This is a genomic window from Pseudoflavitalea rhizosphaerae, assembly GCF_003991355.1.
Lineage (GTDB): Bacteria > Bacteroidota > Bacteroidia > Chitinophagales > Chitinophagaceae > Pseudobacter > Pseudobacter rhizosphaerae.
In genome coordinates, this window is sequence record NZ_RCSU01000011.1 from 1 (window position 1) to 57,671 (window position 57,671).

The 57,671-nt window shown below is 47.0% G+C and carries 44 protein-coding genes and 1 tRNA gene (1 of these 45 running past the window's edge); 31 read left to right on the forward strand and 14 right to left on the reverse strand.

Annotated features, from left to right (window positions below; all coding sequences use genetic code 11):
- The first annotated feature begins 158 nt into the window (after positions 1-158).
- From D9Y29_RS18300 to D9Y29_RS18335, 8 genes are all read left to right on the forward strand, one after another.
- Positions 159-2,648: a cation-translocating P-type ATPase gene (locus D9Y29_RS18300; protein ID WP_127130899.1), complete on the forward strand. Its 2,490-nt coding sequence runs from the start codon at positions 159-161 to the stop codon at positions 2,646-2,648.
- Positions 2,649-2,696: 48 nt separating this feature from the next.
- Complete coding sequence (locus D9Y29_RS18305) at positions 2,697-3,296, forward strand: RNA polymerase sigma-70 factor (RefSeq protein WP_164735469.1); 600 nt, start codon at positions 2,697-2,699, stop codon at positions 3,294-3,296.
- Positions 3,297-3,481: 185 nt separating this feature from the next.
- The gene (locus D9Y29_RS18310; RefSeq protein WP_164735470.1) at positions 3,482-4,669 is read left to right on the forward strand and encodes a FecR family protein; all 1,188 of its coding nucleotides are present in this window, start codon (positions 3,482-3,484) and stop codon (positions 4,667-4,669) included.
- A 237-nt stretch (positions 4,670-4,906) separates the two neighbouring features.
- Complete coding sequence (locus tag D9Y29_RS18315) at positions 4,907-8,470, forward strand: SusC/RagA family TonB-linked outer membrane protein (protein WP_164735471.1); 3,564 nt, start codon at positions 4,907-4,909, stop codon at positions 8,468-8,470.
- Between the two features lie 21 nt (positions 8,471-8,491).
- Positions 8,492-9,946 (forward strand): RagB/SusD family nutrient uptake outer membrane protein, encoded by a 1,455-nt coding sequence (locus D9Y29_RS18320; protein ID WP_127130907.1) that lies wholly within the window; start codon positions 8,492-8,494, stop codon positions 9,944-9,946.
- 107 nt (positions 9,947-10,053) lie between these two features.
- Positions 10,054-11,361, forward strand: coding sequence for a TlpA family protein disulfide reductase (locus D9Y29_RS18325; protein WP_127130909.1), 1,308 nt, complete (start codon positions 10,054-10,056; stop codon positions 11,359-11,361).
- Between the two features lie 37 nt (positions 11,362-11,398).
- Entirely contained in the window at positions 11,399-12,814 is a 1,416-nt protein-coding gene (locus D9Y29_RS18330; protein WP_127130911.1) for a TlpA disulfide reductase family protein, read from the forward strand.
- 20 nt (positions 12,815-12,834) lie between these two features.
- Positions 12,835-13,758, forward strand: a complete 924-nt coding sequence (locus D9Y29_RS18335; RefSeq protein WP_127130913.1) for a peroxiredoxin family protein — start codon at positions 12,835-12,837, stop codon at positions 13,756-13,758.
- Between the two features lie 97 nt (positions 13,759-13,855).
- Here the strand turns inward: D9Y29_RS18335 and D9Y29_RS18340 are convergent.
- Positions 13,856-13,937: transfer RNA gene (locus D9Y29_RS18340), tRNA-Leu, on the reverse strand.
- 115 nt (positions 13,938-14,052) lie between these two features.
- Between D9Y29_RS18340 and D9Y29_RS18345 the strand changes: the two genes are divergently transcribed.
- The 8 genes from D9Y29_RS18345 to D9Y29_RS18380 all read left to right on the forward strand — a co-directional run bounded on the left by D9Y29_RS18345 (position 14,053) and on the right by D9Y29_RS18380 (position 28,892).
- A complete protein-coding gene (locus tag D9Y29_RS18345; protein WP_127130915.1) occupies positions 14,053-16,284 on the forward strand; it encodes a RelA/SpoT family protein in 2,232 nt (743 codons plus the stop codon).
- Between the two features lie 199 nt (positions 16,285-16,483).
- Positions 16,484-19,447, forward strand: a complete 2,964-nt coding sequence (locus D9Y29_RS18350; RefSeq protein ID WP_127130917.1) for a SusC/RagA family TonB-linked outer membrane protein — start codon at positions 16,484-16,486, stop codon at positions 19,445-19,447.
- A 17-nt stretch (positions 19,448-19,464) separates the two neighbouring features.
- Positions 19,465-20,775 (forward strand): RagB/SusD family nutrient uptake outer membrane protein, encoded by a 1,311-nt coding sequence (locus D9Y29_RS18355; protein WP_127130919.1) that lies wholly within the window; start codon positions 19,465-19,467, stop codon positions 20,773-20,775.
- A gap of 369 nt (positions 20,776-21,144) precedes the next feature.
- Entirely contained in the window at positions 21,145-24,066 is a 2,922-nt protein-coding gene (locus D9Y29_RS18360) for a SusC/RagA family TonB-linked outer membrane protein (protein WP_241237977.1), read from the forward strand.
- A gap of 18 nt (positions 24,067-24,084) precedes the next feature.
- Entirely contained in the window at positions 24,085-25,416 is a 1,332-nt protein-coding gene (locus tag D9Y29_RS18365; protein WP_241237978.1) for a RagB/SusD family nutrient uptake outer membrane protein, read from the forward strand.
- A gap of 147 nt (positions 25,417-25,563) precedes the next feature.
- Positions 25,564-26,826, forward strand: a complete 1,263-nt coding sequence (locus D9Y29_RS18370; protein ID WP_127130923.1) for an adenylosuccinate synthase — start codon at positions 25,564-25,566, stop codon at positions 26,824-26,826.
- A gap of 244 nt (positions 26,827-27,070) precedes the next feature.
- Positions 27,071-27,547 (forward strand): hypothetical protein, encoded by a 477-nt coding sequence (locus D9Y29_RS18375; protein ID WP_127130924.1) that lies wholly within the window; start codon positions 27,071-27,073, stop codon positions 27,545-27,547.
- A gap of 52 nt (positions 27,548-27,599) precedes the next feature.
- Positions 27,600-28,892 (forward strand): anthranilate synthase component I family protein, encoded by a 1,293-nt coding sequence (locus tag D9Y29_RS18380; RefSeq protein WP_127130926.1) that lies wholly within the window; start codon positions 27,600-27,602, stop codon positions 28,890-28,892.
- A gap of 51 nt (positions 28,893-28,943) precedes the next feature.
- Here D9Y29_RS18380 and D9Y29_RS18385 read toward each other — a convergent pair whose 3' ends face one another.
- From D9Y29_RS18385 to rny, 5 genes are all read right to left on the reverse strand, one after another.
- A complete protein-coding gene (locus D9Y29_RS18385; protein WP_164735472.1) occupies positions 28,944-29,972 on the reverse strand; it encodes a lytic transglycosylase domain-containing protein in 1,029 nt (342 codons plus the stop codon).
- Positions 29,973-30,184: 212 nt separating this feature from the next.
- Positions 30,185-31,636, reverse strand: a complete 1,452-nt coding sequence (gene gatA / locus D9Y29_RS18390; protein WP_127130930.1) for an Asp-tRNA(Asn)/Glu-tRNA(Gln) amidotransferase subunit GatA — start codon at positions 31,634-31,636, stop codon at positions 30,185-30,187.
- A 68-nt stretch (positions 31,637-31,704) separates the two neighbouring features.
- Entirely contained in the window at positions 31,705-31,929 is a 225-nt protein-coding gene (locus D9Y29_RS18395) for a Sec-independent protein translocase subunit TatA/TatB (RefSeq protein ID WP_127130932.1), read from the reverse strand.
- A 754-nt stretch (positions 31,930-32,683) separates the two neighbouring features.
- A complete protein-coding gene (gene rplS, locus D9Y29_RS18400; protein WP_127130934.1) occupies positions 32,684-33,058 on the reverse strand; it encodes a 50S ribosomal protein L19 in 375 nt (124 codons plus the stop codon).
- 160 nt (positions 33,059-33,218) lie between these two features.
- Entirely contained in the window at positions 33,219-34,778 is a 1,560-nt protein-coding gene (gene rny / locus D9Y29_RS18405) for a ribonuclease Y (protein WP_127130936.1), read from the reverse strand.
- 208 nt (positions 34,779-34,986) lie between these two features.
- Between rny and D9Y29_RS18410 the strand changes: the two genes are divergently transcribed.
- The 4 genes from D9Y29_RS18410 to D9Y29_RS18425 all read left to right on the forward strand — a co-directional run bounded on the left by D9Y29_RS18410 (position 34,987) and on the right by D9Y29_RS18425 (position 38,641).
- Positions 34,987-35,451, forward strand: coding sequence for a hypothetical protein (locus tag D9Y29_RS18410; RefSeq protein WP_127130938.1), 465 nt, complete (start codon positions 34,987-34,989; stop codon positions 35,449-35,451).
- 33 nt (positions 35,452-35,484) lie between these two features.
- Entirely contained in the window at positions 35,485-35,814 is a 330-nt protein-coding gene (locus tag D9Y29_RS18415; protein WP_127130940.1) for a hypothetical protein, read from the forward strand.
- A gap of 81 nt (positions 35,815-35,895) precedes the next feature.
- Positions 35,896-38,340: a phenylalanine--tRNA ligase subunit beta gene (pheT, locus tag D9Y29_RS18420; protein ID WP_127130942.1), complete on the forward strand. Its 2,445-nt coding sequence runs from the start codon at positions 35,896-35,898 to the stop codon at positions 38,338-38,340.
- Positions 38,341-38,356: 16 nt separating this feature from the next.
- On the forward strand, positions 38,357-38,641 hold the full coding sequence (locus D9Y29_RS18425) for a hypothetical protein (protein WP_127130944.1): 285 nt from the start codon (positions 38,357-38,359) through the stop codon (positions 38,639-38,641).
- Between the two features lie 8 nt (positions 38,642-38,649).
- On the opposite strand, the gene D9Y29_RS18430 is transcribed toward D9Y29_RS18425, so the two are convergent.
- Positions 38,650-38,904: a hypothetical protein gene (locus tag D9Y29_RS18430; RefSeq protein WP_127130946.1), complete on the reverse strand. Its 255-nt coding sequence runs from the start codon at positions 38,902-38,904 to the stop codon at positions 38,650-38,652.
- A 163-nt stretch (positions 38,905-39,067) separates the two neighbouring features.
- On the opposite strand from D9Y29_RS18430, the gene D9Y29_RS18435 reads away from it, so the two are divergent.
- Positions 39,068-39,364, forward strand: coding sequence for a cell division protein ZapA (locus tag D9Y29_RS18435; RefSeq protein WP_127130948.1), 297 nt, complete (start codon positions 39,068-39,070; stop codon positions 39,362-39,364).
- A gap of 6 nt (positions 39,365-39,370) precedes the next feature.
- Here the strand turns inward: D9Y29_RS18435 and D9Y29_RS18440 are convergent, their stop codons facing one another.
- Entirely contained in the window at positions 39,371-40,225 is an 855-nt protein-coding gene (locus D9Y29_RS18440; RefSeq protein WP_127130950.1) for a DUF6263 family protein, read from the reverse strand.
- 131 nt (positions 40,226-40,356) lie between these two features.
- Entirely contained in the window at positions 40,357-40,608 is a 252-nt protein-coding gene (locus D9Y29_RS18445) for a hypothetical protein (RefSeq protein ID WP_127130952.1), read from the reverse strand.
- A gap of 598 nt (positions 40,609-41,206) precedes the next feature.
- On the opposite strand from D9Y29_RS18445, the gene dnaB reads away from it, so the two are divergent.
- On the forward strand, positions 41,207-42,793 hold the full coding sequence (gene dnaB / locus D9Y29_RS18450) for a replicative DNA helicase (RefSeq protein WP_127130954.1): 1,587 nt from the start codon (positions 41,207-41,209) through the stop codon (positions 42,791-42,793).
- 12 nt (positions 42,794-42,805) lie between these two features.
- Entirely contained in the window at positions 42,806-43,522 is a 717-nt protein-coding gene (locus D9Y29_RS18455) for an RsmE family RNA methyltransferase (protein ID WP_127130956.1), read from the forward strand.
- A gap of 229 nt (positions 43,523-43,751) precedes the next feature.
- Here D9Y29_RS18455 and D9Y29_RS18460 read toward each other — a convergent pair whose 3' ends face one another.
- A complete protein-coding gene (locus D9Y29_RS18460; protein ID WP_127130958.1) occupies positions 43,752-44,570 on the reverse strand; it encodes a TerC family protein in 819 nt (272 codons plus the stop codon).
- Between the two features lie 68 nt (positions 44,571-44,638).
- The gene (locus D9Y29_RS18465; RefSeq protein ID WP_127130960.1) at positions 44,639-45,688 is read right to left on the reverse strand and encodes a quinone-dependent dihydroorotate dehydrogenase; all 1,050 of its coding nucleotides are present in this window, start codon (positions 45,686-45,688) and stop codon (positions 44,639-44,641) included.
- Between the two features lie 118 nt (positions 45,689-45,806).
- Between D9Y29_RS18465 and D9Y29_RS18470 the strand changes: the two genes are divergently transcribed.
- Positions 45,807-46,985, forward strand: a complete 1,179-nt coding sequence (locus D9Y29_RS18470) for an acetyl-CoA C-acyltransferase (RefSeq protein ID WP_127130962.1) — start codon at positions 45,807-45,809, stop codon at positions 46,983-46,985.
- Between the two features lie 62 nt (positions 46,986-47,047).
- On the opposite strand, the gene D9Y29_RS18475 is transcribed toward D9Y29_RS18470, so the two are convergent.
- Complete coding sequence (locus D9Y29_RS18475; protein WP_127130964.1) at positions 47,048-47,704, reverse strand: hypothetical protein; 657 nt, start codon at positions 47,702-47,704, stop codon at positions 47,048-47,050.
- Between the two features lie 8 nt (positions 47,705-47,712).
- Positions 47,713-47,901: a hypothetical protein gene (locus D9Y29_RS18480; protein ID WP_127130966.1), complete on the reverse strand. Its 189-nt coding sequence runs from the start codon at positions 47,899-47,901 to the stop codon at positions 47,713-47,715.
- A gap of 243 nt (positions 47,902-48,144) precedes the next feature.
- Here D9Y29_RS18480 and D9Y29_RS18485 point away from each other — a divergent pair, with 243 nt between their 5' ends.
- The 7 genes from D9Y29_RS18485 (at position 48,145) to D9Y29_RS18515 (ending at position 57,665) form a co-directional block, all read left to right on the forward strand.
- Positions 48,145-49,824, forward strand: coding sequence for a DUF1800 domain-containing protein (locus D9Y29_RS18485; RefSeq protein ID WP_127130968.1), 1,680 nt, complete (start codon positions 48,145-48,147; stop codon positions 49,822-49,824).
- Positions 49,825-49,860: 36 nt separating this feature from the next.
- Positions 49,861-51,447, forward strand: a complete 1,587-nt coding sequence (locus D9Y29_RS18490) for a DUF1501 domain-containing protein (protein WP_127130969.1) — start codon at positions 49,861-49,863, stop codon at positions 51,445-51,447.
- 102 nt (positions 51,448-51,549) lie between these two features.
- Positions 51,550-52,194: a response regulator gene (locus D9Y29_RS26710; protein WP_127130971.1), complete on the forward strand. Its 645-nt coding sequence runs from the start codon at positions 51,550-51,552 to the stop codon at positions 52,192-52,194.
- A 91-nt stretch (positions 52,195-52,285) separates the two neighbouring features.
- A complete protein-coding gene (locus D9Y29_RS18500) occupies positions 52,286-54,118 on the forward strand; it encodes a tetratricopeptide repeat-containing sensor histidine kinase (RefSeq protein WP_127130973.1) in 1,833 nt (610 codons plus the stop codon).
- A 55-nt stretch (positions 54,119-54,173) separates the two neighbouring features.
- Positions 54,174-54,527, forward strand: coding sequence for a hypothetical protein (locus tag D9Y29_RS18505; RefSeq protein WP_127130974.1), 354 nt, complete (start codon positions 54,174-54,176; stop codon positions 54,525-54,527).
- A 99-nt stretch (positions 54,528-54,626) separates the two neighbouring features.
- Entirely contained in the window at positions 54,627-57,062 is a 2,436-nt protein-coding gene (locus D9Y29_RS18510) for a TonB-dependent receptor (RefSeq protein ID WP_127130976.1), read from the forward strand.
- A gap of 153 nt (positions 57,063-57,215) precedes the next feature.
- Positions 57,216-57,665: a DUF2721 domain-containing protein gene (locus tag D9Y29_RS18515; RefSeq protein ID WP_127130978.1), complete on the forward strand. Its 450-nt coding sequence runs from the start codon at positions 57,216-57,218 to the stop codon at positions 57,663-57,665.
- A 4-nt stretch (positions 57,666-57,669) separates the two neighbouring features.
- Here D9Y29_RS18515 and D9Y29_RS18520 read toward each other — a convergent pair whose 3' ends face one another.
- On the reverse strand, positions 57,670-57,671 hold a 2-nt sliver of the coding sequence (locus D9Y29_RS18520) for a DUF983 domain-containing protein (protein WP_241237979.1). It continues 346 nt past the right edge of the window; just 2 of its 348 coding nucleotides fall inside the window; its start codon lies beyond the right edge, outside the window; the stop codon is cut by the window's right edge — 2 of its three bases fall inside, at positions 57,670-57,671.

The window sequence follows — 57,671 nt, forward strand, 5'->3', positions numbered from 1 at the left end:
CTATTTATAACCCGGATTTATCCGGACAACAATGTAAATAAATATAGAATTTTTCACATAACCTGTGGAAGGAATTGTAAAAGCCAGTAGTGATCCAGGTAAGAACACTGTCTGGTAACAATATATCAGATTGCAATTATTATATGTAAATTGTTTAGATGGAAATTACATCGGCAGTTCAGGGGCTTTCGCCGGTGCAGGTGAAGCAGAGCAGACTTTTACATGGCAGCAATATTACTCAAAGCGAGAAGCGTTCAGTTTTTGCGGATGTGCTTTGGGGTATTGTGAAGGAACCAATGTTCGTGTTATTGCTGATCACCTGTATCATTTATTTTGCTTTGGGGCAGTACCAGGATGGATTCATAATGCTAGCCGCCATCTGCCTGGTGAGTGGAATATCCATCTTCCAGGATTATCGCAGCGCCAATGCTGTTAAGGCCCTGAACAAACTGGCGGCTCCTCATGCAAAACTAATCCGCGAAGGAAAGCTGACCCAGGTCCCATCAGAAGAGATTGTGGTAGGAGATATTTTATTGCTGGAAGAGGGGATCATAATCCAGGCAGACGGAGAATTGATAGTGTCGAATGATCTTTCGATCAATGAGTCTGTGCTCACAGGTGAAGCTTTTTCCATTGCCAAATCGCCTGATAACGACAAGTTGGTGTACAAAGGTTCACTGGTCACTTCCGGGTCGGGCAAAGTGCTTGTAACTGCGGTAGGGCCGGCAACACGCTTTGGTAAGATAGGGGTATCCCTACAGGAGGTGACAGTTGAAAAAACTCCGCTCCAGCAACAGATCAGGCGTTTCGTGAAGCTGATGGTGATGGCGGGTATTGTTGCTTTTGTTATCGTGATCGGATTCAATTATAGTTTGTCGGGCAATCTCAATGCAGCTTTTTTGCAGGGCCTTACATTGGCAATGAGCATTCTGCCGGAAGAGATCCCGGTTGCATTTACAACATTTCTGGCGCTGGGTGCTTACCGTTTGTTGAAAAGGAAAGTGATTGTAAAGCAGCCTCAGTATGTTGAAACGCTGGGCACGGCTACCGTTATTTGCGTGGATAAAACAGGTACTCTTACACAGAATAAGATGAAGATAGTTGCCTTGTATGATGCAAAGGCAGACAATGAATTTGCGGTAAACGATAAAGAAGCGCCGCCTGCAGAATTATTGGAGTACGCCATGTGGTCCAGCGAAACCGCTCCTTTCGATCCAATGGAGAAAGCCATTCATGCCCTGTATGAAAGAACAACGGAAACTGATCTCCGGCGGACATTTACTCAGGTACATGAATATCCACTGAGTGGCGTTCCTCCCATGATGACGCATGTATTCAGGAATGATACGGAAAACAGGACGGTTATTGCTGTGAAAGGTGCACCCGAGGCCGTTTTGAGATGCAGTGATCTCGATGAAAAGAAAAGAAAATTTTACCTGGAGAAAAACAGGGAATATGCTGATAAAGGTTTCCGGGTGCTGGGAGTAGGTAAGGCTGATGGCATGTATGAATCCTGGCCGGAAAGCCAGGAGGACTTTACTTTTCAGTTTCTCGGCCTGCTTGTTTTTGAAGATCCCATCAAACCTGGAATTGCACAAACTATTCAATCATTCAGGAAGGCAGGCATCCAGGTGAAAATGATAACAGGAGATTATTCAGGAACAGCATTGGCAATTGCAGAACAGTCAGGTTTGGATACGGGAGGAGACATGCTCACCGGTGAAGAAGTAAAGAGCATGCCGATGGACACACTGCAGCAAAAGGTAAAGACCACTTCCATTTTTGTTAGAATGTTCCCGGAAGCCAAATTAAAGATTGTGAACGCGCTTAAGGCAAACGGTGAAATAGTAGCAATGACTGGAGATGGAGTAAATGATGCCCCGGCACTCAAGGCAGCTCATATTGGTATTGCAATGGGGAACCGTGGCAGTGAAGTGGCAAAGAGTGCAGCCTCATTGATCCTCGCAAACGATGAACTGGATGGCATGACAGATGCCATCGCTCTTGGAAGAAAGATCTATGATAATTTAAAGAAGGCCATCAGGTATATCATTTCGATCCATATCCCCATCATATTGATCGTAACGGTTCCCTTATTACTGCATTGGTCATTCACCGATATCTTCTTTCCCGTACATGTTATTTTTCTTGAGCTCATTATGGGACCTACCTGTTCTATCATCTATGAGAATGAACCGGTGGAAAAGGGGATCATGGATCAGCCGCCGAGAAAGATCAGTTATAGCTTCCTTACGTTCCGCCAATTGTTCCTGAGCATCCTGCAAGGATTAGCTATTACCATCGGATGCCTTGGCCTCGGATATCATTATCTGCAATCAGGGGAAGCGCCGGAAACCGTAAGAGCAGTGATCTTCATTACACTTCTTTTTTGTAATATCTTCCTCACCCAATTGAACAGGTCATTCTTTTATTCTGTTTTTCAAACTATCCGGTACAGGAATGTACTGGTGCCGATAGTAGTACTGGTCACTTTACTTTTTATTGTCTGCCTGCTGTATGTTCCTGTTGTAAGGGAGCTTTTTTCATTGAACAGGATATCGTCTCAAATGGTTTTTGTTTGCATGGTTGTGGCTTTGGTTTCTACCTTCTGGGTGGAGATTGTGAAACTATTTTTCAGAAAAAGCTAAGGAACGTCGTAGTTTGCAGGTAGCAAATCAACATTAAGGAATATTTACTTGACAACAGATCAAACATATACAGATCAGGATCTGCTTTACCAACTGCGTACCGGCGGTGAAGAAGGCTTTGAAATACTTTGGAGAAACTATTATAAACGTGTATTGTTTTTCTGTCGCCGGTATTTACCGGAATCTGAGGCCCAGGATATTACTACAGAAGTATTTGTTGCCCTTTGGAACCGTAGAAATGAATTGGATTCAACCGGAAAGATCTCAACTTACCTTTTTGTTGCTGCCAGGAACCGGTGCTACAATGCATTGCGTGATCATCACAGTCATACAAAACATCTGGAGAAATTTGCTGATCTCAAGGATTCCGATGATAATGAATTGTTCCTGGAAGAAGTTAGGGTACAATTGATCCAACTGATCAATGAGCAGGTAAATAAGTTACCGGCAAAAACGCGTCAGGTTTTTATTATGTCTTTCGAACAGGGATTAAAACCTTCAGAGATTGCAGAAAAGCTCGGTGTTAGTGTAAAGACAGTCAAGAATCAGAAAATTTCCGCCATAAAGTTGCTGAAATCAATCTTGCAGGACCATCCTCTTGGGGCAATCCTGGTTTTCCTTTTGGAAATGGAAGGCTTTTTCAACTAACCCCCATTAGTTATCGCCTTATCTTAATAAAGCTCACTCCTTATCGCTTGACAGTATTACGCTGGAATTGGTTTTTTCAGGTGCTTCAGGTCCATGCAGCTGATCTGCAGAAAAAAATAAATTATTTCCTGGTAAGTATTAGGACTTTTCTTCAGTGAATGTGTTCATCTTTCAATAACCATCTTATGATGTTCGATCCTTTATTGCTCGCAAAATTGCTACATGAACGCCTGACGGGGGAAATTTCCCCGGAGGACAGCGTCCGGCTGGAGGCCTGGCTGGAATTGTCGGCTGCAAACCGCCAGTTTGCAAAAGAGCTGGAAGATGAGCAGCGGCTTGGAGAACTGTTGAAAAGAGAAAGGGCCGATGAAGAAGAAGAGATTGAAATAAAATTGATGGAGCGGGCAAAATCTCAAATAGTGTTTTCAAAACCCGTGGTTCCAGTGAGATCTTCGGGCAATTTACTGATCAGGAAATGGTGGTGGGCCGCTGCCGCAGTGGTGATCCTGGCAGCAGGTTTATATTTCTGGCCATTGATTACAGAAACGGAAAAAGAGAAAATTGTTCAAAAGGAAGCTGTTGATATTACTCCTGGCAGGAGCGGCGCTATCTTAACGCTGGCCAATGGATCACAAATGAGCCTCGATTCCGTCCGGAATGGAATAGTAACCCTGGAGGGAGGAGCCACCGCCAAAGTGGTGGATGGAAAATTGATATACAATGAGAGTACGGACCGGATCACCTATAACACCATGAGCACTCCCAAAGGCAGGATCTTCCAGCTCACCTTGCCCGACGGTTCCAATGTGTGGCTGAACGCCGCCAGTTCTATCCGCTATCCGACTGCCTTTAAAGGAAACCAGCGCAGAGTGGAGATTAAAGGCGAGGCATACCTGGAAGTTGCCAGGAATCCACGAATGCCTTTTTATGTAGTGCTGGAAAACAATACAGAGTTGCAGGTATTGGGCACTTCCTTCAACGTGAATGCTTATACGAACGAAGAAAATATAAAGACCACACTCATTGAAGGATCAATAGAAGTTAAGCCGCCACAAGGTATTCCGAAACGCCTGATTCCCGGCGAGCAGGCGCAACTGGATGGTAATACTATCAGCGTGGTCAATGCTAATGTTGATCAGGTAATTGCCTGGAAGAACGGCGTGTTTGATTTTACAGGAAAGGAGTTGAAAGCCGCATTGAGGGAAGTGGCTAGATGGTATGATCTTGAAGTGGTGTATGAAGTAGAACCTGCTTCGGGTGAGATAGTAGGGAAGATGCAGATGAATCTCGCATTGTCACAAGTGATGAATATATTGAAAGGACTGGAGATTAACTACAGGATAGAAGGACGCAGATTGATCATAACAAAATAGCCCTGCTATTTAGAAAAAAAGGATCACGCTGTAATCGTGACCCTTTGGGCTCTGGTTAATTTTTATTTACATAAATGCTATTCCGATTCCAATTCAGACCTGGCCCGGTTTAGCAATGCACTAACCAAAACACATAGCGAAGTTATGAAATTAATTGCACCACCCGGCCCGGGCTGTGTACAGGGGGACTATTACCTTGAACGCAAGCTGGGACTGCTCTCCAAAACTTTCTTAGTTATGAAATTAACTATGATGCTGCTGACTGTTACTTTGTTTTCCTATGCCAGTGATGGACTATCCCAATCCATTACAGCCAACACCAGAAACTCAACCGTACAGGAAGTTATTTCACTTGTAGAAAAACAAACAAAACTTGTTTTTATCTACAAGAAGGAAATTTTAAAAGATGCCCCTAAAATTAGTTTGGTCGCCAATAATATGCCGGTGGAGCAATTCCTGGCACAAGCTTTCAGGGATCAGGCATTTACCTGGAGTATCGAAAGTCAAACAGTGGTTTTGATAAAAAAGACGAACAAAGATCCTGCGATGAATTTACCGGGGATCAGTATTGAGCCGCCAATTATTGTGCGTGGCCAGGTGGTGGACGAGTCAGGAAAACCGGTACTGGCAACTATTACTGTGAAGGGAACAAAGAAAGCTGTTAGTACTAATGAGAACGGTGAATTTGAAATTGCCGGTGTGAGTGAGCAGGCTACCCTGGTGATCTCCGGCGCTAACATCATCACTTTTGAAATAAAGGTAAATGGCCGTACCAATATTGCCACGGTTACAGCCCAGCTTAAAATAGCATTGATGGAAGATGTTGTTGTTAATACAGGATATCAGATGATCGCAAGGGAAAGGAGTGCGGGCTCTGCCGCCAGGGTAGACATGGCTACGGTAGCGAGCCGTTCAAGCAGCACGAATATCCTGCAAAGGCTCGATGGCCTGGTGCCTGGCTTGGTGGTCAACAATACGCCGGGAGGAGAGCCTTTGTTGATCCGTGGATTGACCTCCCTGAATTCAACAAGGTCTCCTTTGATAGTAGTGGACGGCGTTGAACTGCCTGCTAACAATACCAACGACGAATCCCTGCGCAATATCTTCAACAGCAGCAACCCCATTGCCAATATCAATCCGCAAGACATTGCAGAGATCAGTGTTCTTCGTGATGCTTCTGCTGCATCCATCTGGGGGGCAAAAGCTGCTAATGGGGTGATCGTGATCACCACCAAAAAAGGCAGGGCAGGACAAAAGCTGCGTGTAGAATATGATGGTTTTTATAATTTCCAGGGTAAGCCGGACCGTAGTTACATACCAACGATGAATAGTCAGCAATTCATTGCAACTGCAAAGGAATTGTTCCCTCAATATGTGCCTTACAACACCTGGAACACAGTGAAATCCCTTTCACCAGTTGCCCCGCATTTGCAGATCCAGTACAACCGCTACCGTGGCCTGATTTCACAGGAGCAGGCAGAGAGATCTCTTGACAGCCTCGCGGCCCTCGATAACCGTGGTGAAATTGAAGACCTGTTTTACCGCAATGCCGCTACCACCAACCATACATTGTCGCTGTCGGGAGGTGGACAGGCGTACAGTTTTTACGGATCGCTCAGCTACACCGGCATGCAAAGCAGTACGCCGGGAGAAAAGAACAACAGCTACAAAGTGAACCTCCGCCAGGATTTCAACTTTAGCAGGCGCCTGCAGTTCTCGTTGATAACTGATCTTACCAATACCGTAACCAGCGCAACCAACCTGGGTAACGGCATCTCAGATCCTGGTGTTTCGTTCGTTCCCTACCAGCATTTCCGCGATGCCAACGGGAATCCGCTGCCTGTAAATATCTTGGGTAATTACAGTGATTCACTCAGGATGGATTACGCGGCAAGAAGCCGTATTAACCTGGACTATGTGCCACTCAAAGAATTCAACAGCGCCCGTTCAAAAGGTTCAAACCTGTCTGGCAGGGTAGTTGGAAGTGCAAAGCTGGTGCTATTGAAAGGCCTCCGGTTCGAAGGCACTTACGGATACCAGACATTTTCAAGCAACAACAGAACTGTCTGGGATGAGCAAAGTTATACAGTACGCAATCAACTGCTGGGTTTTACACAGGCCCCGACCATGAACAGCACTCCCAGGTACTGGTTGCCGATGGATGGAGGCATGCTTACTGTCTACAACGCTTCCCAGAAAAACTGGACCGTGAGGAATCAATTCATCTTTGATCAGAACTGGCAGGAGCATCAGTTGACAGTGATGGCAGGGCAGGAAGCGACCAGTACAACGCCGCTTACATCAACTGCCACTTATTACGGATGGGATGATCAACTGCAGATCTCCCGCCCTGTGAATATCGATACACTGATGAAGGGCATAAGCGGAACAATACCGGGTGGGGTGAGAACCCTCCGCGACAATAATGTAGGGGGTGGAGAAGGCGCCATTGCAAGGACCACTTCGTACTATTCCACACTTGCCTACATGTTCCAGCGCAAATATGCACTGAATGCCAGCTGGAGGATAGATCAGAGCAACTTGTTCGGGTTGGCCAAATCCGCACAGAACAGGCCGGTTTATAGTGTCGGAGGAAAATGGATGCTCCACCGGGAAGAATTCATGAAGCAGTTTAACTGGCTTGACCGGCTGGACCTCCGCTTTACTTACGGTATAACCGGTAATGCGCCAAGACCCGCACAGGCCGCCTCTTTTGATATCCTGGAAGGCGTTGCCAATGTGAATTATGTTACAGGCGCTGGCTTGTCTGTCAGAACTCCCGGTAACGATAAACTTACCTGGGAAGGGACCACTGTTTATAATGCAGGGCTCGACTTCGCTGTAATGGGCGGCAGGTTGTATGGGGCCATCGACGCTTATGTGAAAAAAACAACAGACCTGATCGGGTCATTGCTCACCGCCCCTCTGACCGGTTATGCAACAGTGACGGGTAATTATGGTGATCTTGAAAACAAGGGGATAGAGATCAGCCTGAATTCGATCAATGTGAAATCACGTGACTTCTTCTGGAATACCAGCGTGAACATCGCTTACAACAAGAACAAAATAACACGCATGGCAACGGCCTCTGCTATCACTACCGGTACCGGAATGATCCTTGAAATGTTTGAAAGACCCTTCTTTGAAGGAAAGCCTGCCTATGCATCGTTTGCCTATAACTATGGGGGCCTTAACGGGTCCGGAGATCCGCAGATCATTCAGGCAGACGGCAAGCTGTTGTCTGACAAAAATGGTTCCAAGGCCGAAGATGTAATGCTGATGGGTACTTCCCAGCCAGTATGGACCGGCGGATTGTTCAATACATTCGAATACAAAGGATTTCAACTGGGCATCAATATCAGTTTCAACCTGGGGCATGTGCTTTTCAGGGACGTAAATACTTATTGGATGGAGCCTTTGTATTCAAATGCCATGCATCCTGAATTCGCCAACCGCTGGAGAGTGCCGGGAGATGAGAACAAGACCAATATTCCGAGGTACGCCTACAACAGCAGTATCGCTGAAGCGCGCAATACTACCTATTACCAATATGCGAATATCAATTCCTTCGATGCCTCCTATGCCAAGATCAGGGAGATCACGCTGGCCTACTCCTTACCCGATAATCTCGTAAGGCTTATCCATGCCGAAGGGTTGACATTCCGAGCGCAGGTTTCCAACCTGATGTTATGGAAGGCAAACGGACTGGGCATCGATCCGGAATTTCAGACGGCTGCCGGCGGCAGAATGATGCGTAATGGCCAGGGATCTTTCACCATTGGAGCTCATCTCACCCTTTAACCTAAACCAGCTTTACAGATTATGAAAACGCTATACAAAATATTGAAAGCTTTACCGGTTGTTTTGGTATTGTTGCAGGTTTCCTGTTCAAAGGATTTCCTGGAGATCGAGGCAAAAGGATCATTGATAGCTAAAAATACCAATGATTATGAACAATTGCTGAATGCAGTTGATCTCCAGATTTTCTATGCACCTTCCCTGTACCTGGGAGATGAAATGGCTGCACAGGCAAGTTATATGAGCGCAGCCGCCATCCGTACGCAACGTTTGTTCAGGTATGAGGACAGGGTGTATGATGAAGACCAGTTGCCGTCTGAGACCTGGCATATCAGCACCATTTATACGCTCAATAAAGTGATAAATGAAGTGATGCAGTCGCAGGGAAACGATGAGCAAAAGAAAAAGTCCCTGCTCGCAGAGGCTAAAGTGGGAAGGGCTCTCTGCCATCTGTATTTCCTGAGTGATTATTCAATGCCTTACAAGGCCGCCACGGCCGGCACTGATCCGGGGGTGCCTTTACTGACGAAGGCGGATGTAACGCAAACAACGTTTACGCGTGCCACCGTTCAGCAATCCTATGATTTCATCATCAATGACCTCACAACAGCATTGCCGGACCTGGGGCCACTTACACATCGCCGTAAGTTCTCCAAAGTGGCTGCCGAGTTCCTGCTGGGAAGGGTTTACCTGTACATGGCCAGGTTCACAGACGCCAGAACGCATATAGAACAGGCATTTGCGGAATTGAACAAGGCAGAGATTCCACTGGAGTTATATGATTACAATATCGTGCTGGACCCGAATGAAGATAAGACCTGGTACCCCGATTTCGGTTTTGGTCTTTCCAACAAACCCTTACCAGCGGTGAATACGGAAGTGATGTATAATCTCAGTATGAGCAGTTTTCAACTGCAGCAGGCCAATACATATGTATTCTCTCCAGAAACAGCAGAGCTGTATGATCCGGGTGATCTGAGGCTGGCCTTATACTCCAATTTTGAGATGTTCAATCCGGGATTTGTTTATCCCAAAGGGATGAGGCGTTATTCTGCCGCAATTTTTACCGGAATGGATGTAGGCCCGTCCTTACCTGACCTCTACCTGATGCGTGCTGAACTGAAGGCGAGGGCCAATGATCTTAGCGGTGCGGTTGCAGACCTTGAAACATTGCGGTCGAAAAGAATGCCTTCGAATATTGCTACTGTGCCTGCCGCTGCTGCTGCCAGCAAAGAAGCGCTTGTGCGTTTCATCCTGGAAGAGCGTATACGTGAATTTGCGATCTCAGGCATGAGGTGGATGGATATGCGCCGCCTGTCAGTGGATCCTGATTACAGCAATACAGTGAAATACACCCACCAACTCTATGATGATGCCGGCAATGTGGTGGAAACTTATACCCTCAGACCCGAAAGGTTCGCGCTGAAATTCGGAGAGCGTATGCTGGCAGAAAACAAAGGACTGGAGGAGAATCCCTAAAATGTAATACCGGAATGAATAAACTAATCATTACAGTTGCAGCGGACAAACTTTCAGAATTATTGAACCAGCACTGAAATCCCCTTTTAAAAAAATATATCAGAAATATGAAAAAGATCATCCTGCTATTGTTGATCTCAGGTTCAGCCTGGGCGCAACAGCCTACAATGAACAAAAACAATTTCGAGGATTTCATCCTGATAGAAAAGGTGGAAGACCAGGAGAAATTCTATAATGAAATGCTTAAACAGTTACCGGCCGGGAAAAAAACGCCGGCTGCAACGAACGATTACCGTGGCGAACTGGCTTACGGATGGCTGGCCAAAGGAAATGTAGAGCGTTACAATTATTACAAGGCCACTGCTCCGAAGTTCAACCCGCGTCAGTTCCTTTATTTGTGCTATACGCTTGAAAACATGTTCGACAGCAGGAAGCAATATACTGCAGTGGAAAAGATCACCAGGGAGATCCTGGATGAATTCGATAAAGGTACTATGAAGGACCCAATCGGCAGATCGGAAATCCTGGTGGAACTGAACGCCGCTGCCAATGCCAGGTTAGGCAATAACGCTGCTGCCGGAAAAATGATGGCCAGGCTGAATGGGAAGAAGAGCGAAACCCGGGATATGAAATATTTCAAGGATTCCAAATCAAATTATTACAATCGCTATGCGATAGTAATGACAGCAGCAGGTCAGCATCAGACTGCCTTCGATACCTTGACCAAAGCGTTCAGGGAAGCGGATTCCAATCCTTATATGATAAGTACGTTCAGGGAAGTGTATAAGAAAGTGAAGGGTACTGAAAAGGGCTTCGATCAATATATCAAAGGCCTGCAAAAAGAAGCTTACGCGAAATGTTATAAGGAGGTGGAAGCTTTGTACCTGTCCAAAGACAGTACAACACTCGAAGGTACTTTAGTACCTGTGGGCGGCAACGGTAAGCCGATGACCCTTTTTCAGGCGAAGAAACCTGTAAAAGAAATATCGTTACTGGACCTAGATGGTAAAACTGTGAATCTTGGCGATTACCAGGGGAAGATCCTTGTGGTAGATTTCTGGACCACTTTATGTACGCCCTGCGTTGCGGCATTCAGTGGATTCGAGAAGGTGGTATCTGATTACAACAAGGATGCTTTCCAGTTGTTTGTGATCAATCTGTTCGAGGACCAACCCACCGTCAGGTCTTACGTGGCTAAAAAAGGCATTACCCTGGATGTGTTACGCGATGAAGAGAACGCGGCTTATGATGTTCAGGGAACGCCCACCAAAATAGTGTTTGATCCAATTGGCAATATAAGATTCTACAGTGCTGGCTATGCAGGGTCTACAGACAGGGAATACTATAAATTGAAAGCGATGGTGGAAATTACAAAAGCGCGTGCAGCGGCAAGCACCACTGCGCTGAATAAATAGACTCCCATATCCTTATCAACAAAGGCAAACTTTACAAATGAAAAAACTTTTTTTTGCCGCTTTACTGTTTGGTTCGATACATGTAATGGGGCAGCAAGGCCGGAATGAAAATAAAAGGTTGGAAGCTTTACAAAAGGAAACCAACCAGGCTGCCCTCAAAAAGAAAATAAAGGACCTGGAAAATGGTGCCCTGGAAGACCTGGACCTGCTACTCCAGTATTATAAAAAAGATCCTGTGAAAAAAGCAGCGGTAGTAAAGCTGCTCAATAAAAAATACCCGGAAAGCCAAAGTGCAAAATTTGCCAGGATGACTTTGTTTCTCGATGTAAAGGGAGGTCCTGAAAAAACAGAGGAGCTCCTTCAAACGATGCTGCAGGATTACCCGGGTGTTAATCTTGATTTGGAAAGGAACCTGGTAGCGCTTGCTTATGCTGAAATTCCTGATACGGCTAAGTCCATGAATTATATCAATGCTATCCAGGATCCGGTATACAAGGTTAGCGCCATATCGATGATGACCGAGCTCCTTGCTCCGCTGGATAAAGATATGACGCTTGCCATTGCTTCCAGAGGAATGGAAGAAGCAAATAAGATCAAGGGCCAGACATCGCAAAGTGTTCCCCTAAAGCTGGATCCCAAACAGGTATATTATGATTATACCGGTATGTATGGCAAACTCCTTTTCAATGCAGGAAAAAATGAAGAAGCCTACAAGTATGTCACAGAGGCTTATAACAATATCAGGAACAAGGATGGAGAGCTTGTTGAAACCTATGCTTTCTTGTCTGCCCTGAAAGGAGAATATGAAGAAGCATTACCTGTATTGGCGAAGGCGGTGAAGGATGGCAAGCATGAGAAAAAGTATATCGACCTGGTAAGGGCCGGATATGAAAAACTGAATCCAGGAAAGGATGTGGATGCCTATATCGCGTCTTTACAGGAAGCGTTTACCGGTAAGATCAAAGCCGAAATCAAAAAGCAGATGATCAATGAAACTGCACCTGATTTTACTGTTACAGATGTGAACGGTAAGAAAGTTACATTGGCAGATTTCAAAGGAAAAACAATTGTGATCGATTTTTGGGCTACATGGTGCGGTCCATGTGTGGCTTCATTCCCCGCTATGCAAATGGCCGCCAACAGGTATGCAAATGATCCCGGTGTGAAATTTCTTTTCATTCATACCTGGGAGAACGTAGCAGATCCTCTGGCCGATGCTATGCAATTCCTGGAAAAACGAAACTATGCATTCGATCTGTACATGGATCCCAGAAACCCGGCAACAAAGCATAGTCCGGCTGCCGATGCTTTCAAGGTGAAAGGTATCCCTGCCAAATTCATCATCGATGGCAATGGCAAGGTGCGATTCAAACTGGAAGGATTTAGTGGAAGCCAGGAATCTGCCGCGGAAGAAGTGGTTCAAATGGTTGAGATGGCGCGCAAAGGCGCCTGAACGATCTTAAAATAAGTAATATGAGATCAGTCATTTTTTTATTGATGTTGAGTTTGATCACAGCAAGGGTGAGTGCGCAGGCTAACCATCCTGTTACCTGGAAGTTCGATTGTGTAAAAGTTGGCGCACTGACCTACAAGGTGCAATTTCATGCCGCTGTAAAAGAACCTTTCCATATTTATCCGATGCAGTCGTCCGGTGGTGGATTAGGAATGCCAACCGAATTCATTTTTGAAGATGATGAGAATATTGAACTGACAGGTGACATGGAAGAGCGGGGTGTTGATGCTGCTGTCGGTGATGTTGCCCATTACGCCGTAGGCGCCACATTTACACAAACGATCAGGTTGAGATCAGACAAGAAAACAACGCTTCGGTTCCGGATCAAATATATGGCGTGTACGGATTCGTATTGTCTTCCTCCATCTTCAAAGAAATTTACGTTTGATATCAGTGAGCAGGGAGGCGTTAATACAGAAAGTGAAGGAGAAAAGGGGAATCAGGAGAAAACTCAAGATCCGGTCACCTGGGTGTATGAGGATTTTGTGATGCAGGATACTGCCCGCAGTAATGTTTCTTCCCGGGAGATCACGCTGAAAAGCAGGTATACATTTATCGACTTCTGGGCAAGCTGGTGTGGCCCATGCAGAGCGCAGGGACGCCACCTGGTTCCGGTGTATAAGCAGTACAGGCAGAAAGGGTTTGAAGTGATCGGAATATCATTGGATACAGATGCCAAAGCCTGGAAAAAGGCGATACTGGCTGATGGATATCCCTGGACAAATCTCAGTGACCTGAAGGGCTTTGAATCACCGGTAAGTAAGAAGTATGGCATTACGGAAATTCCCCGAAATTTTTTGATCGATTCAAGTGGTGTTATTGTTGCGAAAGATTTGCATGGAAAAGAGTTGGAGAGAAAATTAGCGGAACTGTTGGATAAGTAGGTGAAGTTTTGATAATTATTTTTGGAAGTCACGGCAAAAGATTGCTGATGTAATTGAATAAAAAAAGGGAATTCATTTGAACTCCCTTTTTTTATTGTCCGCACGGAGGGACTCGAACCCCCACGGATCGCTCCACCAGATCCTAAGTCTGGCGCGGCTACCAATTACGCCACGTGCGGAAAAATTCCCTAAATTCCATCTTAACAAACACTCCTAACCGTTTCAGGGACAGCAAATGTAGGAGATTTGACCCAGAACTGGAAAAACAGTTCTTAATTCGTAAATTCGTACGTTATGGCAACCACAGCAGCGATACCGAAGTATAACCTCAATGACGACCAGGAAAAGAAGCTGATCCTGCGTGAATACCGTGCCTTGCTAAGAGCCCTCAAGCCCAAACTCAAGCCCGGCGATAAAGAACTTTTGCGTCACGCTTTTGAAATGGCCGCCGATGCCCACAAGACCATGCGCCGCAAAAGCGGGGAGCCCTATATCCTCCACCCGCTGGCTGTTGCCCGCATCTGCGTGGAAGAGATCGGTCTCGGCGTTCGCTCCACCATCTGTGCCCTCCTGCACGATACCGTTGAAGATACAGACATCACTCTCGAAGATATAGAACGGGAATTCGGTGGCGAGATCGCCCGCATCGTTGACGGGCTCACCAAGATCTCCACCGTTATCGATGTGAATGCTTCACAACAGGCAGAGAACTTCAAGAAGATCCTGCTCACCCTCACTGATGATCCCCGCGTGATCCTTATCAAGCTCTCCGATCGTCTGCACAATATGCGCACGCTCGATAGCATGAAACGCGAGAAGCAGCTCAAGATCGCTTCTGAAACCGTTTATGTGTATGCGCCACTCGCACACCGGATGGGCCTCTACACCATCAAAACGGAAATGGAAGACCTGAGCATGAAATACCTGGAGCCCGAAGCCTACAGGGAAATCGCCAGGAAGCTCGCTGAAACAAAAAGAGAACGCAGCAGATACATCAACGAATTCATCAAACCGATCAAGGAAAAACTCGATCTCACCAATTTTGAATTCGAGATCTACGGCCGGCCTAAAAGCATCCACTCCATCTGGAACAAGATGAAGAAGAAAGCTGTGGAGTTTGAAGAAGTGTATGATCTCTTCGCCATTCGTGTGATCCTCAACGTTCCCCAGGAGAAAGAAAAAGAAGCCTGCTGGAAAGTGTATTCTTTTATCACCGATGAATATACGCCGGCGCCGGAAAGATTGCGCGACTGGCTCTCCAATCCCAAATCAAACGGTTACGAAGCCCTGCATACTACCGTGATGGGCCCACAGGGAAAATGGGTGGAAGTGCAGATCCGCACCAAGCGCATGAATGAGATCGCGGAGAAAGGTCTTGCCGCCCACTGGAAATACAAAGAAGGAGCAACCGATGAAAGCCGCTTCGATAAATGGTTCCAGCAGATCCGGGAAGTACTCAACGATAAAGACAATGACAGCATCGACTTCCTCCAGGATTTCAAAACCAGTTTCCTGGCCGAAGAAATATATGTATACACACCAAAAGGTGATGTGAAAATGTTACCCGTCAACTCCACCGCACTGGATTTCGCTTTTGCGATTCACAGTATGGTGGGATCACAGTGTATCGGCGCCAAAGTGAACCACAAGCTTGTGCCCATCAGCCACAAGCTGCGAAGCGGGGACCAGGTGGAGATCATCACTTCCGCCAAACAAAAGCCAAATGACGACTGGCTGAAAATTGTAGTTACTGCAAAAGCCAGGAGCAAGGTCAAGGATGCACTGAAAGAGGAAAAAAGAAAAGTGGCTGATGAAGGTAAATACACGCTTCAAAGGAAACTGGAACATATTGGCGCGGCATTCAATCAGCACAATGCCGATGTGCTCACTGCATTTTATAAACTGGCATCGCCGCTGGACCTCTATTACCAGATCTCAATCAAAGGCATCGATCTGAAAGAGCTGGCAGACTTCCAGGTGTTGGGGGATAAACTGGAACCACCCAGGCCCAAGCCAGTGGAACATAAGCAGGAAACCAGTACTGCACCTGCAAAGAACAGTAAGGAAACAGAACTGATCATCTTCGGAGAAAGCAGCGATAAGATCGTATACACGCTCGCCAATTGCTGTAAGCCCATTCCGGGTGACGACGTATTCGGTTTTGTAACTACCGGTAAAGGTCTTACCATCCACCGCACCAATTGCCCGAATGCCACCAAGCTGCTCAGCAACTATGGCCATCGCATCGTAAAAACAAAATGGGCGAAGAATAAAGAGATTTCTTTCCTCACTGGTCTCAAGATCGTGGGACTGGATGATGTGGGCGTGATCCATAAGATCACCAACCTCATCTCCGGGGAAATGAAGATCAATATCGCTGCCATGACCATCGAAGCAAAGGATGGCCTCTTCCACGGAAATGTAAGAGTGTTTGTGCACGACAAAGAAGAACTGGAAGAACTGGTAGACCGGCTCAAGAAATTGCCTGGCATCGAAACGGTTGACAGGTACGATACTGAAGCTTGACGGAACTCAATTTAGATGCTGGTCCCCCCTTCAGCATTTCTTCATCTTTTAATACCTGTTGAATGCACCTTTTTTAAGGTGCATTTTTTCTTGCCTGAGCTGTTGCATCCCATGTATGAGTAGAGGACGAATTGATTGCTGTAGCTGTCTTTATGTGAACTGTTTTTCAAATTCAATTAAAAACGAAAAGTACACCAACATGAGACATCTGCTCAAACATGCAGTGCTTGCCTTCATTTGTGTAGCGCTACCGGCAGTGCTATTGGCACAGGTCAGCGTATCAGGTACTGTAACGGATGCAAAGAACAATCCGTTGCAAGGCGTATCTGTCAGGGTAAAAAACTCGAATATCGGAACCTCAACGGATGCTTCCGGCAGGTTCCTCCTTACAGTTCCGAAAACAGGAGTTACCCTGGAACTCTCTTCCGTAGGTTACAAAACAAAAACATTACAGGCCAGTGACAACAGCCCCATCAGCATCGCCATGGAAGAGGATGCAGGCAGGCTGGATGAAGTAGTGGTAACAGGTCTGGCCACCAGTGTTAAGAGAAGGAATCTTGCCAATGCAGTAGTAAGTATTTCCAGCAAGGAGCTTACGGGCACTGCTCCGGCGCAGACCTTCGATGCTGCCCTGAATGGTAAAGTTCCGGGCGCATTGATCAATGCCAACTCCGGCGCGCCTGGCGGCGGCATCTCTGTGAAGCTGCGCGGCGTAACATCTGTTTTCGGCAATACACAACCGCTTTTTGTGGTGGATGGTGTATTTATAGATAACTCGTCTGTTACAGCCGGCCTGAGCGCCGTTACAGGAGCTGTACCGGGCGCCATCACTTCCACACAGGACAATCCATCCAACCGCGTGGCTGATATCCGCGCAGAGGATATCGAGAACATTGAAATCCTCAAAGGCGCTTCTGCTGCTGCCATCTATGGTTCCAAAGCGGCTGCAGGCGTAGTGATCATCACTACCAAAAGAGGAAAAACAGGAAAAACGAAATTCTCTTTTTCCCAGGACCTCGGATTTCTGCAGGCTACTAAACTGTTAGGGCAGCGGGAATGGAATGAATCCAGGGCTGAGGCTCTTGGTGGCAGGGATATTCCGGATAATGCTGAGGCACGCGCCGCCAGGAAGGCTGAATATATTGCAGCCCGTGATGCAGGTAAGATCTATGATTATGAAGAAGAGATGTATGGTGAAACCGGATTCACCCGCAATACTGTGGCAAGCCTTGTTGGTGGGAACGAAAAAACCAGCTTCTATATTTCCGGTGGCCTGAAAGATGAACAGGGCATCGTAAAAAGAACAGGTTACGGCAGTAAAACAATCCGGCTGAATGTAGACCACCGTCTTACAGACAATATCAAGGTTAGCGTTTCTTCCACCTATCTCAATACGCATGCAGATCGCGGCTTTTCCAATAACGATAATAACACCGTAACGCATGGCGTGGTGCTGCTCAAAACACCCAACTTCACAGAGCTCCATAAGAACGATTTGGGTATATACCCTAATAACAACTATGCATCATCGAACCCATTGCATACGAGGGAAGTGATGTCGAATGCTGAAGATGTAAGCCGTTTTATGACAGGGGTTAACCTGGATGCCATCCTGCAGAAATCACAAACCTCTACTACCAGATTTATCGGAAGAGGTGGATTCGATTATTACACACTCGGCACTTTTGCATTCTTTCCCGGTGATCTCCAGTTTCAAAACGCGGCGAGGGGTACATCCCTGCAGGGAACTACCAGGAGCCTGAACCATAATATCATCCTCTCTTTCGTTAATGCTTATACGCCTTCCGATAATTTCAGCCTGACCAGTTCTGCAGGTCTGACGCAGGAGAACAAAGACTATAATAATATCCTCATCCAGGCTACCAGGCTTGTAGGCGGACAAACCAACGTTAACCAGTCAGGTGCAATGACATCATTCCAATTGCGCGATAAGTTCCAGGACAATGGTTTTTTCCTTCAGGAAGAAGCCACCATCATGGATGCCGTTACGCTCACTGGTGGTATCCGTTTAGACCGCTCTACCAATAACGGAGATGCCAAAAAATTGTATTTCTACCCCAAAGCCGGATTATCGTGGAACCTTACCAGAATGGATTTCTGGAAGATCGGTTTCTTTGATAATCTCAAGGTCCGCGCGGCTTATGGGCAGGCAGGTAACTTCCCTGCTTTTGGCAGCAAGTTCACGTTGATGTCTATTGCCAACACAGGTGGTAATACCGGGCTGCTTCCTTCCACTTTACGTGGTAGAAAGGATATAGCTCCTGAAAGGACTTCTGAGCTGGAAGCAGGAGTGGATGTAAGCGTGTTGGGTGGAAAGCTTAACCTGGAGTTTTCCTGGTATGATAAAAGAATTAACGACTTCCTTTTACAACGTCCTTTAGCGGGTTCCAGCGGTTTCTCCTCTGAGTTCCTGAATGCAGGAAACCTGCGCAACCGTGGTGTGGAAATCAGCCTGAATGCTCAACCTGTTTCCAACAGGAATATCAAATGGAATACTACTGTGAACTTCTGGCGTAACCGTTCAGAGGTTACCAAACTGTTGATTGCCCCTGTAGTTCTGGGTGCATTTGGAACCGGTTTGGGGAGCTTCAGGATTGAAGAAGGAAAACCTGCAACTCAGATCGTAGGCAATATGGGGAGAGGCGTTCCTGCACGTGCTGTTGGCGATGCAGAACCAGACTTCCAAATGAATTTCTGGAATGAGCTCACTTTCAGGAAGAACTTTTCATTCCGCTTCCTGCTTCACTGGAAAAAAGGTGGCCACAATATCAACCTGAGTGAATATCTCTCAGATCTGGCCGGCATTTCAGCCGATTATGACGATGCTGAAAAAGAAGGTCAGTCCAAAGGCCCTGCCCGGCTGGCAAGAATGGAAGGCGGTTTTGCCGATACCTATGTTCAGGAGGCCGGTTATGTTCGTCTTCGTGAAGTTGCTTTGTACTATACTTTCAGCAAGCTACCCACTACTGTGATCAAAGGATTAAGGATTGGCGTATCTGCCAACAACTTCCTCACCTTCACAAAGTACAGGGGGTATGATCCTGAGGTTTCCAACTTCGGAGCAGGATTCTCTACCAATGTGGACGTTGCTCCATTCCCTGCTTCTAAACGCGCTTCATTCCATATTTCTGTTGACTTTTAATTGAAAAAATGAGTATCATGAAAAAATCGATCATCATAAGTTTGTCTGTGGGATTGATGCTGACGGGCATTCTCACTTCCTGTAACAAGGAGATCGGAAGCCTGAATGGCGCCAGCATGGACGATATGTCTGAAAATCCCTCCCGCCTTGAATTGAACAATATGGTAGTGGGCTCGGAAGCCGGCATGAGAACGCAGATCGGCCTCTATCTCGATGCTGTTGGCGTCATGGGCCGTGAAGTATATCGTTTCTCCGGCGCTGAACCCAGGTACACTACTGAGCTGCTGGGAAAAAATGATCTAACGTTAACGAACAACGTTTTTTACCTGAGCAATCCCTGGAATGCACGTTACAGGGTTGTGAAGAATTGCAATATCATTATCGCAGGCGCCACCAGGTCCACACTCATCACAGACAGGCAGGAAAAAGGATATACAGGTTTTGCAAAAACCATTAAAGCCTACCAGTTGTTGCTGAACCTGAATTATACAGAAGCGAATGGTATCAGGGTGGATGTAGCTGACCCGGATAAACCAGGCCCTTTCTTATCGTATGAACAATCCCTTACAGAGATTGCCAAATTGCTGGAAGAAGGCAAAACAGAAATAACAGAAGGTGAAGCGGCTTATACGCTTTCAGCAGGGTTCGATAACAGAGGTGGTGGCATTCTCAAATTCAACCGGGCCATCGCTGCCCGCGTAGCTGCTTACAGGAAAGACTGGCCCGGGGTGCTCACCGCATTGAATGAATCATTTTTCAATCTGGATGGTGATTTTTCGGAAGGGTTCTATCATGTGTTCTCCACTGGTCCCAATGATCAGACGAACCCATCGTATTTCCCACCCAATAATACCGGTGAAGCCAGGCTGGCGCATCCTTCCTTTCTCCCTGCCCTGAATGCATTCAATGCAACAGATGCACGCAAGAGTAAGGTAAGACTGCGCACTGCAGCAGAATCCTCAGACGATCTGACCGGCACACATGATCTCGCATTGTTTGCAACCAACACTTCTCCAATGGCGATCATCCGCCAGGAAGAACTGATCCTGCTCTATGCTGAAGCAAAGGCCAACCTGGATGAGATCACGGATGCAAAAACAGCCATCAATAAGATAAGGACCAAACATGGTGGTGTGAACTATTCTGGCGACGATACCAAAGAAGCCCTGATCACTGAAAATCTTTTACAAAGAAGGTTCTCATTGTTGTATGAAGGACATCGCTGGATAGACCTGCGTCGATACGGAAGATTGGCGGAATTGCCGCTGGATCGCACCAACGATACAGTTTTTGAAAGAATGCCAAAGCCACTTACAGAAGGTCAATAATTTAGATGCCTCTTTTAATTGCGGCCCCGTTTCTTAAAGAAGCGGGGCTTTTTTTATATCTTAGAACCTGGTACTTAAACTGTCATCTTTTACAGTTCAGTATCTCCTTTGTACAGTGCAGCATCAGGCTTTGTTTTCTTGTCTGACTGTGAGATCCTTTTAAAACACATTCGATCATCCAAAAAACCTTTCCACATGAGACCTTTACAGCTATTCAATTCTTGCTAAACACACCGGCTTTCTCTCACGTAAAGACTCCCATCTTTTTATAAACCCCTTTCCGTATTCCTGTGCCATCACACGGGCAGCACCGCTATGCCTGCATGTGATCCTTTTTAAAACACATTCAAAAACAAAAGTTACTCCAACATGAGACATCTGCTCAAACACGCAGTGCTTGCCATGATTTGTATGGCGCTGCCAACGCTGCTACTGGCTCAGTTCAGCGTTACAGGTACAGTAACTGACGCCAGCAACAACCCGTTGCCGGGCGTATCAGTAAGAGTGAAGAATTCAAACATCGGAACATCCACTGATGTATCGGGAAGATTCACCATCACGGTCCCTTCCAAAGGAGCCACACTGGAAATTTCTTCCGTAGGTTACAAAACGCAATCCATCCAGGTATCAGAGAATGCTGCTCCGCTTTCCATCAAAATGGAAGAGGATGCGGGCAGGCTGGATGAAGTGGTGGTCACAGGTCTGGCCACCAGTGTAAAAAGAAGGAACCTCGCCAATGCCATCGCTACAGTATCCAGCAAAGACCTTGTAGGCACTGCTCCTGCACAGACATTCGATGCAGCGCTGAATGGCAAAGTGCCCGGCGCACTCATCAATGCCAATTCCGGCGCACCCGGTGGAGGTATCTCCGTGAAGCTGCGTGGCGTTACTTCTATCTTCGGCAATACACAGCCACTCTTTGTGGTGGATGGTGTGTTCATCGATAACACCGCAACACCTGCTGGTCTTAACTCCGTTACAGCTGCAGCGAGAGGTGGAAATTCATCCAACCAGGATAATCCTTCCGGCCGTGTTGCTGACCTTCGTTCAGAAGATATCGAGAACATTGAAATACTGAAAGGTGCTTCCGCTGCTGCCATCTATGGGTCGAAAGCTGCTGCCGGTGTGGTGATCATCACTACAAAGCGCGGTAAGTCAGGTAAAACGAAACTCACGCTTTCACAGGATATCGGCTTTGTGAAAGTGCGCAAATTGCTTGGGCAGAGATCCTGGACGGAAGAACGTGCTGCAGAGCTCGGGCCCGTTGCACTTGCAGATTTCCAGGAAGCGAAAGCAGCCGGAAGAATGTACGATTATGAAGAAGAAATGTTCGGCGAAACAGGGCTGACTCGTAATACAGGTCTCAGTCTCGTTGGTGGTAATGAAAGAACGAGTTTTTTCCTTTCCGGTGGACTGAAAGATGAAGAAGGGATCGTAAAAAAAACAGGCTATGCATACAAAAGCCTCCGTGTGAATGTTGATCATCGCATTACAGATAATATCAAAGTGGGTGTATCAACCACCTATATCAACTCTGAAGCCAATCGGGGATTGACGAATAACGATAACAACTCTGTCTCATACGGTGTTGCTCTTTCCGCCACTCCCAATTTTACTGAGCTGCACAGAAATGAACTGGGATATCCCGATAATAAATACACTGCATCCAATCCGCTGCAAACAAGGGACCTGGCCAATAACTCGGAAAAGGTGAACCGCTTCATTACAGGTATAACCCTCGATGCCATCCTGCAAAAATCAGACATGTCAACAACAAGATTCATTGGCAGGGGCGGTTTTGACAATTATACATTGAAGACCAGCGCCTATTTTCCCAATGAGCTGCAGTTCATGCAAACCGCAGAAGGTACATCGGTTCAGGGCTATGCAAAAAGTCTGAATTATAATGTTATCCTTTCACTTGTGAATAATTTCACTCCCTCCGACAAATTCAATCTAACCTCTTCTGCGGGTATTACGCAGGAGAATGGTGATTTCGATAATATTCTCAACGTGGCCAGCAAGTTGATTGCAGGCCAGCCGAATGTAGACCAGGCCGGCGCTCTATCGCCTACACAATTGCGGAACAAGTTCCAGGACAACGGCATCTTTCTCCAGGAAGAAGCTACGCTGATAGATGCCATTACCCTCACCGGCGGTGTGCGGCTGGACCGCTCTTCCAACAATGGAGACGCCAGCAAGTTCTATTTCTATCCTAAAGCTGGTTTGAGTGTGAACCTCACCAGGATGGACTTCTGGAAAAGTCCTCTGTTCGATAACCTGAAGCTGCGCGTTGCTTATGGACAGGCGGGCAATTTCCCTGCTTTCGGCAGCCGCTTTGAATTGATGAGCATCTTCAATATCGGTGGTAATGTGGGATTGTATCCGGCAATTGCGCGCGGATCAAAAAATATCGAACCTGAAAGGACTTCCGAACTGGAAGCAGGTTTTGATGCGAGTATCCTGGGTGGAAAATTGAACCTGGAGTTCACGGTATATGAAAAACGGATCACTGATTTCCTGCTGCAACGTGCGCCTGCTGGTTCCTCTGGTTTCTCGCAGCAATTCGTGAATGCAGGTAATCTCCGAAACAGGGGAATGGAAGTCAGCCTGAATACCACACCTGTTTCCAACAGGAATGTGCGCTGGAATTCCATTGTGAATTTCTGGTTCAACAGGTCAAAGGTCACCAAACTGAATGTTGATCCTGTAGTGCTGGGGGTATTCGGTACCAGCCTTGGTTCTTTCAAGATCGAAGAAGGCAGGCCTGCTACACAGATCGTTGGTGCTGCAGGTTCGCCCGATAATGTAATCCCTATCGGAGATGCAGAACCGAATTTTCAAATGAACTTCCTTAACGAAGTTACTTTCCTGAAAAATTTCAGCTTACGTTTCCTGTTGCACTGGAAAAATGGCGGCGACAATATCAACCTTAGCCAGTTGCTGACCGACCTCAGCCTTACCTCTCCGGATTATGATGATGATGGTGGCACCAAAGGCCCCAACCGTGTTGGCCGTTTCGGCGACACTTATGCTGATGTATATACGCAATCTGCATCCTACCTGCGTTTGAGGGAAGTAGGGCTCTTTTATAGCTTCAGTAAGATGCCCACATCTGTTATCAAGGGACTGCGCATTGGAGTATCCGCCAACAATTTCCTCACTATTACCAATTACGATGGGTATGATCCTGAAGTATCCAACTTCGGAACAGGGTTTTCCACCAATGTGGATGTGATGCCTTTCCCTGCATCCAAACGCGCCACATTTCATCTCACCATCGATTTCTAAAAACAAAAAATGATTATCATGAAAAAATCATTCATCATATATTTTGCTGCAGGCATGTTGATAACAGGCTTGTTTTCGTCCTGCAAAAAAGAGATCGGCAGTTTGAACGGGCCGGAGATAGAAGACCTCACAACAAATCCTACCAGGTTCCAGTTGAATAACGTGGTGATCGGAACAGAATCCGGTATCCGTACAGCGCTCGATTTCTACCTGGATGCAGTAGGAGTGGTGGGGCGCGAAATGTATCGCTTCGCTTCTTCAGAACCCCGTTACGTACAAAGCCTGATGGGAAAAGACGGACAGGGGCTCGACAATAATGCTTTCTATCTTACCAATCCCTGGAATGCCCGCTATCGCGGCGTGAAGTCCTGCAATATCTTGATTGAGGGCGCTACCAACTCAACCAGCATCACTGAAGAACAAAGGAAGGGATATTTGGGATTTGCAAAAACGATCAAGGCTTACCAACTGCTGCTGAACCTTAACCTTACCTACACCAATGGTATTCGTGTGGATGTTGCAGATCCTGATAATCCCGGGCCGTTTTTGAATTACGATGAATCGCTGAAAGCCATTTGGGATATGCTCAATGAAGCGGCAACTGATTTCAACGGATCGGTGATCGAGTATACTTTGTCTGAAGGGTTCTTTTATGGCAGTTCGTCTCCTGCGAAGCCAACAGTTGCTCAGATGATCCAGTTCAACAGAGCTATAGCCGCCCGGGTAGCTTTGTACAGGAAAGACTGGCCCGGTACGCTTACTGCACTCAATGGCTCATTCTTTGATCTTAACGGTGATCTGAAAAGGGGATATTATCATGTATTCTCCACCCGCCCGAGTGATCAAACCAATCTGGCTTTCTTCCGTCAGAATGCTTCTGGTGAAGTAAGGGTGGCGCATCCTTCTTATGCTGCCGATATTATTCCGGGAGACGACCGCATTTCGAAAGCAACCCTGCGCACCAATCCTGCATCCGCAGATCAGCCTGCCCTGGTAAGCAATCGGGATGTATGGGTATATACATCCAACCTGGCGCCTATTCCCATCATCCGTAATGAAGAACTGATCCTGATCTATGCAGAGGCAAAGATCCATATGCCTTCATTGCCCGATGCGATAGTGGCGCTCAACCGGATCAGATCGGCACATAACCTTACTCCCTATGCCGGAGCGATCAATGAAAATGCGTTGATCACCGAACTCCTCTACCAGCGCCGTTATTCCCTTTTCTTTGAAGGACACCGCTGGATGGATGTTCGCCGGAACGACAGGCTGGCCACCCTGCCCAATACGAGACCCGGGGATACTATCTTCGATAAATTCCCCATTCCCCTTACAGAAGGCCAATAATTTATAGTTTATCCCCATATTTGCTGCGCCCCGCTCTTTTTACAGAGCAGGGCGCTTTTTTATTTTCCGCTTTTCTGGCATTCGCCTATTTTTGCCCCCGTTTTCCGGAGGCTGTCTCCAGGAAGCTAAACTCACACAAATTCTGTTATGGTTGATGTATTATTAGGCCTTCAATGGGGTGATGAAGGAAAAGGAAAGATCGTAGATTATTTCGCTCCTCAGTATGATATCATTGCACGTTTTCAGGGTGGGCCAAATGCAGGGCACACACTGTATGTGAACGATAAAAAAGTAGTACTGCACCAGATCCCTTCAGGCATCTTCCATGCAAATACCCTCAACCTCATTGGTAACGGCGTTGTGCTGGATCCCGTGATCTTCAAAAAAGAATGTGATACCGTTGCCCAGTTTGGCGTTGACTTCCGCAAAAATCTTTACATCTCCGAAAGGACCCACCTCATCCTCCCTACGCACAGGGCACTGGATAAAGCCTCTGAGCTGTCCAAAGGCAACGATAAGATCGGATCAACACTCAAAGGGATCGGACCTGCCTATATGGACAAAACAGGCCGTAACGGCCTTCGCGTAGGTGATCTCCTGGATAAATCCTTCACCACACAATATATCAAGCTCCGTTTGAAGCATGAGAAAATGCTCAACAGCCTGAACTTCCATGAAGACATCACCGCCTGGGAAGAAGAGTTCTTCGAGGCTATCGAATTCCTGAAGACATTCAAGATCGTGAATGGTGAATACTTCATCAACGAAAAGCTGAAAGAAGGCAAGACCGTTCTGGCTGAAGGCGCCCAGGGCAGTATGCTGGATGTGGACTTCGGTACCTTCCCCTTCGTTACTTCTTCCAACACCATCTCTGCCGGCGTTTGTACCGGTTTGGGTGTGGCTCCTCAAAAGATCAGGGACGTGATCGGCGTAACCAAAGCGTATTGCACACGCGTGGGTAGCGGTCCTTTCCCTACTGAACTGCACGATGCCACCGGAGAAGAGCTCCGCCGTATTGGCAATGAGTTCGGTGCAACTACCGGCCGCCCACGCCGTTGTGGCTGGATTGACCTGGTAGCCCTCAACTTTGCCTGCATGGTGAATGGCGTTACCAAACTGGTGATGACGAAGGCCGATGTATTGGATGCTTTTGATGAATTGAAAGTATGTACTTCCTATAAGATCAACGATAAATCGGTGAAAGCCGTTCCTTTCCAAATGACCCGCCTGGCTATCGAGCCCGAATACAAGGGATTCAAGGGATGGAAAACCGATATCACTGCATTGCAATCTGCTGCCGCCTTGCCGGTAGTGATGAAAGACTATGTGACTTTTATCAATGACTATCTTGGAGTTAAAGTTGCCTGGATCTCAAATGGTCCCGGCCGCGATCAATTGATAGAAATTTAGTAGTTTCATAGCATAATCTTATCAGGGTTTTTAATGATCAGCCGATCAGGTATCCCACTAATGAAATAGTAGTTAAATTATTATTTTTGCCGGTATTTTTTTGTTTGAATTGCATGTGTATCTTAACAGCATATACGTGTGAGCGGGCGGGGAAATCCCAGGTGCTTTTACCTTAAAAAAAATTCAAAAAAAGTTTGGCGAATTAAAAACTTCGCGGAATTTTACAACTCAATCTTACCAGACAATGGCAGCAAAATCTGACAAGGAAAAAAAGACTGGCGGAAACCCTGCACCAAAGTCTTCTAAGGAACTTCCTAAGAAAGAATCCTCCAAACCCAAAAAAGAGGATGATGATGAGGATGATGATTTTGAAGATGATGAGCTGGAAACGCCCAAAGCCGCTAAGAAAGCTGGCGGTAAAGCAGCAGCATCCAAGAAGAAATCCTCCGACGATGAAGATGATGAAGAAGATAGTGATGACGATGATATTGATGAGGTGGATGACTGGGATAAAGTAGAAGAAGACGAAGACTGGGATCCGGACTTCGAAGAATTCGATCTTCCCAAATCCAAGACCAAGAAATCAGGCGGCGGAACCGGTGGCGGTGGAAAAAAATCCGCCAAAGACGACGACGACGATCTCGGATTGGATGATGAATTCAAAGACATGGATCTCTTCAACGACAGAGGAGGTTTCGACGACGATGATGACGACTTCTAAGAGAAGATTCAAATCTTTTCCAATAACCGATTTTCGGCTAACTAAAGCACAAATGTTGAACTGGACCTACCAGTTCGACATTTGTGCTTTTTTAGATAATCACCAATACCAGGGCGAGCATCATTCCTATGAGTGCCTGCTCGGCGCCGGTGCGCTTCACCGCCTGGAATGCAATGCTGGCAACGCTTTTGAACAATTGCAGAAAATGCATGCGGAGCATGGCGACTGGCTTTTCGGGCATCTCGGCTATGATCTCAAAAACGAATTATTCCCGCTTACATCTGAGCATCCCGATCCGATTGGTTTTCCGGATATGTTCTTCTTTGTACCCGAAGTAGTGATACTGCTGGGAAAGGATACCATTCATATCGGTGTTCACGATGATGATCATGCGAAAGTGTGGGACGCCATAATCAATCAGCCTTTTGCAGGTTGGATAGGGGGCCAATCACCCTTTCAGACCTGGCAGCGATTTTCGAAGCCGGAGTATATTGGTATTGTCGAACAACTGAAGCAACATATTCTTCGCGGGGATTGCTACGAGATCAATTTTTGTCAGCAGTTCTATGGTGAAAATGTTAAGCTCATTCCATTGAGATTGTATGAAGAGCTTTGCAATACATCTCCCAATCCTTTTTCCGCCTATTACAAATGCATCGATAAATACCTGCTTTGTGCAAGTCCTGAAAGGTATCTCAGGAAGGAAGGCAATCGTTTATTGAGTCAACCCATCAAAGGCACCACGCCTCGCCATAAGTTTGATGCCAGCCAGGATGAACAACGCAAGGAACAATTGCAGCAGAGCGCCAAAGACCGCTCTGAAAATGTAATGGTGGTAGACCTGGTCCGCAATGATCTGGCAATGGTTTGTGAGGAAGGCTCCGTTCAGGTGGATGAGCTCTTCGGTATCTATAGTTTTCCCCAGGTACACCAGATGATCTCAACCATCAGTGGCACCCTGCGAAAAGACCTCAGTTGGGTGGATGCTATCAAAGCTACTTTCCCGATGGGCTCTATGACGGGCGCGCCTAAGCGCAGAGTGATGGAGTTAATTGAAAAATATGAAGCAGTAAAACGCGGTATCTTTTCCGGAGCTGTAGGCTATATCACACCCGATGCTGATTTCGATTTCAATGTAGTGATCAGGAGTATCCTCTATAATGAAACCACCGGCTACGTTAGTTGGCTGGCAGGTGGTGGCATCACCTTCTACAGCGATCCACAACAGGAATATGAAGAAAGCCTGCTGAAAGCAAAAGCGATCAGGCAGGTTTTGGGAGAAGTGGAGAAGGAATCTTTCCGTGAAACGGAGGCCCGCTGGAACAATCCGCAGAACGACCAATAAAATGGGTGCACCCGGAGGCACACCCATTATAGTTAATTCTGTAATTCCTTATTACTTCACCTGGCTCGATACACTGGATCCGCTCAGCAGCAACTGTACGGATTCATTCAGGATCACGTATTTGTTGGTCATGAACAATTCCATTTTCTCGGCAGGCAACTTCAGTTCGTAAGCATTGTCTGCGCTCGCCATCTTTTTATCGAAATCAGGATTGTACCTGTTGAAGGTATTCATATCCATCAACACGTGTTTGGCGATGCAGGAAGAATGGTACTTACCGGAAACGTTCAGGCTTTTGGAACTGGCCAGTTCATCTGCGCTGAGTTTACGGTTCAGCAGGTAAGTAGCTGTTACACCCATCTGCTCCCTGGCTTCTTCCTTGGTGAGGGTGGTAATACCTCCCTGGCCCTCGAATACGTAATGTGTTCCGATGAACTTCTTCACGTGCGTACGGGATTCAGCAGGCAGGTAATACTGGAGGTCCCAGAAATTACGGCTACCGCTTTTCCTGATGGCTGAGTACACATTGCCGGGCCCGCCATTGTAGGCGGCAATCACCAGGAGCCAGTCGCCGAACTCTGTGTACAGGTCTCTCAGGTATTTGGCGGCGGCTGTGGTGCTTTTATAATAATCTGTACGTTCATCCTTGCCCTTGGTCACTTTCAGTCCCAGTACGCGGGCTGTGCCCGGCATGAATTGCCAGGGGCCAACGGCGCCTGCCCAGGAAACTGCTGTACGTTTGAGCTTGGATTCTATTACGGCGAGATACTTGAGCTCCGTGGGGAGACCATAGCGGCTCAGGATGCCATCCATCATATTGAAGTAAGGGCGACCCCATTCCTTCATCTCCAGCAGGTCTTCACCATGCTTATCCATATAATCCTCCACGAACTTAATGGCCCTGGGGTTCAGTCGTACTTCGGCTGATGTGGTGCCTCCTGCTTCCTCATCGAAAAGATTGCTGAAACCTCCGCTTTTTGGGGCGGTGGAATCAGCCATTCCGGGGAGGAACAGGCTAGTCTCCAATACAAAATGATTGGAGCGTGGCTTCTTCTTAACGGCATCCGTTGTTGAAGCCATAGTAAACCATACCAGACAAAGTAAACTGGCAAAAAATAGCTTTCTTTTCATCATCATTTGTTTGAGGCACAGAAATGCGACCCTACAGGTATGGATTCAAGAGTTAAAGATGATGTTTTTAATAGGATAGAGAATACAAGTGGTTCAAAAGGATAGGACGAAAAAAAATCGGTGCAGAGAACTCCGGGGGTCGAGCGTTTAGGCTTTTCATGTTAACCGGCGAATCTGTACCGCTGCATCCACTGATGGGATAACTGGAGCAAAGATAACTCGCAGAATCGGTTTGTCATAATCTGCAACCCATAGGGCATGCCATTACTGTGCCAAAAAAGCGGGATTGAAATACCGGGAATACCGGTCAGGTTGGAAAAAACTGTAAAAATGTCAGCCAGGTACATGGCGATGGGGTCGTCCATTTTCTCACCGATCTTAAAGGCGGTGGATGGAGCCGTGGGGAGAATGAGGGCGTCGAACTGGTTGAATACCAGATTTGTTTTGTTGACCAATAGTTGACGTACCTGCTGGGCCTTCGTAAAGTAGGCATCGTAGTATCCCGCACTGAGAACGAAGGTTCCCAGCATGATTCTACGCTTTACTTCCCAGCCAAAACCGTCAGAGCGACTGGCTTTATAAAATTCAATTAAATCTTGTTTTTTATCCACATTGGCCCTGAAACCGTACTTCACCCCATCAAAACGGCTCAGATTGGAGCTGGCTTCGGCGGTGGTGAGCACATAATAGGCCGGAACGATATAGTCGAGATACTCGAAGTCAACGGGGCTCACGGTGTGGCCATCTGTTTTGAGTTTCTCTATGAGGCTGAGGATATTCTCTTTGATCTCGGGATCCAGTGCAGGACTTTCCAGGGCTTCCCTGAAATATGCGATCCGCAAGGGTTTGGGGGCTGCTTCATCCGTAATGGAAGCAGCGGGAGGAATGGCTTCTTCAGTAGCTGTGGAGTCGAAATCATCGGCTCCGGCAATCACTTCCAGGACTGCCGCCACATCGGGTACGTTCTGGCCAAAAATACCGATCTGATCAAAGCTGCTCGCATAAGCGATCAGTCCGTACCGGCTCACCCTTCCGTAAGAGGGTTTCAGTCCAACCACCCCGCAGAAATCTGCAGGTTGTCTTACCGAACCTCCTGTATCGCTGCCGAGGCTGGCCATACAGAGCCCTGCCTGAACGGCAACGGCTGAGCCGCCGGAAGAACCACCGGGAACGCGGCTTTCGTCCAGTGCGTTCAATACTTTGCCATAAGCAGAGTTCTCATTGGTAGAGCCCATGGCAAACTCATCGCAATTAGTAACACCAATAATAATGGCGTCTTCCGCGAGAAGCCGCTCTACTGCAGTGGCGCTGTAAACGGCATTGAAGTTCTGCAGGATCTTAGAGCCAGCAGACACTGCATGCTGTTTGTAACTGATTACATCTTTGATGGAGATTACCACGCCATGTAATTTGCCTAAAGGCTTGCCTTCCTTACGGGATTGGTCAAGCGCGGCAGCTTTCCCCAGTGCCTCTTCAGCAAAAACCTGCGTGTAGGCATTGAGGTGACGACGTGATTCTATAGCCAATAAAAAATGCTGAACGGCCTCTGTACAGGTGACAGAACCATTCAGCAGATCAGTATGATATTGTTGTATCGAAGTATACGTAAACAAGCGAAACCACCGGTTTTGAGCACAAAACGGTTAAAGGATCAACCGGAAATAGGAGTGACGTTCAGAAATTATTGAGCAGAGGTTGCTTTCTTATCCTTTTCATTCATGCCTTCCTCGATCTCTTTCTTCACGTTGTTCTTGGCATCGTTGAACTCACGGATACCCTTACCGATACCACGCATGAACTCAGGGATTTTACGACCGCCAAACAGGATCAATACCGCTAAAATGATCAGGATCCACTCAGTACCACCCGGCATTGAAATCAGCAACAAATTGGCATTTAATAACATGATAAACTATTTAAGTGATTTGAACTACGAAATTACAGCTTTTACTTAAGCAAAATGGAAAAAAATACCCGGAGCCGTGATTGGGGGAATAGGTAAGCAGGGCTGGAAAACAAACCAGCGCGGGAGAATCTTAGTTGGGCTTTTGTGGAATGGATTGGGCTTTGGTGCTGAACCGGGCTTCTTCGCTTATGTTTCCAGAGCTCTGCTTACCTATTCCCCCAATCACGGCTTCCCACCCTGCAAGGGGGCAGTATAATGAAGCTCCTCCGCAATATTCCTTATTAAATTGTTGGAATATTTGAGACTGAAAGGTAAGCTGGTGCAGATTTATACAGTTCTGCCCTGATTGCAATAACTCGGGAATGATGCACTTTTCCCCATCCTTCTTTTTAAATCAAGGAAAATCCGGTTGAACTGGCTTGCCATGGTGCATGAGCCTGTTCCAAAAATAGATGATGTAAATATGTTTAGGATGCCTTTGACTGCAGGGGATTTCTGTTACACCGCCCGGGGATTCATGCAGCAGGTGGGATGGTCTGTGCCGGCCTTCAAAACATAAGCGAAGAAGTTCAATAGAATTCCCTAAGCCCAATCCAACAATACAATAGCCCAATAAACATCCTCCTGCGCCGTTATGTTTTACAGCCGGCACAGACCATCCCCTGTTGCTAACAAAAACAACAGAGGAATAAAAAAAAGAACCTGCCACAACGGGCAGGCTCCACCATATTTAAAATAAGCTGAATTATTGGAACTATGCTTTCGCAGCAGCGCCAGTGAGAACGCGTTTTTCCTTGATCCTCGCACTCTTACCGCTACGCTCACGGAGGAAGTACAGTTTAGCACGACGAACACGACCAGTTTTGTTCAGGTCGATAGAATCAATATTGGGAGAGTAGATAGGGAAAGTTCTTTCTACACCTACACCATCGGAGATCTTGCGTACGGTAAAAGTTGCAGTTTGAGCAGTGCCCTGGCGTTTGATCACATCACCACGGAAGCTCTGGATACGCTCTTTACCACCTTCAATGATCTTATAGTTAACAGTGATATTATCACCTGCTTTGAATTTCGGGAATTCTTTCTTTCCGGTCAACTGTTCGTGTACAAATTGAACTGCTGCGTTCATGACTTCTAAATTTAAGGGAGGCAAAGGTAATGAGAAAAACCGTAATTCGATCTATATTCTGCTTTTTCTTCTGAATTAATTCCGGCCACACTGCGCTACGGCTTCGGTTCTACCTCTGTATCAACCCGTTGTTATATAAATTATTGTTTAAATCTTTTTCTTATCTGGCTACATTCACGGCTCTCTTTTCCCTGATCACGGTCACTTTGATCTGACCAGGGTAGGTCATTTCTGTCATGATCTTCTGAGCGATCTCGAAAGAGAGTTTATCAGAATCGGCATCGCTTACTTTTTCTGCTTCAACGATCACGCGGAGCTCACGGCCGGCCTGGATGGCGTAGGCTTTCTCCACACCCTGGTAAGCCATCGCGAGCGCTTCCAGTTCCTTGATACGTTGCAGGTATTGTTGCATGATCTCGCGTCGTGCCCCTGGTCTTGCGCCGCTGATGGCGTCACAGGCCTGGATGATGGGCGCGATCACATAAGCCATTTCCATTTCATCGTGGTGGGCGCCGATGGCGTTCACTACTGCCGGATTTTCACCGTATTTCTCTGCCAGCTTGGCTCCGAGGAGGGCGTGGCTTAATTCGGTTTCTTCATCAGGGACTTTGCCAATATCGTGCAGGAGGCCTGCGCGTTTGGCAAGCTTGGGATTGAGACCAAGTTCTGCAGCCATGATTCCGCAAAGATTGGCCACCTCGCGGCTGTGCATCAGCAGGTTCTGGCCATAGGAAGAACGGAAACGCATCTTACCAACCAATCTGACCAGTTCCTTGTGTAATCCGTGAATACCCAGCTCGATCACGGTACGTTCGCCGATCTCCATTACCTGTTCTTCGATCTGGCGACGGGTTTTCTCAACCACTTCTTCGATACGGGCCGGGTGGATACGGCCGTCGGCTACCAGGCGCTGAAGGCTGAGGCGTGCAATTTCGCGGCGAAGCGGGTCGAAGGAAGAAAGAATGATCGCTTCCGGGGTGTCGTCAACAATCAGGTCCACGCCTGTAGCGGCTTCGATGGCGCGGATATTACGTCCTTCGCGACCGATGATCTGACCTTTTATTTCATCACTTTCCAGGTTGAAAACAGTAATGGAGTTTTCGATAGCCTGTTCTGCTGCTGTACGTTGAATGGATTGGATGATGATCTTGCGGGCCTCCTTGTTGGCTTTCTGCTTGGCATCGTCAATAATCTCCTGCTGCAAAGCCAGGGCCTGCGTATGTGCTTCCTGTCTGAGGCTCTCTACCAATTGTGATTTTGCTTCATCGGCGGTGAGTCCTGCGATCTTTTCAAGTCTGCGGATATGTTCTTCCTGGTGCTTTTCAAGTTCTGTCCTCTTCAGGTTAACAACTTCGATCTGGCGGTTCAGATTATCTTTTATAGCGTCGTTTTCCTTGATCTGCTTCTCTGTCTGTTCTACTTTCTGATTGATGCTCTGCTCTTTCTGCCTGATCCTTCCTTCTGCTTCGTTGATCTTCTTGTTCCTTTCAAGTACCTCTTTATCGTGTTCTGCTTTCAGTTGTACAAATTTCTCCTTGGCTTCGAGCAGTCTTTCTTTTTTCAGGTTCTCCGAGTTGGTCTGGGCGTCTGCGAGGATCTTCTTTGCTTGTGATTCAGCATCTTCTATTTGCTTCTGAGTGTTCTTGGCGAAGATGAATTTACCCGCTACAATACCTACAGCTAGCGAGACTCCTCCAATTATATAGGTTAATGCATCCATTTTGTTTAGAATGTTTTATTAGTTCTACCATATTATATGACCCCGATATGTATAGTAATTTCTCCATACGTGAGGCTAATGTGCGAAAGTAAGGAAATTACGGAATGATTCCCGGAACTGAACATTAGAAGGGCAATAATTGTTAGCCGGCCCGGCGCGCCGCAGCCCTATTCCCATTAATTTTGCGGTACACTAATGCCTGTCCTTTATGAGATTCCCCGCTCTTACCAAACGTAGTATAGCATTGCTGGCGGCCACTTTGATACTGTTCACCGCCTGCAAGATCACGCTTTTGTCCACCTATGACCAGGTAACGGACAATGTGCTGTCTGAAATGCAGCAGTCCACCACCGCTTTTTTTGTCAGGTACGAAACAACACCTTCGGCCCCGGAGCTGAAATACCAAAACCAGCAAGCCTTCTATCAGGGGCTCATGACCAGCTCCCGAACGCTCCGGATCCGCAACAGCGCCGTCGAAAAGAACCGGCCCATGATCACCATGCTGGATCTGCTGGACGAAAATATCCTGCTCATGGATTCCCTGCACAAGCAAAAACCGGATGGCCTCCTGGCTCCCCATGATGTGCGCCTGCTCAAAAGCGCATTCGAGAGTCAGTACACTGCCATGTTCAAATTTGTGATGGCGCTCAAAAGCAGGGCTGCCGCACAGTAACCTTATACATTCATCCCTATACATCAACCAACCATGAACCTCAATATTTCCAACCTGGTCAAAGACATGCTCAATGCAGCCAGACCCATTCTCAACGATTACTGGAAAGAAGTCAAGCCCTATGTTGAAAAGGAAAGTAAGGCTTTTGCTCAAAACCTGGCGATGATCGCCAAACTGAAACTGCAGGGAAAGATCACCCGCGAAGAAGCGCTGCTCCATATCCAGATCCAGCGGAACTCGTACCGGGCAGTATTAACCGCAGTGGAAGGGCTGGGAATCCTGATGGTGGAAAAAGCGCTCAATGCTGCAATCGGCGCCATCAGGAACGCAGTGAACACTGCCATTGGATGGAGTTTGCTCTAAGCCCCTCAAGGAACTTCAACCGCCAAACATTACCTTTGCGGGGAAGCCTATTGGAGTTAATCACAATATATCAATTCACGGATGACAATTTCTTATAACTGGTTACACGAATACCTGCCGGCAACTATTGAACCTGAAAGATTGAGCAAGATCCTGACTTCTGTTGGACTGGAAGTGGAAAGCCTTGAAAAATATGAAAGCCTGAAAGGAGGGTTGCAGGGCCTGGTAATTGGTGAAGTGCTTACATGCGAAAAACATCCCAATGCCGATAAATTATCTGTTACCACTGTAAATACCGGAAGTGGGGAACCGCTTCAGATCGTTTGTGGTGCACCGAATGTTGCTGCCGGTCAGAAAGTGATAGTGGCTCCCGTTGGTGCTACCATCTATCCGACAGGTCATGATCCCATCACCATGAAAGTGGCAAAGATCCGCGGGGTGGAAAGTCATGGAATGATCTGCGCAGAAGATGAGATCGGGTTGAGTGATAACCACGCCGGCATCCTGGTGCTTCCTGCGGATGCCAAAACCGGTATGCCTGCCGCCAACTATTTCCAGCTGTATACAGACTGGATCTATGAGATAGGCATCACACCCAACCATATGGATGCGATGAGCCATATTGGTGTTGCACGTGATGTATGTGCTTATATGAGCCATCACGATAAAAAGGATTTTCGCGTGAAATCCCCGTCTGTGAACGCTTTCAAGGCTGATAACACCAGTCTTCCCATTACTGTGGAGATCGAAAACAATGAAGCCTGCCAGCGATACAGCGGTGTATCGATCTCAAATATCACTGTGAAGGAAAGCCCTCAGTGGTTGCAGGATAAACTGCGCGCTGTTGGTCTTCGACCCATCAATAATATTGTAGACATCACCAATTTTGTACTGCACGAAACAGGTCAGCCATTGCATGCTTTCGATGCAGTTGCCATCACAGGCAATAAGGTGATCGTAAAGAACCTTCCGGAAGGAACTCCCTTTATTACACTGGACGAGAAAGAAAGGAAACTGAGCGCTGAAGACCTGATGATCTGCAATGGTGCAGGTGAAGGAATGTGTATCGCCGGCGTATTCGGTGGTATCAAAAGTGGTGTGAAAGAAACCACTACCAATATCTTCCTGGAGAGCGCCTGGTTCAACCCATCGGATATCCGCAAAACATCTTTTCGTCATGGTTTGAGAACAGATGCTGCTGTGCGTTTCGAAAAGAATATCGATATCAGCAATACCGTGAATGCGCTCAAACGCGCTGCACTCCTGATCAGGGAGCTGGCAGGAGGAGAGATCAGCTCTGAGCTGGTTGACCTCTATCCACAACCGAAGGAGAAAGCAGCGGTGCAATTGAAATACCATTTCCTCCGCAAGCTGAGTGGTAAAAGCTATCATTTCGATTCCGTGAAGAAAATACTGGCCAGCCTTGGCTTTGAAGTGATAAAGGAAGGAATGGACGATCTCTGGATCGCGGCGCCATACTGGAAACCTGATATCACCCTTCAGGCCGATGTGGTGGAAGAGATCATGAGGATAGACGGACTGGATAATATCGAGATCCCTGCCGCTATTACACTTTCTCCTTCAGTGGAAGCCGACCGCTATAAATATCTCTATAAAGAAAAAGCATCCAACTATCTCGCATCAGTTGGGTTCAACGAGATCTTCACCAACTCCATCACCAATGCCGCTTACTTCGATGAAGCGGACCTCGGCAATGCAGTGAAGCTCCTCAATAATCTGAGTGCTGTACACAATATCATGCGCCCCTCCATGCTGGAAACCGGGCTGGAAGCCATTCTGCACAATCTCAACCGGAAGAACCAGGACCTCCGGTTCTTCGAGTTTGGTAAAACCTATTCCACATCCGGCTCCGGCAAGTATGAAGAACATGAACATCTTTGTGTGTACATTACCGGTAATGTGGAAGAGCAAAGCTGGAAATCCAAAGCTGTGGCTGCAGACCTCTATCACCTGAAGGGTATCGTGGCAAGGATATTGCAACTCTGCGGAATAAGCAAGGTGAACTGGAAAGCGGCGGAAGACAATACTGCTGCAAAAGGAAAACTGGTGAATGCCCTGCAGGTGCTGATCGGGCAGGATGTGATCGCAGAACTGGGAATGGTGAGCAATACTGAATTGAAACGTTTCGATATCAAACAAGCCGTTTTCTATGCAGACTTCGACTGGGAGCAAATGCTGAAGTTCATGGCTAAGCAGGACCTGAAAGTAAAAGAACTGGCCAAACAGTTGCCGGTGTACAGGGACCTGGCTATGATCGTTCCAAAGGCCCTGGCTTATGCCGAAGTGGAGAATGCTGTAAAGAAAGCGAAGCTCGACAAGCTCCAGCGCATACAGTTATTCGATGTTTTCGAAAGTGAAAAGATCGGTTCCGATAAGAAATCACTCGCCATCAGCTTTACTTTCCTGGATGAAGAAAAAACATTAACGGACAAGGAGATCGATGGCATGATGAACAAGATCATGGACGCCCTTGAAAAAGACCTGAAAGCCGAGATCCGGAAATAGTTTAAAAATTTATCCCATGTCGCAGACAGAGTCATTGAAACGGTTCAATGAAAAATTGCAGCTTGTGGTGCAACAGTACCAGGCTATGCAGCGGGAGAATGTCCGGTTGCAAAAGGAGCTTCAGGATCTGAAAGGGAAGGAGGAGCTGCATGTATCGCAGATCTCTGAGCTGGAGAATAAGGTAGCGGCATTGAAGATGACGGCCGGTCAGGTTGAAGTAACTGACAGGAAAGAATTGGAGAAAAAGCTGAACCTCTACATCCGGGAGATCGACCGGTGTATTGCCATGTTGGGAGACTGACCGATTGTTTATACCCGTTTTACCAGGCGCATTTTTTGTTCGTCCTCGCCCTGGGATAGTTCAAGTGTGTATACGCCATAAGGCAGGTCGTTGAGGCCTTTCCAGGTTACAGTGTTATCGCCCTTGGGAACATTGGCCTCCATTCGGCTGCATTCTGCGCCTTTTTCATCTCTGAGGATGGCCCGGAGGCTGGAACGGATGGGAGCTACTAACTCGAACGTAAGGACGTCGATGAAAATGGAAGATTTGACTTTTGCTAACATGGTAGGTCGTTTGGTTTTGGGATTTGAAATCATAGAATACGGGATCCAATTGTCTTTGCCTTAACCATCCAAAACGATCCAAAGTTGGTCCTTAATACATGAAAACGTCCGTTGTGAATACCGTGTGGATAAATATAGAGCACCTATTTCAAATTTGCAAGCAATGGAAGAATTAATTCCAATAAATGTTGTGATAGGCGACAGAACCTATCGGATACGTATATCCCCTGTTGATGAGGAAGTGGTCAGAAAGACTTTGAAATTGATCAACGACAAGATCGTCGAGTTCAAGACCAATTTTGCAGGTAAGGATATGCAGGACTATGTTGCGATGGTGATCCTCTGGTATGCCACACAACAAAAAGCGGCCGGAAACCAGCCGCTGATTGATCATGAATCGGAACTTCAATTGTCCGCCATGGAAAAAATGTTGGATAAAATATTGTCTTCTGAAAGCTGAGCCGGATTATTGATGGTTCACCAATGCGTCTGAGTCTATCTTGATCTTGAAAGGGATTTCCTGTCCCATCGTTTCCAGTTTACCCTCGCCTTCCAGGTTGAGTTTTTTCGCCTTAATAAGTCCTGAAGCAGTCTCCATAGTGTATTCGCCCTTGAGGAGCCCTTTCAGGTCCATGTTCATTGTCATGCCACCCTGCTGCATTTCGCCGCTGCGGCCAACAGTTCCGCCGAAGGAAACAGTAGCATCGGCTCCCTGGATGGAAACCACTCTGTAGTTGAGTACGTATTTGGCATTGGTCTTTGGATCTGTGAGGCTGTCAATCCAGGTATCTCCTGTTTTGAAGGTCTTGCCTGCAGGGATATTGGCGATGATCTCCAGGCTGGTTCCCACCTTGCTCATGCTTTCACCCATACCGCCGCCCATATCGTTCATGATATCGCTGGCAGGGTCCGCTTTTTCATCACTGGCAGTGATCATTCCTTTTTTGTCTGTTGTAATATTTACAGGAGTACTGAGTTTTCCGCTGAATGCTTTGCCGAACTCGCTGTCTGCATCTTCTTTCTTATCCGAATCATAGCTCATGGTCTGGGGGCCTGCCTGCATGTCCATCACCACGCGTGTAAGGATAGTATTGAGTTTGTTTTCTGTAGCGGTAACATCGGTTACGCCTACTTTACTGGTGAATTTATAATTGTTCACCATATCCATGGACTGGCCCATCATTTCCATGGTCATCACCATTTTCATGGAACTGGTGGATTCGATCTGCTGGCCTTTCTTGAATTCGGCTTTACGGGAAATGGTTTGGGCAGAGGCAGCTCCCGTGATCAATACTGCTGCAATGGCGATGAATTGTTTCATACAAATCTTTGATTATTTAGTAAGGTTAGTCGCGCGGACGCGATCGATATTGCAAATGAAGGCTAAAATAATTTATTGGGGAACAGAAATAGGAGCGCCGGAAGAAATTTCATGCGGGCGGGCTGTAAAAATCAATTTCTGAAAATAAGAAAATGGAAGGGGGGTAATCTGCGCATGTTCATCAGTCTTTCCAGTTTTACAGGTTTGTAAAGCATTTTAGGAAAGGATGTGATCCGTGCTATTTCAATGAGATTGTTTTTGGCAATGGCATCGGATGCGAGAATACGACGGCAGAGTTGTTCGTGATGGTCCAGCAGGGCCAGCTCTTTCGACTGACTGTCGTTCAGTAATACTTCATAATGTTTCAATTGATACACCCGCATAAAACTGGCTTTTGCCTGATGCTAATTTCGGTTTAATAACAGAGATTTCCTATGGTTGTTTGACGTTTTTTATTACAAATACTTTCGCGGTACCGCTTTCAGCTCTGCAGCAGTCCGCAAACCCGCACTGCATCGGGTTTTTTTATAGCCGGAAACCTGCTAAAACAACCCCCTGCTACATCTTGATTATTGCATGTTTTTACCAAATTTCAGGGCCCTTTTTCTTTCGCACAGGCTGTGTGAATTTCTTTTGGGAACGGGTGCCAAACTTTTGTAAATTGGGGATAGGTCCAGCATCGGTGTGGATAACCCATCAAATCCTGTGGGTATACAGGTGGATTGCGGGTGATGAAATATAGATCGGAAAAAATTTTTTTCGGGACGATGGAGGGGTTTATATTCGCCCTCCTGACTGACGCGGTAACATTGCGATAACCCTGTAGTAACATTTTCGTAACAACAAGGCTGGAAACTAACCCGCAAGTCATTGGTTGGTCACCCCAATTAATGTGACGCCCTTTTTACGCCCTATACCTGGAAAAACTGCCCGAAACGGCTGCTCTAACCAATGTGTTTAACTTATTATTGACCCTCTTGAATGGACTTGACAAACCTTAATAAAGACCGAAAGAACAATCGGCGCAAAGGTTCCCTGGACCTGAGCACGATGGTATATGGCAAAGTACCCCCGCAGGCCAAAGACCTTGAAGAAGCTGTCCTTGGCGCCATTATGCTGGAAAAAAGCGCTTTCGATACCGTTATTGAGATCCTCAAACCTGAGTGCTTTTACCTGGATGCCAACCAGCGTATCTACCGGGCCATGCAAAGCCTCCAGCAAAAGAACCAGCCTATCGATATCCTCACTGTGGTAGAAGAGCTGAAAAGCAAAGTGGAACTGGAAATGGTTGGCGGACCGTATTACGTTACCCGTCTTACCAATGCCGTAGTTTCCTCCGCCAATATTGAAGCGCACTCCCGTATCATCCTCCAGAAATTCATCCAGCGTGAGCTGATCCGCATCAGCGGAGAGATCATCAGCGACAGCTATGAAGACAGTACGGATGTTTTCGATCTCCTGGATGAAGCAGAGAGCAAGCTCTTCGAGATCACCAACAATCACCTTCGTAAGAATTTCGACAGTATCGACTCTGTATTGGTGAAAACCGTGCAGCGTATAGAAGATATGCGTCACCGTACGGAAGATATCACAGGTGTGCCCAGTGGATTTCCTTCACTGGACAAAGTAACCTACGGCTGGCAACCTTCGGACCTGATCATCCTCGCCGCCCGTCCTGCGGTTGGTAAAACCGCTTTCGCGCTTAACCTTGTCCGTAATGCGGCGCTCAGCAGCAAGCAGATCCCTGTCGCCTTCTTCAGCCTTGAGATGAGCTCGGCACAGCTGGTACAACGTATCCTCTCTGCCGAAAGTGAGATCTGGCTCGAAAAGATTTCCCGTGGTAAAATGGAAGAGCATGAAATGAAACAGCTCTATGCCAAGGGTATCCAGAAACTGGCGCAGGCGCCCATTTACATCGACGATACAGCGGCCCTCAACGTATTTGAGCTGCGAGCCAAAGCCCGCCGTCTCAAGAACAAACACAATATCGGTATGATCATCATCGACTACCTCCAGCTCATGAGTGGTGGCGGTGGTAAGAACGTGAACCGTGAACAGGAGATCAGCACCATCTCCCGGAACCTGAAAACTCTGGCGAAGGAGCTCATGATCCCGATCATTGCACTGTCCCAGTTAAGCCGTGCGGTGGAAACCAGAAAGGAAGGAAACAAGATGCCACAGTTGAGTGATCTTCGTGAATCGGGCGCCATCGAGCAGGATGCGGACATGGTAATGTTCATTTATCGTCCTGAGTACTACGATATCACTTCCAATGAAATGGGAGAGAGCAATAAAGGTGAAACGCACGTACGTATCGCGAAGCACCGTAACGGTTCGCTCGAAACAATCAAACTCCGCGCCCAGCTTCATATTCAGAAGTTCGTGGAAATGGAGGAAGACGATTTCGGTGGCCTCGGAGGTGGTGGTGGTAGCTGGAGGCCTGTACCTACTGATGGCGGCGGTGGCGGCGCACAAGGCCAGGATGGCGGCGGAGCCAAACTTTATATCCAGGCCGGTAGTAAAATGAATGATATGCCTTTCGGAGATGATGATGATTCTCCCTTTTAAGTTGCTGCTCCTATGAGTTTGCCAATCTTCTTTTACGCAGAACCTGTAACAGTGAACGAACTGGTGCAATTGCCGGAGGAAACTTCAAAGCATATTGTACAGGTGCTTCGTATGGATAATGGCGAGCATCTTCAACTGGCAGACGGCAAAGGCAATCTCCACCTGGTGATCATCGCTGAAGCACATAAGAAGAAATGTATCGTAAAAGCGTTAAGCACCACCGTTAGTCCGGCTCCCGCAAGAAAGATCAGTATCGCAATTTCCCTCTTGAAGAATGCCAGCCGGTTTGAATGGTTCATGGAGAAAGCAACAGAGATCGGTGTAACCGAGATCATTCCATTGATCTGCGACCGAACAGAAAAACAGCATTTCAAAAAAGAAAGGTTCGATAATATCCTCATCAGCGCGATGCTGCAAAGTCAGCAATCCTGGTTGCCTGTACTGCATCAGCCTGTTCACTATGAACAGCTCTTCCGCCTGGAAGATACAGTGCTGGCGGCACAGAGATTCATTGCGCATTGCGGGGAAACTCAGAAGACATCCCTTGCATCGGCCGTCGACTTCAATCAATCTTCACAGTTTATTCTGATCGGTCCGGAAGGGGATTTCACTCCGCTTGAGATCAAGCTGGCGCTGGACCATAAGTTCACTCCTGTAACGTTGGGGGATACCCGCTTACGCGCTGAAACAGCGGGCGTGGTGGCTGCTACATTACTTTGTATCCAATAATTTCGCAGTTGCCAGTCGCTCGCCTCTGGCGAGTGACTTGTATTTCTTCGCCTCTGGCGAAGGATCGCCGGAGGCGATCAAATAGAAATCACTCGCCAGAGGCGAGCGATTGGCCGCCCTCTAATTAATCAGCCGCCCTCTGATTAATCAGCAACACTCTGATTAATTACCATGCCCCAACAAAAAAGCGGAGCCATAAGCCCCGCTTCTATCCTGAATAATTATCTGATCAATGTTGCCTGCTTGCATTCGTTCCTGCCGGACTGTTCTCTTTCAACTTTGGTTCGCGCAGCTCCACCGGTTTCTTTTTCTTCTCGCGCTTGCGCATCCACATATTGAGTAACTCCACACCAAAGGAAAATGCCATCGCAAAGTAGATATATCCTTTATCGATATGGCTATGGTGTACAGGTTCCAGGCCTTCAAAGAAAAGACTAAAGCCAACCATCAGCAGGAAGGCAAGCGCCAGCATTTTCAGTGTGGGATGCTGATGGATGAAATTGCTGATCTTGTCTGCAAAGAAGAACATGATGATCATCGCGATGATCACTGCAATGATCATCACCGGAACAATGCGCGCAAGGCCCACTGCCGTAATGATACTGTCGAACGAGAACACCATATCGATCACAATGATCTGCGCGATCAATGAACCGAAAGAAGCCGGCTTGTTATTCTTGGGATTGAGCGATTCTTCATCGCCCTCCAGCTTGTGGTGGATCTCTTTCACTGTTTTATATAGCAGGAAAAGACCACCCACAAACATGATACAGTTGCGCAGGTTGAATGCCACATGCGTACCTCTGATATCGAAACCAAACAATTCCGAGTTACCGTTCTTCACCAGCCAACCGATGGCCATCAGTAAAAGGATACGAACTGTGATGCCGGCAAACATCCAGATACGGCGGGCTTTGAGCTGTTGGTCCTTGCTCATCCGTCCCATCAGTATCGACACAAATATCACGTTGTCGATACCAAGCACAACTTCAAGTGTAGTAAGTGTTAATAAACTGATCAGTGCGTCGATCGTAAATAACTGCTCCATGAGCGGATCAAAGTTTTAAGAACTGAAAGTAAATTAGTAGTGGTTGGCTGCTGATTGTTACAGTTGATCTATGCTTTCCATTTGCTGCTGATCTTTTTCACGATAGCGGGACCTTCATAGATGAAGCCGGTCCAGATCTGCACCATCACTGCGCCTGCAGCGGCTTTGGCGGCTGCATCTTCGCCGGTGAAGATACCACCTGATCCAATCACGGGGATCTTTCCGCCCGTCTTCTCACAAATATAGCGTACCACTTCCGTAGAACGAGTCAGCAGGGGCTTTCCACTGAGACCGCCGGCGCCGATGGCTTCCAGGGTGCTGGCGGGTGTTTGCAGGTTATCCCGACTGATAGTGGTATTGGCAGCTACCAGTCCGTCCAGTTGGATCTCAAGCGCAAGGTCTACCACATCATCGATCTGTTCAACGGTCAGGTCCGGGGCAATCTTCAGTAATAACGGTTTGGCCTCAGCGCCGGATGGCGTAAGCTGGTGATTGATGGTCTGCAAATGCGAAAGGATCTTGTGCAAAGAATCTTTTTCCTGCAAAGCACGCAGGCCCGGTGTATTGGGCGAGCTCACGTTCACCACAAAATAATCCACAACATCATAAAGTTCCCTGAAGCAGATCTCGTAATCCTTCCAGGCATCTTCATTGGGCGTTACTTTGTTCTTACCGATATTGCCCCCGATGATCAGGGGAGAAGAAGCATGTTGCTCTTTCCATTTTTTCAATCTTGCAGTAACTACTTTTACGCCATCGTTGTTGAAGCCCATGCGGTTGATCAGTGCCTTGTCTTTCGGTAAACGAAAAAGCCTGGGTTTATCGTTGCCGGCTTGCGGCAGTGGCGTAACGGTGCCGATCTCCACATAGCCGAAGCCCATCACTTCCAGTTCACTGAGGAAGAGCGCGTTCTTGTCGAATCCCGCGGCGAGGCCGATACGGTTGGGGAAATGAAGTCCAAATACAGTGGCAGGGTTTGCAGATGCGGGTTTGAAAGAGGCTGTCAGCATTTTGCGGATGAAGCCGATGCGACACCCAAGTTTGAAGGTGTTCATGGCAAAATAATGCACACTTTCAGCATCGAAAAGGAATAGTAATTTGCGAATTAACTGGTACATATTGGGGTGCGAAGATAATGCAACTTTAATGGACAGCTATTTGGCGGGAAGAAAATGGATCATTAACTTTGATACAGAAGGTTGCATAAACAACTAATGAATCATTTAAACATATTTTATGCAGGAAGCATATATCGTAGCAGGCTATCGTACTGCGGTTGGTAAATCCAAACGGGGGGTATTCCGTTTTTATCGTCCGGATGATCTGGCCACTGAAGTGATCAAATCGCTGGTAGCTTCTGTGCCTGGACTGGAGCCTAAAATGGTGGATGATGTGATTGTGGGCAATGCGGTTCCCGAAGCGGAGCAGGGATTGCAGGTGGGGCGTTTGATTGCCGCCAAAGCATTGGGCATTGAAGTGCCGGGCATGACAGTGAACCGATATTGTGCATCCGGCCTGGAAACCATCGCCATTGCTACGGCCAAGATCCGTACAGGAATGGCCGAGTGTATTGTTGCCGGTGGAACTGAAAGTATGAGCCTGGTGCCTACATCCGGTTGGAAACCTGTTCCTTCTTATGCCATCGCGAAAGATGAACCTGATTATTTTCTGGGTATGGGCCTGACGGCAGAAGCTGTGGCCAAAGAATATGAAGTGAGTCGTGAAGACCAGGATGCTTTCTCTTACCAAAGCCATCAGAAAGCTATCAATGCTATCAGGAATGGTTATTTCAAAAGTGGCATCCTGCCCATCAATGTTGAGCAGGTGTATGTGAACGAAAAAGGAAAGCGCGCTGTAAAAAGCTATGTTGTGGATACCGATGAAGGGCCACGTCCTGATACAAGTATGGAAGCATTAGGTAAATTGAAGCCAGTGTTTGCTGCAAATGGTACCGTAACGGCCGGTAACTCTTCTCAAACCTCCGACGGAGCCGCTTTTGTGGTAGTGATGAGTGAAAGGCTGGTGAACCAGCTGGGATTGAAACCTATTGCGCGACTGGTTGCCTGTGCTTCAGCAGGTGTGCATCCCCGTATCATGGGTATCGGCCCGGTGGAAGCAGTTCCTAAAGTGTTGAAGCAGGCCAATATGAATCTAGGCCAGATAGACCTGGTGGAGTTGAATGAAGCCTTCGCTTCTCAGGCGCTGGCCGTGGTCCGTAAGTTGGGCATCAATCCGGATATCGTGAACATCAATGGAGGCGCAATTGCGCTAGGACATCCTTTGGGATGTACAGGCGCCAAGCTCACTATCCAGATAACGAATGATATGAAACGATTGGGCAAGAAATATGGCATTGTTACTGCCTGTGTTGGCGGCGGACAGGGGATTGCAGGGATTATTGAGAATATCGGTTAAGCGATTGCAATAAATGAGTGTAAGCCTCCGGTGAAGCCGGAGGCTTTTTTTGTGCGGGAAATTTAATCCGGTTGATTGGACAAAAAACAATCTTTTTGATTGCCCCGTTTCTGTGGTTTAAAGAATCCACGTATGCAATTAAGATTTCTGATACAGATTTGGATATGTGTTTTGGAAAAGATGCCGGACCCCTCAAAGGCAGGCCCGCCTTCAACAAAGGCGCCGCGTACCGAATCGAAAACTGGAAAGCCGGGCAGCGCAACAGAAGTAGTATCCGGATTTTGACTCTTAAGATTATCGTGCATAAATTCGATAGCAGCACAATCCAGATAACGTAACAGCTTATCCTTGTGTAGATCACCCTTCGCGTCTTTGTTAACAGGCAAAGGTGTTCCACTCGATAGATAATAGTTTACCATGCCCTTGTGATACTTAGACAATAAATCTATGTACTGGCTTTCCAGGAAATCGCAGCAATAACCTAACTGAAGCACTGCACCTAAAACAGCGGGCTCACGTATAGTGTTGCGGGCTTGTTTGCTCAGTGCCCATTGCCAGGCCCTTTCATAATTATTTTCCCAGAAATATAGCCCATGTCCCAGCCAGTCGAATGGCTGCTTACTGATCTTTACTCTATCGGGGTACATTAATAACTCATCCCGGACTGCAGCTTCACAACCGTGGAAACCGAGCACCAGGTTCGATTTAAAATCATACATATAATCCGCTATTTAGAAGCGGAGTACTGTTCGAGGATTTTATAAGGTTCTGTGTAGTTACCATTCTCGTCAAGGATGCCTGCATTAATCAATCCCTGCAGAGCTTCTTCACGAGTTAATTTCCTCTCGCTCAGACTTACCGCTAAATCCATCATTCGCTGATAGTTTGCAATTTCTTCGTCTGTCCATGTATACATAAGAGAAAATTTAATCACTCTAAATTACAATTTCTTTCGAATATAATTTTTCTCTCACCTCTTCTCACGTCAACATCCCCACGAACTCCTTATTCCTTAAAATCCCTGTCGAAACACGCTTTTCGCACCACTCCGTATTATTACGATTTTCCGTGAATTTTTACTTGTTGCTGAGCTTTTTCTACCATATGGCAACATTTTTGAGCATAAATAACGTTAACTGCTTACCCCAAAAACAACCGTATGGATAGAAGGTCATTCTTCGCCCTGAAACCAAAAACCAATGCTCCTGCCGCTTCGCCATTCGGCGGGCTCCGCCAGATCACAACAGGTCTGAACCCTTATACGGGTCCCTGGACCACCAATGAAGTAGTACACCTGCTCAAAAGGACCATGTTCGGGGCCAAAAAAACTGATGTTGACTATTTCTCCGCCATGACCATGGATGCCGCTGTGGACACACTTTTGAACGTACCAGCCACAGTTCCCCCACCTCCGGTGAAAGGATATACCAATGAAGATATCAACCCTGCCGATCCTGATTGCGCCATCCCCATCGGGTCTACCTGGGTGAACACGCATACCAATGACGGACAGGCGAACTACAACAGGATCATCAGCTGGAAAGCATGGTGGGCCTCCCTCATGATCAACCAGGACAGGAATATTGGTGAAAAGATGACTCTCTTCTGGCATAATCATTTTGCAACCGAGACCGGATTTTACAAAGTGGGTATCTACGCTTATCGTCACTATCTGTTGTTGAGACGTTATGCCACAGGCAATTTCAAGGAATTGGTTCGAGGGGTGACTATCGATCTCGCCATGCTCAATTATCTCAATGGCATGCTTAGCCGAAAAGAGGCGCCTGACGAGAACTATGCCCGTGAATTACAGGAACTCTTTACACTGGGAAAAGAAAACAACCCAAACTATACCGAACCTGATGTGATCACTGCCGCACGTGTGCTCACCGGATGGTGCATCAATGAAGAAACCGATGAAGTTTTCTTCGATATTAATCGCCATGATACAGGCAGCAAAACCTTTTCGTCCTTCTATGGCGGCACTACCATCGCCGGCCGTAGCGACGCCAATGCAGGTGAAGCTGAGCTGGACGATCTCCTCACCATGATCTTCAATAAGAATGTGGAAGTGTCAGAATTCATGGTGCGAAAACTCTACCGTTATTTCGTTTACTATACTATCGATGCCAATACGGAAACCAATGTGATAAAACCATTGGCTCAACTGTTCCGCAACAGCAACTGGGAAGTGAAACCAGTGCTCGAACGCCTTTTCAAAAGTGAACATTTTTTTGATGTGCTTTCACAGGGTTGCCTGATCAAGAGCCCGCTTGATCTAACCATTGGCCTCTGCCGTGAATTCAATGTGCAGTTCCCTTCGGCAACTGACTATGAAGCTTATTACGGCTTGCTGGACTTTGTAAGGTTTCAATCAGCCGAAATGCAGCTGAATCCCGGCGATCCTCCCGGAGTATCAGGGTGGCCGGCCTACTACCAGATCCCGCAATTCCATGAAGCCTGGATCAATTCGGATACATTGCCAAAAAGGAATATTTTCTCAGATGTATTGATTGGCCCCGGCTATATGAGGAATGGTCAGGTACTAAGGATCGATCCCGTGGAGTTCACCAACACATTACCCAATGCAGTGAACCCGGATGTACTGATCAATGATGTGTTGAGCTTAATCTACCGGGTACCCTTATCCGATGCTTCCAAAACCATCATCAAGAATGCCATCCTGCTTACCGGCCAAACCCAGGATTATTACTGGAGCAATGCATGGAATGCCTACAAAGCAGATCCTGCCAATATGGTGAAGCACGAAGTAGTTCACCTCCGGCTTCAGGCATTGTACAAATATTTCATGAACCTGGCTGAATACCAATTAGCTTAACCCAACCGCCTGCCCGGCAGGAACAACCAATTTTCTATGAAACGCAGAGAATTCTTTTCCCAAACTTTGCCGGCAGCCATTACACTGCCCGGTCTTTTCAAAGGTTTTTCTGTTAAAGCATATACAGGCTCTTCGCCTTTGATCCGGTCTTTACTCGCTACCACCGAAACAGATAAGGTACTGGTACTGATCCAGCTCAATGGTGGTAATGATGGATTGAATATGGTGATACCAGTTGAGTTCTATGCAGGTTACCAGAATGCAAGAAAGAATATCGCTATCCCCCAGAATAAAGTTCTTACCCTTAACGGGGTGGTAAAAACAGGTTTGCATCCATCCATGGCCGGCCTGCAAAGCCTTTACAACGAAGGTCAACTGGCCATCGTTCAGGCAGTGGGTTATCCAACTCCCAACTTCTCGCATTTCCGCGCCACGGATATCTGGATGAGCGGCTCTGATTCAGAACAGGTGCTTACTACTGGTTGGACGGGCAGGTATCTCGCCAATGAGTTTCCCAACTATCCTAACGGGTACCCCAATACGCAGATGCCGGACCCGCTGGCCATTCAGATTGGCGCCGTGGCGGCGCTGGCCTTACAAGGGCCCACTATGAACATGGCCATGAATATCAGCGATCCCAATAGCTTTTATGATTTTCTCGAAGACATTCAGGATCCCGTTCCGGATACCCCATGGGGTAAGGAACTGAAATATATCCGCCTTATTGCAGGGCAAACGGAAAGATACTCCACTGTTATCCGCGCAGCAGCAAGGCGTGTTCCGGCACAGGGTAGCTACCCGGGTAATAATGACCTGGCTCAACAATTGAAAATTGTAGCAAGGCTCATAAAAGGTGGATTGAAAACACGGATCTATATGGTGAGCACCGGCGGATTCGATACGCATGGAGGCCAGGTGGAAGAAAAAGATACCACCACAGGAATGCACGCTTCATTGCTTGGCAATCTTTCCAACGCCATCAAAGCATTCATGGATGATTGTAAAGGTCTCGGAGTGGATGATCGCGTGATCGGAATGACCTTCTCCGAGTTTGGAAGACGCATCAAGTCCAATGGCAGTTTTGGAACAGACCATGGAGCCGCCGCACCTGTTTTCGTATTCGGCAAGAATGTCCGCCCAGGCATCGTAGGCAATAATCCCAATATTCCAACCAGCACTTCGGTGAACGACAATGTACCTTTCCAATATGATTTCAGAAGCATTTACGCTTCCCTGCTCAGTCAATGGTTCTGTGTGAAAGAAACAGACCTGCAAACCATCATGCTGAAAAATTTCCAGAACATTCCGCTTGCTTACAACAATGCCTGCACCACCACCGGCCTTGACGATGTGATCCGGAATTCCGGCGATCAACTTATCATTAATTATCCTAATCCGTTCACCGATACTACCAGCATTACCTTCAAAACCAAAGGCGGTCATACGATGGTACAGGTGATGGACAGTCTCGGCCGCGTTGCCAAAATTCTCACAGATAAGGTCTATACCCCCGGCGCCTACACGCTTTCATTCGAAAGCAGGGGCCTGCCTGCAGGTGTTTATTATGCACGTTTTCAGAATGGCACAATACAGCAGGTAAGGTCGATGCTTAAAGTGAGATAGATATTTAAAACATATTAATACGAATAATCTTTAAGCCCTTTTCAGGGCTTTTTACTTTCATATGGTAAATAGTTTTAAATTGCCCCATATTGATTACATCCTATGGTGAAAGTTTTTATCACTGATGACCACGAATTATATCTTGAAGGTCTGACCCTGCTACTCGGAAAACAAGAAGGAATACAGGTTGTTGGTACGGCCATGAACGGAGGCCATTTGCTGAAACAATTGCCTGAGCTGGAAATTGACGTGCTGCTGCTCGACGTACACCTGCCTGATATCGAGGAAGAGGATCTCCTCAAGCAGATCCGCGCCATCAAGCCCGGTTTGAAAGTGCTTTACCTCACGCTGATGAGAGGCACCCGTTACATCCATAAGTTGGTGAAATACGATATCCAGGGCTATCTCCTGAAGAATGCCAGCATGGAAGAACTGAAGAAAGCTCTCAAAGCCATCTCCACCGGAGAGAAATACTTCAGCAAAGAGATCAATATCCTGGATACGGAACAGGACTTCCGTAATACCATTACCATCGAAGACAAGAAGGTAGAGGAAATTCTTTCCCGCCGCGAAATCGAGATACTGACCCTTATATGCAAGGAATTCAGCAACTCCGAAATTGCAGAAAAATTATTCCTGAGCGTTAGCACCGTGGAAACCCACCGGAAGAACCTCATCGCTAAATTAGGCGTGAACAATACGGTTGGACTGGTAAAATTTGCACTTAAGAACCGGCTGATCGACTGATATGCATTTTCGTTTTATGGAATTTTAATTGCTGGCAACCGCAAAACGGTATCAGATTCCTTATCTTTCCTGTAAGCAACCCAATTATCATTTGAGATCCTGGCTCCTCATCACTCTCCTTATTGGCAGTATGCCTGGCTTTACACAGGTGGATACTTCCCGCCTGAAAAGCATCTATGACCGTTGTCTCGATTTCTCGGAAGACAAGAAAGATTCTATCCGCTATTACGCTGCTTTCATTGAAGAGGAAGCGCATAAACTGCATTTCAATAAAGGGAAAGTGCTCAGCAGCCGCCTCAAAGGGATCTATGAAGAAATGATGAGCAATTACGAATCCGCCATCCATTTCTACCTGGAATCGCTTGATGCTGCCCGTAAACTCAGTTCCATTGAATATGAGATCTCCGCCCTCAGCGATCTCGCGATACTTTATTCGAATATTAAAGAGCCCCAACAGGCTAAATCCTTTTATCAGCAGGCTGCCAGGCTCTCCGCTTTCAAAGGTGATACATATAATGTAGTAAGTACCTACAATAACCTGGCCGTGATCTTTATGCAGTTGAAGCAATTCGACAGTGCCAGGATCCTGCTCAACGAAGCCATGCGCATCGGGAAACCATATGAACATGCAGTAGACATAACCAGTACCTACAATAACCTGGGCAGTCTCAACTTCAAGGAGAAAAAATATGATGAAGCGTTGCCCTACTTTCGCAGCAATCTCTACACGCACACGCTCAATAATAATGCAGGAGATCTCTGGATCGATCTGCTCAACCTGGCCGATCTCTTTACTGAAAAACGTCAGTTCGATTCAGCAACTTATTATGCAGAAAGGACCATGGAACTGGCGCGCAAACTCGGGTCCAAAAGCAAAGAAGCAGATAGCCATGCCATGCTGGCCAAGCTTTCCGAGTATAAAGAGGATTATTACAGCGCCTACGATCACCTCAAAAGCTGGTACGAACTGGACACAGCTATCGTAAACGGTGATACCCATCAAACCATTGCTGAACTTCAGGAAAGGTTCAATGCCAAAGAAAGAGAAGCCGCCAACAAAATCCTGAAAGAACAGGTGGAAAAAGAAATGCTGAAAGCGAGGGGCATCACCCTGCTGGCTGTGGCATTTGGGATTATCGGTGCCCTTACAGCCATCGCATTTATCATCAAACGAAATGCGAACAGGCGCCTGCAGGCCACCAACCAGTTGATCCTGCAGCAAAACGATAAACTGGCCGAGCTCAACTTCGAAAAGAATTCACTGATCAGCATCGTTTCTCATGATCTCAATACGCCTTTTGCTACAATCCAGGTCTGGGGTAATCTGATGATGCATGAATCGGAACGCTTATCAGCTGAGCAACAGCGGGCCCTCAGCAAGATCATACAGGCCAGCAATTATGGTGAAGGACTGATCAGCCGCATTCTCGACGTGGAGAAAAAAGATATCGGCAATCACAAACTGCGCATCGAGAATTTCGATCTCACCATTCTCACGGAAGATGTGATCGATAATTTCAAAGTGATGGCGGATAAGAAAGAGATCCGTCTGCATGCTGAACTTCCTGAAAAAGAATTGTACATCCTCAGCGATAAACACCTGGTGAGCCGCATCTGCGAAAACCTCCTTTCTAATGCCATCAAATACACACCCCGCGGCAAAAATGTATGGGTGAGCGTGAATGAAGAACAGGATGCCATCAGTATCAAAGTACGAGATGAAGGAGTAGGGATCGAAAAGGAAGAAATGCCTCATCTCTTCTCCAAATACAGCATGATCTCTTCCCGGCCCACAGACGGCGAAAACTCCAATGGCCTTGGCCTAAGCATTGTTAAACGTATCGTTGAAGAGATCAATGGTAAGATCAGCTGCGAAAGCGAGCCCGGCAAAGGTTCACTTTTCACCGTGATTCTCAGAAAGTAATCCATAGCTTCAATAATTTTTGATCCGCTAAAAGCAAATGCTCTATATTTGCAACATGGTGGCAATTTTTTCGAGGGACAGGAAACAATGGTTCGGTCGCAGCATCAGCACGCTGCTCCTGCTTTTGTTTGCGCTCAGCATCACTCCCAAGAAACTCCTGCACGACCTGATAGTTCATCACGAGGATGATATCAATTATCATATAGCAAATTCACCAGGATTTGTAAAAAGCGGCTTTCATTGTGATACTGACCACAACGTAGCGGAATCTCCCTTTGCAAGCGGAGATCCTTTAACTATCTCAGGGCCGCCTGTTGAATTCGTCAGCTTCAATGATGCCGTTAACAGTTCCCTTCATTCCATAACTGTCTTCTATTTCAGTCTTCGGGGGCCGCCTGCCATCGGTTGATCCACTAACCCGCATGTATAATCGATTTTGACATGATCTGTTAACCCGGATCTGTATTTAATTATTTACCGATAGCATTTCTATAAAATCTGAACGAAGATGAAATTTGTTCTGTCGATCATTGTATTCATTGCCGGCATAGCCGCCCAACCTCTCATTGCACAAAACCTGGATAATATACCCGCAGCCTTTCCTGTAAAAGACAGGGCCAGTCTCACAGGTAAAATCACCGATATCGTTACAGGCGAAGCACTGGCAGGCGCCTCTGTTTATCTGCCGGACCTCCGCACAGGAGCCACCACCAACGCACAGGGCATTTACAGTTTCAGGAATATTCCCGGCGGCAAACACCTGGTGGAAATAAGCTTCACCGGTTATGCGCCGCTGATCGAATCCATCGACCTGAATGCCGTAACCCAGAAAGATTTCACCCTCACGCGTTCCTATGTGGAGAATGAAGCCGTTACTGTTACCGGCGTATCTGCCGCTACTTCCGTGAAGCGCACACCCGTGCCCGTTAATATCGTGAAGAAAGATGAACTCTTCCGTGCAGCATCCACTAACCTGATCGATGCATTGAGCCGTACACCCGGCGTATCTCAGGTGTCAACAGGGCCGGCCGTTTCCAAGCCTATCATCCGGGGCCTCGGATACAACAGGGTAGTGATCGTGAATGATGGGATCCGTCAGGAAGGACAACAATGGGGCGATGAGCATGGCATCGAGATCGACGAATACAATGTGAGTAAAGCAGAGATACTCAAAGGACCAGCTTCTCTCATGTATGGCAGCGATGCCCTGGCAGGTGTGGTGAATATCATTTCCATCGTCCCTGTAGCAGAAGGTACCATCAAGGGAAACCTGTTCAGCAACTATCAAAGCAATAACCGCCTGCGCGGCTTCCATGCTGATCTTGGCGGTAACCAGAATGGATTTATCTGGGGCGCCTATGGCTCATATAAAGCAGCAGCAGATTACAAGAACAAATACGATGGTTACGTGTTCAATTCCAAATTCAACGAAAAAGCCTTTGGCGGTTATCTCGGACTGAACAGGCAATGGGGATACGCGCATGTATATGCGAGCATGTTCGATCAGCATGTAGGATTGGTGGAAGGCGAGCGCAACGCAGCAACCGGCCGCTTTATCAAGCCTGTTGACCTCGATGGTGCAGTGGAGGAAGAAGAAGCAACACATGATGATTTCACTTCCACAGACCCTTTCATTCCCCGTCAGCGCATCAGGCATTTCAAAGTGGCTGCCGATAACAGTTTCAGGCTGGGGGATGATCGACTCACTTTCACCCTGGGCTTCCAGCGCAACCAGCGTGAAGAGTTCGGAAATGTACTCGATCCCAAAGAACAGGAATTGTATTTCGATCTCAAGACCATCAATTACAACCTGCAATATCATTTCGCTGAAAAGAACCACTGGAAAACATCCATCGGAGTGAATGGCATGCAGCAGAACAACCAGAATAAAGGAGAAGAAGCGCTCATTCCTGAGTACGATCTTTTTGACGCCGGCGCCTTCGTTTATATCCAAAAACAGATCAACAAACTTACAATTAGCGGGGGCCTGCGCTATGATCACCGTTCCCTGAATTCAAAAGAAATGGAAGAAGATGGGGGTATCAAATTCGAGCAGTTCAAAAGGAAATTCGATAACGTTTCAGGCAGCCTCGGCCTCAGTTATCGGGCAACAAAGGAACTTACCCTGAAATTCAATGTGGCCCGTGGTTTCCGCGCACCCAGCATTCCTGAGCTGGCCAGCAATGGCGCACACGAAGGAACTAACAGGTATGAGTATGGGCAGCGCAACCTGAAATCTGAAACCAGCTTCCAGGTAGACGGTGGCCTTGAATTGGCCACACCACATGTAAGCCTGGCCGCTAACCTCTTCTACAATGCTGTACAGAATTTCATTTATTCGCGAAAGCTCCAGGCCATTGGTGGCGGAGATTCACTCATCATCGCCGACGGAGATGAGCTTTTCGCCTTCCAGTATGATCAGCACAATGCAACATTATATGGCGCAGAAATGAATATCGATATTCATCCGCATCCGCTGGACTGGCTGCACCTGGAAAATACCTTCTCCTATGTGCGCGGTACCCTCAGCGAAAGCCAGGACGGTAGCAACAACCTGCCCTTTATTCCTGCAGCGAGGCTGATCAATGAAGTGAAAGTGGACCTCTTTCCCAAATCCAAAACTTTCAGTCAACTGTATGTGAAAGCGGAACTCGACAATACCTTCGCGCAGAATGAGCCCTTCACTGGTTACAATACCGAAACCAAAACTTCCGGCTACACTTTGTTGAATGCCGGCTTTGGCGGCAATGTGGTGAGTAAGAATAAAGTGTTGTTCAGTTTGTTCTTTTCTGCCAATAATATTGGGGATATTGCCTGGCAGAGCCACCTGAGCAGGTTGAAGTATGCTCCCGAAAATGAAGTCACCGGCAGGATGGGCGTTTTTGGGATGGGAAGGAACTTCAGTGTGAAGCTGAACATTCCGCTGAACTTCACCACCCATTGATGTAACCGGCTACCCCCGCGGGTTAGACAAAATAAAAGCTGAAAATTTTCGTTGATAAATGGGTACTTACTAACCCATCTTCATAGGATTGATAAAGCTCTGCTAATCTGCGGGGCTTTATTTTTGGGTATATTTATGTTGTAAATCAACCGCATGGAATTGTCTATCACCACGCCTGCACTGCTTTTCCCGGCTATCTCACTGCTGATGCTGGCCTATACCAACCGTTTCCTGGCGCTTGCAAGCCTGATCCGTAACCTCCGGGAGCAGTATCGTAAAGACCCGGCTGAGAAACATATCGTACAACAGATCCGCAATCTACGTGTAAGGATCAGGTTGATCCGATCGATGCAACTGTTCGGCGTGCTTAGTTTTCTTTTCTGCGTAGCTTGTATGTACTGCATCTTCAGGCATTGGGAGGAAGCCAGTTACATGATCTTTGCAATCAGCATCGCTGCTTTTATGGTGAGCCTGGTGTTATCTCTTATCGAAATATTCCTTTCCACTAAAGCGCTTGAAGTAGCGCTCAGTGATATAGAAGAAGTGACCCGCACCAATTTTCTGGTGGAGATCCTGCGTGGTAAAGAAGAAAAAGATAAATAAGGGATC

Bases quoted from the DNA above. Each gene is read 5' to 3' on its own strand.
- D9Y29_RS18300 (WP_127130899.1), top strand. From the start codon at position 159: ATGGAAATTACATCGGCAGTTCAGGGGCTTTCGCCGGTGCAGGTGAAG.
- D9Y29_RS18310 (WP_164735470.1), top strand. From the start codon at position 3,482: ATGATGTTCGATCCTTTATTGCTCGCAAAATTGCTACATGAACGCCTG.
- D9Y29_RS18315 (WP_164735471.1), top strand. From the start codon at position 4,907: ATGAAATTAACTATGATGCTGCTGACTGTTACTTTGTTTTCCTATGCC.
- D9Y29_RS18320 (WP_127130907.1), top strand. From the start codon at position 8,492: ATGAAAACGCTATACAAAATATTGAAAGCTTTACCGGTTGTTTTGGTA.
- D9Y29_RS18325 (WP_127130909.1), top strand. From the start codon at position 10,054: ATGAAAAAGATCATCCTGCTATTGTTGATCTCAGGTTCAGCCTGGGCG.
- D9Y29_RS18330 (WP_127130911.1), top strand. From the start codon at position 11,399: ATGAAAAAACTTTTTTTTGCCGCTTTACTGTTTGGTTCGATACATGTA.
- D9Y29_RS18335 (WP_127130913.1), top strand. From the start codon at position 12,835: ATGAGATCAGTCATTTTTTTATTGATGTTGAGTTTGATCACAGCAAGG.
- D9Y29_RS18345 (WP_127130915.1), top strand. From the start codon at position 14,053: ATGGCAACCACAGCAGCGATACCGAAGTATAACCTCAATGACGACCAG.
- D9Y29_RS18350 (WP_127130917.1), top strand. From the start codon at position 16,484: ATGAGACATCTGCTCAAACATGCAGTGCTTGCCTTCATTTGTGTAGCG.
- D9Y29_RS18355 (WP_127130919.1), top strand. From the start codon at position 19,465: ATGAAAAAATCGATCATCATAAGTTTGTCTGTGGGATTGATGCTGACG.
- D9Y29_RS18360 (WP_241237977.1), top strand. From the start codon at position 21,145: ATGAGACATCTGCTCAAACACGCAGTGCTTGCCATGATTTGTATGGCG.
- D9Y29_RS18365 (WP_241237978.1), top strand. From the start codon at position 24,085: ATGAAAAAATCATTCATCATATATTTTGCTGCAGGCATGTTGATAACA.
- D9Y29_RS18370 (WP_127130923.1), top strand. From the start codon at position 25,564: ATGGTTGATGTATTATTAGGCCTTCAATGGGGTGATGAAGGAAAAGGA.
- D9Y29_RS18375 (WP_127130924.1), top strand. From the start codon at position 27,071: ATGGCAGCAAAATCTGACAAGGAAAAAAAGACTGGCGGAAACCCTGCA.
- D9Y29_RS18380 (WP_127130926.1), top strand. From the start codon at position 27,600: ATGTTGAACTGGACCTACCAGTTCGACATTTGTGCTTTTTTAGATAAT.
- D9Y29_RS18385 (WP_164735472.1), bottom strand. From the start codon at position 29,972: ATGGCTTCAACAACGGATGCCGTTAAGAAGAAGCCACGCTCCAATCAT.
- D9Y29_RS18395 (WP_127130932.1), bottom strand. From the start codon at position 31,929: ATGTTATTAAATGCCAATTTGTTGCTGATTTCAATGCCGGGTGGTACT.
- rplS (WP_127130934.1), bottom strand. From the start codon at position 33,058: ATGAACGCAGCAGTTCAATTTGTACACGAACAGTTGACCGGAAAGAAA.
- rny (WP_127130936.1), bottom strand. From the start codon at position 34,778: ATGGATGCATTAACCTATATAATTGGAGGAGTCTCGCTAGCTGTAGGT.
- D9Y29_RS18410 (WP_127130938.1), top strand. From the start codon at position 34,987: ATGAGATTCCCCGCTCTTACCAAACGTAGTATAGCATTGCTGGCGGCC.
- D9Y29_RS18415 (WP_127130940.1), top strand. From the start codon at position 35,485: ATGAACCTCAATATTTCCAACCTGGTCAAAGACATGCTCAATGCAGCC.
- pheT (WP_127130942.1), top strand. From the start codon at position 35,896: ATGACAATTTCTTATAACTGGTTACACGAATACCTGCCGGCAACTATT.
- D9Y29_RS18425 (WP_127130944.1), top strand. From the start codon at position 38,357: ATGTCGCAGACAGAGTCATTGAAACGGTTCAATGAAAAATTGCAGCTT.
- D9Y29_RS18430 (WP_127130946.1), bottom strand. From the start codon at position 38,904: ATGTTAGCAAAAGTCAAATCTTCCATTTTCATCGACGTCCTTACGTTC.
- D9Y29_RS18435 (WP_127130948.1), top strand. From the start codon at position 39,068: ATGGAAGAATTAATTCCAATAAATGTTGTGATAGGCGACAGAACCTAT.
- D9Y29_RS18440 (WP_127130950.1), bottom strand. From the start codon at position 40,225: ATGAAACAATTCATCGCCATTGCAGCAGTATTGATCACGGGAGCTGCC.
- D9Y29_RS18445 (WP_127130952.1), bottom strand. From the start codon at position 40,608: ATGCGGGTGTATCAATTGAAACATTATGAAGTATTACTGAACGACAGT.
- dnaB (WP_127130954.1), top strand. From the start codon at position 41,207: ATGGACTTGACAAACCTTAATAAAGACCGAAAGAACAATCGGCGCAAA.
- D9Y29_RS18455 (WP_127130956.1), top strand. From the start codon at position 42,806: ATGAGTTTGCCAATCTTCTTTTACGCAGAACCTGTAACAGTGAACGAA.
- D9Y29_RS18460 (WP_127130958.1), bottom strand. From the start codon at position 44,570: ATGGAGCAGTTATTTACGATCGACGCACTGATCAGTTTATTAACACTT.
- D9Y29_RS18465 (WP_127130960.1), bottom strand. From the start codon at position 45,688: ATGTACCAGTTAATTCGCAAATTACTATTCCTTTTCGATGCTGAAAGT.
- D9Y29_RS18470 (WP_127130962.1), top strand. From the start codon at position 45,807: ATGCAGGAAGCATATATCGTAGCAGGCTATCGTACTGCGGTTGGTAAA.
- D9Y29_RS18475 (WP_127130964.1), bottom strand. From the start codon at position 47,704: ATGTATGATTTTAAATCGAACCTGGTGCTCGGTTTCCACGGTTGTGAA.
- D9Y29_RS18480 (WP_127130966.1), bottom strand. From the start codon at position 47,901: ATGTATACATGGACAGACGAAGAAATTGCAAACTATCAGCGAATGATG.
- D9Y29_RS18485 (WP_127130968.1), top strand. From the start codon at position 48,145: ATGGATAGAAGGTCATTCTTCGCCCTGAAACCAAAAACCAATGCTCCT.
- D9Y29_RS18490 (WP_127130969.1), top strand. From the start codon at position 49,861: ATGAAACGCAGAGAATTCTTTTCCCAAACTTTGCCGGCAGCCATTACA.
- D9Y29_RS26710 (WP_127130971.1), top strand. From the start codon at position 51,550: ATGGTGAAAGTTTTTATCACTGATGACCACGAATTATATCTTGAAGGT.
- D9Y29_RS18505 (WP_127130974.1), top strand. From the start codon at position 54,174: ATGGTGGCAATTTTTTCGAGGGACAGGAAACAATGGTTCGGTCGCAGC.
- D9Y29_RS18510 (WP_127130976.1), top strand. From the start codon at position 54,627: ATGAAATTTGTTCTGTCGATCATTGTATTCATTGCCGGCATAGCCGCC.
- D9Y29_RS18515 (WP_127130978.1), top strand. From the start codon at position 57,216: ATGGAATTGTCTATCACCACGCCTGCACTGCTTTTCCCGGCTATCTCA.